The organism is Variovorax sp. 10L426, from assembly GCF_056395305.1.
Genome location: NZ_JBFTJF010000021.1, coordinates 1 through 55,914 on the forward strand (window position 1 = coordinate 1; position 55,914 = coordinate 55,914).

General features: G+C 65.5%; 53 protein-coding genes (1 of these 53 only partly in view). 27 read left to right on the forward strand and 26 right to left on the reverse strand.

The annotated features are described in order from the left end of the window. From AC1DHL_RS25020 to AC1DHL_RS25035, 4 genes are all read right to left on the reverse strand, one after another. On the reverse strand, window positions 1-354 hold a 354-nt coding region (locus AC1DHL_RS25020; protein ID WP_478163727.1), incomplete at its 3' end, for a WD40/YVTN/BNR-like repeat-containing protein. 12 nt (window positions 355-366) lie between these two features. Then, window positions 367-1,728 carry a DUF1329 domain-containing protein gene (locus AC1DHL_RS25025; RefSeq protein WP_478163728.1) on the reverse strand — a complete coding sequence of 454 codons (1,362 nt, stop codon included), beginning with the start codon at window positions 1,726-1,728 and terminating at the stop codon, window positions 367-369. A gap of 34 nt (window positions 1,729-1,762) precedes the next feature. Then, window positions 1,763-3,598 (reverse strand): DUF1302 domain-containing protein, encoded by a 1,836-nt coding sequence (locus tag AC1DHL_RS25030; protein ID WP_478163729.1) that lies wholly within the window; start codon window positions 3,596-3,598, stop codon window positions 1,763-1,765. A gap of 392 nt (window positions 3,599-3,990) precedes the next feature. Beyond that, window positions 3,991-4,905, reverse strand: coding sequence for a LysR family transcriptional regulator (locus AC1DHL_RS25035; protein ID WP_478163730.1), 915 nt, complete (start codon window positions 4,903-4,905; stop codon window positions 3,991-3,993). 230 nt (window positions 4,906-5,135) lie between these two features. Between AC1DHL_RS25035 and AC1DHL_RS25040 the strand changes: the two genes are divergently transcribed. After that, on the forward strand, window positions 5,136-5,606 hold the full coding sequence (locus AC1DHL_RS25040; protein WP_478163731.1) for an Ohr family peroxiredoxin: 471 nt from the start codon (window positions 5,136-5,138) through the stop codon (window positions 5,604-5,606). 84 nt (window positions 5,607-5,690) lie between these two features. Next, window positions 5,691-6,440 (forward strand): SDR family NAD(P)-dependent oxidoreductase, encoded by a 750-nt coding sequence (locus AC1DHL_RS25045; RefSeq protein WP_478163732.1) that lies wholly within the window; start codon window positions 5,691-5,693, stop codon window positions 6,438-6,440. Between the two features lie 69 nt (window positions 6,441-6,509). Here AC1DHL_RS25045 and AC1DHL_RS25050 read toward each other — a convergent pair whose 3' ends face one another. After that, a complete protein-coding gene (locus AC1DHL_RS25050; RefSeq protein WP_478163733.1) occupies window positions 6,510-6,839 on the reverse strand; it encodes a hypothetical protein in 330 nt (109 codons plus the stop codon). Between the two features lie 85 nt (window positions 6,840-6,924). On the opposite strand from AC1DHL_RS25050, the gene AC1DHL_RS25055 reads away from it, so the two are divergent. The 3 genes from AC1DHL_RS25055 to AC1DHL_RS25065 are packed head-to-tail and all read left to right on the forward strand — an operon-like array spanning window position 6,925 to window position 8,783. Then, window positions 6,925-7,383 carry a transglutaminase-like domain-containing protein gene (locus AC1DHL_RS25055; RefSeq protein WP_478163734.1) on the forward strand — a complete coding sequence of 153 codons (459 nt, stop codon included), beginning with the start codon at window positions 6,925-6,927 and terminating at the stop codon, window positions 7,381-7,383. 10 nt (window positions 7,384-7,393) lie between these two features. Further along, window positions 7,394-8,470 (forward strand): ATP-binding protein, encoded by a 1,077-nt coding sequence (locus tag AC1DHL_RS25060; protein ID WP_478163735.1) that lies wholly within the window; start codon window positions 7,394-7,396, stop codon window positions 8,468-8,470. Window positions 8,471-8,519: 49 nt separating this feature from the next. After that, on the forward strand, window positions 8,520-8,783 hold the full coding sequence (locus AC1DHL_RS25065) for a hypothetical protein (RefSeq protein ID WP_478163736.1): 264 nt from the start codon (window positions 8,520-8,522) through the stop codon (window positions 8,781-8,783). Window positions 8,784-8,812: 29 nt separating this feature from the next. Here the strand turns inward: AC1DHL_RS25065 and AC1DHL_RS25070 are convergent, their stop codons facing one another. After that, window positions 8,813-10,531, reverse strand: coding sequence for a SagB/ThcOx family dehydrogenase (locus AC1DHL_RS25070; RefSeq protein ID WP_478163737.1), 1,719 nt, complete (start codon window positions 10,529-10,531; stop codon window positions 8,813-8,815). Window positions 10,532-10,592: 61 nt separating this feature from the next. Beyond that, a complete protein-coding gene (locus AC1DHL_RS25075; RefSeq protein ID WP_478104338.1) occupies window positions 10,593-10,751 on the reverse strand; it encodes a DUF3309 family protein in 159 nt (52 codons plus the stop codon). Window positions 10,752-11,008: 257 nt separating this feature from the next. On the opposite strand from AC1DHL_RS25075, the gene AC1DHL_RS25080 reads away from it, so the two are divergent. The 7 genes from AC1DHL_RS25080 to AC1DHL_RS25110 all read left to right on the forward strand — a co-directional run bounded on the left by AC1DHL_RS25080 (window position 11,009) and on the right by AC1DHL_RS25110 (window position 18,821). Next, complete coding sequence (locus AC1DHL_RS25080; protein ID WP_478163738.1) at window positions 11,009-11,725, forward strand: Crp/Fnr family transcriptional regulator; 717 nt, start codon at window positions 11,009-11,011, stop codon at window positions 11,723-11,725. Between the two features lie 394 nt (window positions 11,726-12,119). Beyond that, entirely contained in the window at window positions 12,120-12,809 is a 690-nt protein-coding gene (locus AC1DHL_RS25085; protein ID WP_478163739.1) for a Crp/Fnr family transcriptional regulator, read from the forward strand. A gap of 104 nt (window positions 12,810-12,913) precedes the next feature. Further along, window positions 12,914-13,180 (forward strand): hypothetical protein, encoded by a 267-nt coding sequence (locus AC1DHL_RS25090; RefSeq protein ID WP_478163740.1) that lies wholly within the window; start codon window positions 12,914-12,916, stop codon window positions 13,178-13,180. A gap of 115 nt (window positions 13,181-13,295) precedes the next feature. After that, complete coding sequence (locus AC1DHL_RS25095; RefSeq protein ID WP_478104346.1) at window positions 13,296-13,427, forward strand: hypothetical protein; 132 nt, start codon at window positions 13,296-13,298, stop codon at window positions 13,425-13,427. A 104-nt stretch (window positions 13,428-13,531) separates the two neighbouring features. Beyond that, window positions 13,532-14,590, forward strand: a complete 1,059-nt coding sequence (locus AC1DHL_RS25100; protein ID WP_478104348.1) for a glycosyltransferase family 4 protein — start codon at window positions 13,532-13,534, stop codon at window positions 14,588-14,590. Next, entirely contained in the window at window positions 14,587-16,749 is a 2,163-nt protein-coding gene (locus AC1DHL_RS25105) for an amylo-alpha-1,6-glucosidase (protein WP_478163741.1), read from the forward strand. The genes AC1DHL_RS25100 and AC1DHL_RS25105 overlap by 4 nt, the downstream gene beginning before the upstream one ends. Next, entirely contained in the window at window positions 16,746-18,821 is a 2,076-nt protein-coding gene (locus tag AC1DHL_RS25110) for a pyrroloquinoline quinone-dependent dehydrogenase (RefSeq protein ID WP_478163742.1), read from the forward strand. Before AC1DHL_RS25105 ends, AC1DHL_RS25110 begins: the two co-directional genes overlap by 4 nt. Window positions 18,822-18,839: 18 nt before the next feature. On the opposite strand, the gene AC1DHL_RS25115 is transcribed toward AC1DHL_RS25110, so the two are convergent. Together AC1DHL_RS25115 and AC1DHL_RS25120 are read right to left on the reverse strand one after the other, a co-directional pair. Then, complete coding sequence (locus tag AC1DHL_RS25115) at window positions 18,840-19,634, reverse strand: enoyl-CoA hydratase (RefSeq protein ID WP_478163784.1); 795 nt, start codon at window positions 19,632-19,634, stop codon at window positions 18,840-18,842. Between the two features lie 126 nt (window positions 19,635-19,760). Then, window positions 19,761-20,729 carry a Bug family tripartite tricarboxylate transporter substrate binding protein gene (locus tag AC1DHL_RS25120; RefSeq protein WP_478163743.1) on the reverse strand — a complete coding sequence of 323 codons (969 nt, stop codon included), beginning with the start codon at window positions 20,727-20,729 and terminating at the stop codon, window positions 19,761-19,763. A 162-nt stretch (window positions 20,730-20,891) separates the two neighbouring features. On the opposite strand from AC1DHL_RS25120, the gene AC1DHL_RS25125 reads away from it, so the two are divergent. From AC1DHL_RS25125 to AC1DHL_RS25150, 6 genes are all read left to right on the forward strand, one after another. After that, window positions 20,892-21,623 (forward strand): hypothetical protein, encoded by a 732-nt coding sequence (locus AC1DHL_RS25125; RefSeq protein WP_478163744.1) that lies wholly within the window; start codon window positions 20,892-20,894, stop codon window positions 21,621-21,623. A 105-nt stretch (window positions 21,624-21,728) separates the two neighbouring features. Further along, window positions 21,729-22,991 (forward strand): MFS transporter, encoded by a 1,263-nt coding sequence (locus AC1DHL_RS25130; protein WP_478163745.1) that lies wholly within the window; start codon window positions 21,729-21,731, stop codon window positions 22,989-22,991. A gap of 111 nt (window positions 22,992-23,102) precedes the next feature. Continuing rightward, a complete protein-coding gene (locus tag AC1DHL_RS25135; RefSeq protein ID WP_478104359.1) occupies window positions 23,103-23,549 on the forward strand; it encodes an outer membrane lipoprotein in 447 nt (148 codons plus the stop codon). A gap of 95 nt (window positions 23,550-23,644) precedes the next feature. Beyond that, window positions 23,645-24,883, forward strand: a complete 1,239-nt coding sequence (locus tag AC1DHL_RS25140; protein WP_478163746.1) for a thiamine pyrophosphate-dependent enzyme — start codon at window positions 23,645-23,647, stop codon at window positions 24,881-24,883. 2 nt (window positions 24,884-24,885) lie between these two features. Next, a complete protein-coding gene (locus AC1DHL_RS25145) occupies window positions 24,886-25,899 on the forward strand; it encodes an alpha-ketoacid dehydrogenase subunit beta (protein ID WP_478163747.1) in 1,014 nt (337 codons plus the stop codon). A gap of 1 nt (window position 25,900) precedes the next feature. Continuing rightward, window positions 25,901-27,163 (forward strand): dihydrolipoamide acetyltransferase family protein, encoded by a 1,263-nt coding sequence (locus AC1DHL_RS25150; protein WP_478163748.1) that lies wholly within the window; start codon window positions 25,901-25,903, stop codon window positions 27,161-27,163. Here the strand turns inward: AC1DHL_RS25150 and mmsB are convergent. The 4 genes from mmsB to AC1DHL_RS25170 are packed head-to-tail and all read right to left on the reverse strand — an operon-like array spanning window position 27,160 to window position 31,920. After that, a complete protein-coding gene (mmsB, locus tag AC1DHL_RS25155) occupies window positions 27,160-28,059 on the reverse strand; it encodes a 3-hydroxyisobutyrate dehydrogenase (RefSeq protein WP_478163749.1) in 900 nt (299 codons plus the stop codon). The genes AC1DHL_RS25150 and mmsB overlap by 4 nt on opposite strands. A 40-nt stretch (window positions 28,060-28,099) precedes the next feature. After that, entirely contained in the window at window positions 28,100-29,215 is a 1,116-nt protein-coding gene (locus AC1DHL_RS25160; protein ID WP_478163750.1) for an enoyl-CoA hydratase/isomerase family protein, read from the reverse strand. A 16-nt stretch (window positions 29,216-29,231) separates the two neighbouring features. Then, window positions 29,232-30,386, reverse strand: coding sequence for an acyl-CoA dehydrogenase family protein (locus AC1DHL_RS25165; protein WP_478163751.1), 1,155 nt, complete (start codon window positions 30,384-30,386; stop codon window positions 29,232-29,234). A 10-nt stretch (window positions 30,387-30,396) separates the two neighbouring features. After that, a complete protein-coding gene (locus AC1DHL_RS25170) occupies window positions 30,397-31,920 on the reverse strand; it encodes a CoA-acylating methylmalonate-semialdehyde dehydrogenase (protein WP_478104368.1) in 1,524 nt (507 codons plus the stop codon). Window positions 31,921-32,022: 102 nt separating this feature from the next. On the opposite strand from AC1DHL_RS25170, the gene AC1DHL_RS25175 reads away from it, so the two are divergent. Both AC1DHL_RS25175 and AC1DHL_RS25180 read left to right on the forward strand, forming a co-directional pair. Beyond that, a complete protein-coding gene (locus AC1DHL_RS25175) occupies window positions 32,023-32,910 on the forward strand; it encodes a LysR family transcriptional regulator (protein ID WP_478104370.1) in 888 nt (295 codons plus the stop codon). 101 nt (window positions 32,911-33,011) lie between these two features. Beyond that, on the forward strand, window positions 33,012-34,085 hold the full coding sequence (locus AC1DHL_RS25180; protein WP_478163752.1) for an NAD(P)-dependent alcohol dehydrogenase: 1,074 nt from the start codon (window positions 33,012-33,014) through the stop codon (window positions 34,083-34,085). A gap of 24 nt (window positions 34,086-34,109) precedes the next feature. On the opposite strand, the gene AC1DHL_RS25185 is transcribed toward AC1DHL_RS25180, so the two are convergent. The 6 genes from AC1DHL_RS25185 to AC1DHL_RS25210 all read right to left on the reverse strand — a co-directional run bounded on the left by AC1DHL_RS25185 (window position 34,110) and on the right by AC1DHL_RS25210 (window position 41,447). Next, entirely contained in the window at window positions 34,110-35,513 is a 1,404-nt protein-coding gene (locus tag AC1DHL_RS25185) for a DUF1254 domain-containing protein (RefSeq protein WP_478163753.1), read from the reverse strand. Between the two features lie 22 nt (window positions 35,514-35,535). Beyond that, window positions 35,536-37,011 (reverse strand): DUF1254 domain-containing protein, encoded by a 1,476-nt coding sequence (locus AC1DHL_RS25190; RefSeq protein ID WP_478163754.1) that lies wholly within the window; start codon window positions 37,009-37,011, stop codon window positions 35,536-35,538. A 113-nt stretch (window positions 37,012-37,124) separates the two neighbouring features. Further along, the gene (locus tag AC1DHL_RS25195) at window positions 37,125-38,198 is read right to left on the reverse strand and encodes a helix-turn-helix domain-containing protein (RefSeq protein ID WP_478163755.1); all 1,074 of its coding nucleotides are present in this window, start codon (window positions 38,196-38,198) and stop codon (window positions 37,125-37,127) included. A gap of 30 nt (window positions 38,199-38,228) precedes the next feature. Further along, the gene (locus AC1DHL_RS25200) at window positions 38,229-39,032 is read right to left on the reverse strand and encodes an SDR family NAD(P)-dependent oxidoreductase (protein ID WP_478104376.1); all 804 of its coding nucleotides are present in this window, start codon (window positions 39,030-39,032) and stop codon (window positions 38,229-38,231) included. Window positions 39,033-39,066: 34 nt separating this feature from the next. Continuing rightward, window positions 39,067-39,948: an alpha/beta hydrolase gene (locus AC1DHL_RS25205; protein WP_478163756.1), complete on the reverse strand. Its 882-nt coding sequence runs from the start codon at window positions 39,946-39,948 to the stop codon at window positions 39,067-39,069. Then, the gene (locus tag AC1DHL_RS25210; RefSeq protein ID WP_478163757.1) at window positions 39,945-41,447 is read right to left on the reverse strand and encodes a flavin-containing monooxygenase; all 1,503 of its coding nucleotides are present in this window, start codon (window positions 41,445-41,447) and stop codon (window positions 39,945-39,947) included. Before AC1DHL_RS25210 ends, AC1DHL_RS25205 begins: the two co-directional genes overlap by 4 nt. Window positions 41,448-41,545: 98 nt before the next feature. On the opposite strand from AC1DHL_RS25210, the gene AC1DHL_RS25215 reads away from it, so the two are divergent. Next, window positions 41,546-42,595, forward strand: coding sequence for an AraC family transcriptional regulator (locus AC1DHL_RS25215; RefSeq protein ID WP_478163758.1), 1,050 nt, complete (start codon window positions 41,546-41,548; stop codon window positions 42,593-42,595). Window positions 42,596-42,745: 150 nt separating this feature from the next. Further along, window positions 42,746-43,225: a VOC family protein gene (locus tag AC1DHL_RS25220; RefSeq protein WP_478104382.1), complete on the forward strand. Its 480-nt coding sequence runs from the start codon at window positions 42,746-42,748 to the stop codon at window positions 43,223-43,225. A gap of 25 nt (window positions 43,226-43,250) precedes the next feature. On the opposite strand, the gene AC1DHL_RS25225 is transcribed toward AC1DHL_RS25220, so the two are convergent. The 3 genes from AC1DHL_RS25225 to AC1DHL_RS25235 form a co-directional block, all read right to left on the reverse strand. Beyond that, window positions 43,251-44,633, reverse strand: coding sequence for a CoA transferase (locus AC1DHL_RS25225; RefSeq protein WP_478163759.1), 1,383 nt, complete (start codon window positions 44,631-44,633; stop codon window positions 43,251-43,253). Between the two features lie 87 nt (window positions 44,634-44,720). Beyond that, window positions 44,721-45,359: a 3-oxoacid CoA-transferase subunit B gene (locus AC1DHL_RS25230; RefSeq protein ID WP_478104385.1), complete on the reverse strand. Its 639-nt coding sequence runs from the start codon at window positions 45,357-45,359 to the stop codon at window positions 44,721-44,723. 92 nt (window positions 45,360-45,451) lie between these two features. After that, on the reverse strand, window positions 45,452-46,255 hold the full coding sequence (locus AC1DHL_RS25235) for a CoA transferase subunit A (protein WP_478104386.1): 804 nt from the start codon (window positions 46,253-46,255) through the stop codon (window positions 45,452-45,454). Between the two features lie 102 nt (window positions 46,256-46,357). Between AC1DHL_RS25235 and AC1DHL_RS25240 the strand changes: the two genes are divergently transcribed. The 4 genes from AC1DHL_RS25240 to AC1DHL_RS25255 are packed head-to-tail and all read left to right on the forward strand — an operon-like array spanning window position 46,358 to window position 50,136. Beyond that, window positions 46,358-46,924 carry a LuxR C-terminal-related transcriptional regulator gene (locus tag AC1DHL_RS25240; RefSeq protein ID WP_478104438.1) on the forward strand — a complete coding sequence of 189 codons (567 nt, stop codon included), beginning with the start codon at window positions 46,358-46,360 and terminating at the stop codon, window positions 46,922-46,924. Window positions 46,925-46,937: 13 nt separating this feature from the next. Next, entirely contained in the window at window positions 46,938-48,014 is a 1,077-nt protein-coding gene (locus tag AC1DHL_RS25245; RefSeq protein WP_478163760.1) for an MBL fold metallo-hydrolase, read from the forward strand. Between the two features lie 59 nt (window positions 48,015-48,073). Beyond that, window positions 48,074-49,015 carry a hypothetical protein gene (locus tag AC1DHL_RS25250; protein ID WP_478163761.1) on the forward strand — a complete coding sequence of 314 codons (942 nt, stop codon included), beginning with the start codon at window positions 48,074-48,076 and terminating at the stop codon, window positions 49,013-49,015. A gap of 35 nt (window positions 49,016-49,050) precedes the next feature. Then, window positions 49,051-50,136: a TAXI family TRAP transporter solute-binding subunit gene (locus AC1DHL_RS25255; protein ID WP_478163762.1), complete on the forward strand. Its 1,086-nt coding sequence runs from the start codon at window positions 49,051-49,053 to the stop codon at window positions 50,134-50,136. 3 nt (window positions 50,137-50,139) lie between these two features. On the opposite strand, the gene AC1DHL_RS25260 is transcribed toward AC1DHL_RS25255, so the two are convergent. The 4 genes from AC1DHL_RS25260 to ada form a co-directional block, all read right to left on the reverse strand. Further along, complete coding sequence (locus AC1DHL_RS25260; protein ID WP_478163763.1) at window positions 50,140-51,597, reverse strand: NCS1 family nucleobase:cation symporter-1; 1,458 nt, start codon at window positions 51,595-51,597, stop codon at window positions 50,140-50,142. A gap of 95 nt (window positions 51,598-51,692) precedes the next feature. Beyond that, on the reverse strand, window positions 51,693-52,349 hold the full coding sequence (gene alkB / locus AC1DHL_RS25265; protein ID WP_478104392.1) for a DNA oxidative demethylase AlkB: 657 nt from the start codon (window positions 52,347-52,349) through the stop codon (window positions 51,693-51,695). 14 nt (window positions 52,350-52,363) lie between these two features. After that, window positions 52,364-53,101 (reverse strand): 2OG-Fe(II) oxygenase, encoded by a 738-nt coding sequence (locus tag AC1DHL_RS25270; RefSeq protein ID WP_478163764.1) that lies wholly within the window; start codon window positions 53,099-53,101, stop codon window positions 52,364-52,366. After that, window positions 53,098-54,180: a bifunctional DNA-binding transcriptional regulator/O6-methylguanine-DNA methyltransferase Ada gene (gene ada / locus AC1DHL_RS25275; RefSeq protein ID WP_478104395.1), complete on the reverse strand. Its 1,083-nt coding sequence runs from the start codon at window positions 54,178-54,180 to the stop codon at window positions 53,098-53,100. Before ada ends, AC1DHL_RS25270 begins: the two co-directional genes overlap by 4 nt. Window positions 54,181-54,354: 174 nt before the next feature. Between ada and AC1DHL_RS25280 the strand changes: the two genes are divergently transcribed. Beyond that, window positions 54,355-55,914, forward strand: the 5' portion of a protein-coding gene (locus tag AC1DHL_RS25280) for an OpgD/OpgG family glucan biosynthesis protein (protein WP_478104396.1). 39 nt of this gene lie beyond the right edge of the window; only the first 1,560 of its 1,599 coding nucleotides appear in the window; its start codon is at window positions 54,355-54,357; its stop codon lies off the right edge, out of view.

Here is a 55,914-nt window from a genome sequence, read left to right on the forward strand (position 1 = left end):
GTCGAGCAGGCCCGTCCAGCTCTGCCCGCCGTCGCGCGTGCCGAGCACCACGCCGTCATGGCCGGTCGCGTAGCCGACGTTGCCATCAACAAAGCTCACGGCAGTGAGGTCTGAGCTGACCGGAACCGGCACCTGCGTCCAATGGCGACCGCCATCTTCGGAGTGCACGATGTGGCCGCGCTGGCCGACCGCGATGAGCCGCTCGCCGGCTCGCGCGATGCCCGTGATGAGGCGCTGATCCGCCAGCGCGCTCATTCGAGCAGGCCGGTCCAGCACCTCGCTGACGGTGGCCGCTCCTGCGCCGGGAACGGCCACCGAGCCGAGCACCGCCAGCAGCATGCTTCTGCGTTGCACGTCCACTCCGCTTCAGCGCACGCCGGAGCCGGCCAAGGCATCGGCCGACCACGCGTTGGCCGACAGCGGGTCGGTGTACTTCAGGCCGACGTTGTAGGCGCCCATCAATCCGGTGACGTTGTAGCCGCCCGTGGTGAAGTCAATGACGGATTGGCCCATGGCGGCCGGCGCCGGCACTTCGTACGAAGGGTTCGTGTAGACGAATCCCGCGCGATAGAGCTGCCCGCGTGCGTCGTACTGGTCCGAAGCCACGGCGATCCAGCTGTCTTCGTCCACATAGAAGGTGCGCTTGGCGTAGATGTGGCGCTTGTCGGCCTTCAGCGTCGCCTCGACGACCCACACGCGGTGCTGCTCCCAGCGCACGAAGTCCGGGTTCAGGTGGTTGGCCGTGGTCACGGCGTACGGGTCCTTCGCGTAGACCAGCTTGAAGGTGTTGTAGGGGATCAGCATCTCCTGTTTGCCCACGAGCTTGAAGTCGTAGCGGTCCATCGCGCCGTTGAAGACCCAGGCGTCGTCGTAGGTCGAAGCGCCGGCCGAGCCGGGGTTGGGCGTGTCGTAGGCGATATCGGGTGCGAGCTTCACGCGGCGCTGGCCGGGCAGGTACTGCCAGGCGCGGCGGCCGTTCTTCATCGGGTTGATGTAGTCCTGCGCGAGCAGCGCTTCACCGGCGCGGCGTGCTGGCGCGGTGTAGGCGATCTTGGTGCGGAAGTAGATGTCGTTGTCGGTCGATGCACCGGTGCGCTTCGGGTCGTAGTACGGGTAGTCCATGTAGATCTGGCCCGTGGTGGCCAGCACCGCCTTGCCCGACGCGTCGACGTTGATGGAGTCGTACTGCGTGAAGTAGCTCTGGCCGGTGAAGCGCAGCAGGTGGTTCCACATCACTTCGTTGCCGGTCTTGGGGATCGGGAAGGGAATGCCCGCGTAGGTGCCTTCGAGACCGACGCCGTCATCGGTGGTCTTCACGGCGGTGGCGTTCTTCACCGTGTTGTCGAGCACGTACTTCGGGAAGGCCATCGAGCGGTGCGAGGGGTACACGTCCACGCGCATCGTCGGGTACTTCTTCAGCAGCTCCTTGGTGCCGGCGGTGAGCTTGCCTTCGTACTGCGCCATGTTCTGCGCGGTGATCGCGTAGAGGGGCTTCTCGGCGGCGTAGGGGTCAGGGCGAATGCCCGAGCCTTTCTCGTAGCCGGCCGGCGGCGTGGTGAGGCCGCCCGTGTACTCTGGGATCGACTTGTCGGCGTTGCCTGCGCGTTCTGCACCGGTTTGCGTGAGGGTGGTGCCGAGCTTCTTCGCTTCGTCGGCCGAAACGGCGGCCAGGGTGGACTGGGCGGCGAGCGCGATCAGCGCGCCAGCCCAGAGGGGGCGGGTGTTCATGGGTTTGTCTCCGTTGTGGTTGAGGTTGGACGACTCAAAAGGTCGCCTTGAACGTAAACAGCACATGCCCGCGGTCGGACAGGCTGGCGTAGGTGCCGTTCGGCACGTTCATCGCGCCGGTGGCCGTGGTGCTGTAGTCGCCGTAGAAGCCGACGTACCGCAGCGCGATGTTGTATTTGGCACGGACGTCGGCGGCGATGCCGATACCGTAGGTGCCGGCGTTCTTGTTGCCGCCCGAGAGCACGGCCGAGTTGCCCGACAGCCCGCCCGACCAGCTCAGCGGCAGGGAGATGTCCACGCTCGGGAACACCTGGTACCAGGTGGGCGTGAAGTTCAGGCCCAGGCCGAAGTAGTCCTTGCTGACGGCATCGACGTTCGCGGGGTTGGCCGCGTAGAGCGCGCTGCCCTTGAAGGCACCGGGGTTCTGCGTGACGCTGAGCCAGCGATTCCACACCAGTTCGGCATTCCAGGTGGCGCTGTCGAAGAGCGCGGTCTTCGAGACGGTGCCCAGCAGATTGAACACACCGTGCATGGTGTCGCCGCGAGCGCCGGGCGCATCGTTGCCGAGTTGCGCGAGTTGTGCGAGCGAGATGGCGCCGGTGGCCGGGTTGACCAGCGGTGCGGGCAACACCTGCACGGGCACGCTCTGCAGCGACATGTTGCGGCGGTAGCTCAGTTCCCCGCCAAAGCTCAGGCCGCCGACGCTCTTGGACAGGCTCAGGCCATAGATGTCGATGTCGCGCCCGTAGAAAGCCTGGTACTGGCCGACATAGCCGGCCTGGATCTGGGGCAGTGTGGCCGCGCCTGGATTGATGTAGCAGGTGCTCGGGCCGACGGGGCGCAGTCCGGCGCGCGTGCAGGCTGCGGCGGGCACGCCCGCGGCTACGGCAGGCATGAGGGCGAGCTGCGGCTGGATGTCTGCCGTGCGGCGGCCATAGAGGCCGGCGGTACCGTCCAGCCACTCCGGGCTCCAGCGCGCCGACAAGCCGAAGTCGCCGGTCTTGTTCGGATCACCGCTCGTGGCTTGTAGCAGTCGCTGGCCGGGTCCGGCGATCAGCGATTCGCCGCCGTGCAGCAAGGCATCGTTCACCGTCAGGTAGCTGCCCGACTCCGGATAGCGCACGCTCTCCCAGTCGAAGAAAGTCTGTGCCGACAGCGACAGGTCGGGCCTCGGCTGCACCTGCAGGGTGGCCGAGTTGCGTGGGCGGTAGATCTCCTTGGCCTCGATGCCGGGCGTGGCGAGCGCCTTCCACAGGTCCAGTGAGTACTGGCCGTAGGAGATGCCGTGGATGGCGCCGCCACCGAGCAGGCTCTCGCCCCAGTAGACAGTGGTCTTGCCCAGCCGCAGGCCGACGTTCGTGTCGCCGAAGTCCATGTTGCCGAAGACGAAGGCGTCCAGCAGTTCGCCCGAAGGGCCCTTGGCGTAGCGGCTGGTGTAGGGCGACAGGATGCCGGCCGTCGGCAGGCCATAGGACAGCGTGTTGGCCGTCGCGTTGTTGTGGTTGTCCAGGCTGTTGTAGGCGCCGTCGGCCCAGGCCGCGCCGCTCAGGCGGAAGCCATACTTCTTGTCCACCACAAGGTCCATCTCGCTGAGCAGGTCCAGGCGGTTGGCGATCAGCGAGTGGTTGTTGAAGTTGCGGTCGCCGTCATCGAAGTTGGGGTTGCCGAGGATCGCCTTGTCCTGGCCCTGCACCCGCTGGCCGAGGTTGTAGCGCAAGGTGTTGTCCCAGCGCAGGACGATATCCGGATTGCCGGTGTCGATCTCCATCGAAAGCGCTGACGTGCTCATGGCGAGCAAGGCCAAGGCAGCGCTGGAAACCGCAGTGCGGCGATAAGTGGCGAGGGAGCGCAGCGAAGCAGAAATGAACACAGAATCGTCTCGTGAAAAGTTCTTTGTGGTGCCGGGACTTCCTTCGTCAGGATGAGTGCGTCAGGGGTGCCCGGCTTTGTTCTTCCATCAGCCGACCGCGGGATGACCCGTCACGCCCTAGTGCGGCACGAGTCGTTTCCGTGCGGGAAACTGAACGCTCATTCTGTTGAGCGCGTGCTTCCGTCGCCGGTCTTTGAAGTCAAATCGGTGGTCTCGCCGAGCATCGTTGGCGCAGCGGCCGGGGGCTACCTGCCGCCCCGCGGACATTCATAGCGCCTTGATCCGGCGCCAGAGCCTCGCTCGGGCGGGGGCTGCCAGGTTGGCGGCGATTGACTGGGGTCAGGTTCTCATCGGTTCGTTGCGCAGGAGCTGCTGCAGACGTTTGTGTCCTCTCACCGTCGACGGGCGGAACCGTACGGCGCGAACACCTCCACCGTCCAGTCGACAAAGGCACGCAGCTTGGCGCTCGGGTGCCGGCTGGACGGGTAGGCTACCGACACGGGCATCGGCGGCGGTTCCCAGTCGACCAGCAACTCGACCAGCGCGCCGCTCTCGACGTGCGGCTGCGCCATGAAGGCAAAGGTCTGCGCCATGCCGAGCCCGGCCAGCAGCGCCGTCAGGTGGGCCGTGCTTTCGTTGACCGCGATGACGGCATGCCCATTGATTTCGATGCGCTCGTCGCCGCGCTCGTAGCGCGGCGGAATGTAGCGCCCCGTGCGCGACGAGAAATAGCTCACCACCCGGTGCCCATCGAGCAGGTCGGCCGGCGTCGCGGGCACACCGTGGCGCTTCAGGTAGTCGGGCGTCGCGCAGGTCATGTAGGGCATCTGCGCGACGCGGCGGGCCACCAGCGACGGATCGCTCAGCACGCCGCCGCGGAGCACGCAATCCACCCCTTCGCCGATCAGGTGGACCGGCCGGTCGCCCACGCCGAGCTCGAGCAGGATGTCGGGGTGGCGCGCGTGGAACGCTGGCAGCCTGGGAATCAGGATTCGGTTGGCCAGCGAAGAGCCGATGTCCACACGCAGACGGCCTCTGGGGCTGGCCTGTGCATTCGTGACATCGGCCTCTATGTCGTCGATCTCGGCCAGCACCCGCGAGATGCGCTCGTAGTAGGCCGCGCCCTCCGGCGTCACCGTGACACGCCGCGTCGTACGCTGCAGCAGCCTCACACGCAAGTGGCTCTCAAGTTGCTGGACCAGCTTGGTCACGCTGGGCTTTGGCATCTGCAGCAAGTCGGCCGCCCGCGTGAAGGTGCCGGCTTCGACGACCCGGGCGAACACACGCATAGCTGCGATCTGGTCCATCGCCGAATTATTAGCGAAGTGGAAATAAACATGTCCCGTCCACCATCTTGGTCAGCGCAGGGTCCGACCCGACACTTCATGCCATCGCCACTCACCACTTCTCTTTCCTCCTCCTTCCATCCGTTCCCGGCAAGCGATCCCCGCCCTATCGCGATGCCAATGGCGCACGGCGCATACAAGCGACTGCGCTCCTCGATGACAGGGCTAACCAAACCGAAAAGGAATCCGAAATGACCACCAAAATCCAAACCGTGCTGATGACGGGCAAGACCCATACGACGGCCAGCCGCCGTGAGGGCGCCACGCGCGGCGATGAGCGCGTCGACATCCAGATGTCGACTCCTGGCAAGGCCGGCAATGAAATCGTACTCAAGGCGATCCAGTTGCATCCGACCGCGGAGCAGCTGTTCGCCGGCGCTTGGTCGGCGTGTTACACGGGCGCACTAGGCGTCGCAGCCAAGGCGAAGAAGGTGCCGCTGCCCTCCGACATGTCAGTCGACATCGAAGTGGATCTCGGCCAGATCCGCGACGCGTACTTCATCCAGGCGCGGATCGATGTGCGCATGCCCGGCGTCGCACTCGACGTGGCAGAGGCCATCGCGCGTGCAGCGCATGAGATGTGCCCCTATTCGAAGGCCGTTCACGGCAACATCGACGTCGCCACGAATGTCGTTGCTGCCGCGGACGCCGTGGCAGCGTAGTACCTCGGCCTCCTCATGAACCGAGCCTCGCTGTCGACTCGACAGCGAGTGCTCCCATCACAACCCACCTTCCCGGAGAACAGCATGTCCAAGCCCCTCGCCAACAAAGTCGCCCTCGTCACCGGTGGTTCACGCGGCATCGGCGCCGCCATCGCGCGCCGCTTGGCGCGCGACGGCGCCGATGTCGCCATCAGCTATTCGGCCTCCGCCGACCGTGCCGAGGCGCTGGTCAAGGAACTGAAGGATCTGGGCGCGCGTGCCGCAGCCTTTCAGGCCGACCAAGCCGACCCACTGCAAGTCGAAGCGCTGGTGAACAATGCCGCGCGACGCTTCGGCAAGCTCGACATCCTCGTCAACAACGCCGGCGTGTTCGTGGTCGGTCAGGTCGGCGCGCCCGACAGCGACGTCGCCGCCTTGGAACGTCAGTTCGCTATCAACGTCGGCGGCGTGGCCGCCGCCGTGCGCGCGGCAGTGCCGCTCATCAGCGACAACGGCCGCATCATCTCGATTGGCTCCGCCGCCGCCGATCGCACGCCCTGGCCGGGTGTTGCCGACTATTCGGCGACGAAGGCAGCAGTGTCCGCCTACACCCGCGGCTGGGCGCGCGACCTCGCCCCGCGCAGCATCACCGTCAACACCGTGCAGCCAGGCTCGATCGACACAGAGATGAACCCGCAGGACGGCGACTTCGCCGCCGCGCAGAAGGCCGCCATTCCGCTCGGCCGCTATGGCCGGCCCGAAGAGATCGCGGCGGCGGTAGCCTTCCTCGCAAGCCCCGACGCCAGCTTCATCACGGGCATTTCACTCGACGTTGACGGAGGCGCTGCGGCGTGATCGCGGGCAAAACGGAGCGAGCTCTTTGGGCTCTATGGCTTTAGGCTTTTTTTCCCAGCACGAATTGACTCAGGACTTCTTCTTCCGCAGGAGTTGGCCGAGTCGTGTCTGCGGCGACGTCGGCATCGCGCGCTTGCCGGTGCGATAGGCATCGCGCTGCGACTCCAGCGCTGCGGCCAATGCGGCGACGCTGGCGCTGTCATAGCGCCAGATACCCGTCACCGCGAAATGTGCTGCCTTCGGCGACACCACGATGTCCCGGGCGCCGATGCTCTGCAGGATTTCCGACCGGGCTTCGGCCAGCAAAGCCTCGCGTCCGACGAAGTCCGCGATGGCGCGGCTGAGTTCGATGCCGATAGTATGGATCGATGAGTTGCACTCGGCGATGAAGCTGACCACCTCCGCACGAGCAGCGGCGAGGACATTTTGTGAACCAATCCGAGCAGTCCCTGCGGAAGTGCGAATCAAGGCGCATCATGGGCGGATGAATATCCAGCTCGGTTTTGAAATCGCCTACCAGTTTCCCCAGGCGACGCCGATGATCCTGACCCTCAGCATTCATTACTCGCGCGCCTCGGATCTCCTGCGCCCGGACCATCTGCTCACGAAGCCGGCCGTGCCCACCACTGCGTACCGCGATCTGTTTGGTAACTGGTGCACACGCCTGGTCGCACCCGCCGGCCGCTTTGTGCTGAGTACGGATACCGTGATCCACGACAGCGGCGCGCTGGACATCGTCGTGCCCTCGGCGCCGCAGACGCCGGTGGAGTACCTGCCCGAGTCCACTTTGCTCTACCTGCTGGGTAGCCGCTACTGCGAAACCGACCTGCTGTCCGATTTTGCCTGGCAGCGCTTTGGGACCGGACCGACCGGCTGGGGCCGCGTACAGGCGGTCTGCGATTTCGTGCACAAGCACATTCAACCACCGAGAGGAGTTGATTGAACGTTGCAAGGTGAAGGTCGCGCACCGACCCAGACGGGCCGCGACCGAAGCGCAGCTCGCCAACGGAATTCCGCTGTTCTTGGACCAGTTGATGAGAGCGCTGGAAGCACGACAAGACGGTGATGTTGGCGAGAGCATCCGGATTTCCGGCGCCGCTGGCGGTGATGCGAGCGAATTGTCCGAGATGGGCCTGAGCGCCGCTGCGCACGGCAAGGCGCTCTTGGAGCTGGGGTTTACCGTCGACCAGGTGGTGCATGACTACGGCGACCTTTGCCAAGCTATCACGGACCTCGCGGTGGAGCTCGATGCGCCGTTTTCCGTCGACGAATTCCGCACGTTGAACCGTTGCCTCGACAACGCCATCGCCGACGCGGTCACGGAATTCGCCGTCTGGCGGGACGCCAGCATGGCACTTCAGCAGACTGCCGAGGAGAACGAGCGCCTCGGCATGCTGGTCCATGAGCTGCGGAATTATTTGCACACTGCAACGCTTGCATTCGCGGCCCTGGAATCGGGAAGGGTTCCAATCGGTGGTGCAACCGGCGCCGTGTTGAAAAGGAGCCTGACTTCGTTAGCGGCCCTGCTCAACCTGTCGCTGTCTCAGGTCAGGGGCACAGCCGAAGCTCCGCAGGAGGCGCCCTTTTCGGTCGCGTTGTTCGTCGCGGACGCCAGGAATGCCGCCTCGCTCGAGGCGAGCGGCAAGGGCTGCACGTTCTCGGTCCTCGACGTCGATGCCGCGCTGGGCATCTCCGGGAATCGGGAGCGTCTCCTGGCGGCCTTGGTGAACTTGCTGCAGAACGCCTTCAAGTTCACCCACGCCCACACCGAGGTGACACTGAGCGCCTACGCCGAAGGTGACTATGTTTTGATCGACGTCAAGGACCACTGCGGAGGACTTCCTCCAGGAGCTACCTCACGCATCTTCCAATCCTTTGTCCAGGTCGGTGACAACAAGAGCGGGTTGGGACTCGGTCTTTCCATCGCGCGACGAAACGTGGAGGCTGACGGAGGCGTTTTGACCGTTCGAGACGTACCTGGCACGGGGTGTGTCTTCACCATCAAGCTTCCGCGCAGGATGCTTGACTAGCGATGGTTTCGACAGTCCATACTCTGTGCATTCACCGGAGACGATCTCAATGGAAGAAATCGAGAATCTCTTGCAGACCGAAACGGGGCCGCGTCACGTGATGCAGGGCACTTACCAGGGTACCCGCTTTGAAGTTGTGGCTGGGTACGACATCCGCGAAGACCAATGGATGTTTCATGTCTATCTTCACCACAACCAGGGGGGCACCGATCGACTGACGGAGACCCCCACGCAGCACAAGGCGAACAGCCTTCACGAGGCATTCGACCTTGGCATGAAGTTGGCGACGGGGCGTCTCGCGACCCAGGCATAGACCTGATGAAGTACGACGCATTGCTTGCTTCAAGTGCGTGAACTGCTCGCACCATAGGGCTCCAGCGTGGTAAGTCGGCTGTCTTCCACCGGGCCGCCGATCGTGAAGTGATAGAGCGACTGGAACTCCAGGTCGCTGAAACCGAACACCCGGTGCACCGGATCGTCGAAGAAGCAGCCGATGCCCGTGGCACCTATGCCCGCCGCTTCGGCCTCCAGATACAACACCTGCCCGATCACCCCCGTTTCCCAAAAGAGCTGGCGATAGAACCAGGGCCCGTGCGTGAACAAGGCGTCTCGATACTCGGCGATCATGCCGAGCGAAAAGACCCCATCGCCCGCGATGTCCTGAAAGCAGCTCACTTGCGTCGCAAGCTGCTTCGCGTCGCCGCTTTCCAGCCTGCGAAGGGGAAGGTCCGCCGGGCATCCAGGGGGCGTAGACCAGTCGAAGTGCTGATGCATGGCGCGCTTCAGCTTGTCCAGCTTGGCCGGGTCGCGGACAAGTACGTACAGCCCTGGCTCGAGTCCGTCCACCCGATGAACGAACAAGGCGAGGTGGATGCGCGGCTCCCAGGCCATGGCATCCCAGGGCAGTGGCCGCTGGTTCGTTTCCATTTCCACGCGTGGCATCACACGCGCGAGCATGCCGTAAAAGCGCTTGGTCGTGATCGATGTCCGGCCGTCGCAGGCCAGGAGGCTGCGCCGCTGGCGGATGATCTGCCCGGCCGACGGCCCGTCTGGGAACGCTGCGGTTGGATGCGCCGGGGCAGGTGCGTCGAACAGGTCCAAGGCATCTCGCTGTCCCATCGGTTTGCGTGAGGCGAGCACCACCTCGTCGATGACGGTCCATGCGACGGGGTCGTCGCGGCTGAGCCGGTTCGCGGTTCCGCACCAGTCTTGCTTCGTGAGCTCGCGCGCCAGCAGCGGATCAAGGCCGAGCGGCAGCGCGCGCTGCGGGCCCGCACACCACGGCCCCGCCGAATCGCTCGGCCAGACGAGCATGACGAGTTCCGGTTGTTCGCGCTCGGCGCCTGCGAAGTCCTCGGCGCGGTTCAGCCCCAGCAAGACTTCGATGGTTTCATCTGCCAGGCCGTGCAACACGACAGCGCTCCAACCCAGGGTCGCGGCGGCGATGCGAAGCGTGCCGATGGCATGACCCGCGTCGTGCTGACAATAGCGGAATGCGCGTTCGCCGTACTTCCACGCTTCGCGCCAGTGGATGGACGAGAGGCCGACCAGAAAGGCCTGTGGGGGAAACTCCCGCATCAACAGCGCGAACCATTCGGCGGAACCATGCGCGCGCCGTTCAAGGCCGTGTTCACTCGGCGCGTAGTGGTACAGGCCGGGCGCGAGCGCCTGCCCGGGAAACACGCCGATCAGCAGATAGCCCTCGGTGGGATGCAGGTTGCCGCTCGATGGGTTGCTGCGCAGTGCCCACCGCGTGCCGCCCGCCTGCTTCCAGGCCGACAGCGCCAGCGCGTATTCGAACAGGCGCGACAGCGAGCGGATCGTGAGCGGCGCGCTCGGCACCGAGCCCCACCGATAGATGTCCTCGTAGCGAGGCGACACCGGCTCTTCGTCCGCCACAAGGATGGGAAACTGCGTGAGCGGCGCCCCCTCGTATCGACGGAACGGGTTGGGCTGGTTCACCCAATCCAGCGCGCCGGCGGAACGCGCATAGCGGTGAAACTGGTGCTTGGTGCGCTCGTGATAGCGCAGTACCGCTTCGAGTTTGTCGGCGTCGTCCATCGGGGTCAAAGCACCTCGACGACATCGCCCACCTGGATGAAGGCGACAGCGCGCGCCTTTGTCACACCCGGCCCGTCATCACCAGTACGACGACGACAACCAATACCAGCCCCAATCCGCCGACGGGCCCGTAGCCCCAACTGCTACTGTGAGGCCACGAGGGAAAGGCGCCGATCAGCATCAGGACCAGGACAATCAACAAGATAGTGCCGAGGCTCATACGGTTCTCCTAAATATGCATGTCCATGATGCGTGCCGGCCGTGGAACCCAAAAAGCCCGACGGGGACATCGTCGCCCGCCGGGGAAAATGGGAACAGTCGTCGGCATCGAGGAACCGCCCTCGATGGGCGGGTGCCGAAGCAACCTCTACCAGCGCCGACAGACTGTCGTATCGGAGCTTGGAACAATGCGTGCCACTCGTCTGTGCGCCGCCGTACATTACAAGGTCGATCTGTGCGATAGCGAACAGAAAGACTATGCCCATGCCCGAACCGAGAAAGAACCAGCTGCTTTCGGCGCTTCCCGATGCTGAATGGCGGCGCTGGCTCCCGCAGCTGGAAGCGGTCGAGATGCCGCTGGGACAGGTACTGTATGAGTCTGGCAGCACGTTGAGCCACGTCTACTTTCCGACCACCGCCATCGTCTCCTTGCTGTACGTGATGGAGGACGGCGCATCTGCGGAGATCGCCGTCGTCGGCAATGAAGGCATCGTGGGTATCTCGCTCTTCATGGGCGGCGAGTCCACGCCCAGTCGAGCGGTCGTGCAAAGCGCCGGTCACGGCTTCCGGCTCAAGTCCCAGGTGCTCAAGGAGGAATTCAACCGGGCTGGACCGGTTCTGCACCTGCTGCTGCGATACACCCAGGCGCTGATCACGCAGATGGCGCAAACGGCGGTCTGCAACCGGCACCATTCGCTCGACCAGCAACTGTGCCGCTGGCTGCTTCTGAGCCTGGACCGGCTGCAGGGCAACGAGCTCGTGATGACCCAGGAGCTGATCGCCAACATGCTCGGCGTGCGTCGGGAAGGCGTGACCGAAGGCGCCCTCAAGCTGCAAAAGGCAGGCCTGATCAGCTACTCGCGAGGGCGCATCTCGGTGCTGAATCGTCCGGGGCTCGAGCTTCGCTCCTGCGAGTGCTACGCAGTGGTCAAGAAGGAATACGACAGGCTCCTCCCAAAGCAGGTCGCGATCTAGAAGCAGCCGTCGAGACGTTTGGAGGCAAGGCTCAAGTGGCCTCGCGATCTCTGCGCAGGCTCTCTTGTGCAGAATGCTCCGCGTTCGTTTGCAAGGCCACGACGCAATAGGGTCGACCTTCCACAAGCGCCCAAATGGAGGCGCGCAGCCAGTTGATGACCAAGTCGGGGCGTTCCTCCCGCGGTACCTCTCTGATGACGATCACCATATCGACCCCTGCATCCCCGAGCCACGGGGCGCAAGCCGCACTTTGACCGGGAACACGCACCGCGTCTGTTCGATACCGCTCATACGGAGCGCGGCAATTCATTTGCTGCTCTGTGCGCTGGCACACAGTCGCGCCTCGCGGCTTCGCGCAGACTGGCGTATCCAAGCAAAGCACCGGGAGAACGCCTTGGCCGCTGCCGAGAACCATCTCATCGAACTGTTGCCGCGCAACGACCGCCGGTCTCTGCTCACGGCCTGCGCTTCCATCGAGCTGTCGCTGGGCGAAGTGTTGTACGAGCCAGGCACGGAAACGAGTCACGTCTACTTTCCTGTCGATGGCTTCATTTCGCTGATCGCGCGAATCGACAACCATCCCGGTCTGGAAGTCGGAATGGTCGGCCGCGAAGGCATGCTGGGATTGCAGCTTGCTCTTGGCGTGGTGAACGCGCCATTGCACGCGGTGGTGCAAGGCGCTGGTGCCGCTTGGCGAATCACAGCCGCCGATTTCCGTCGCGAGCTTGGGGCTCGCCCGGCGCTGCGGCGCATATTGGACCGCTACACCCATGTCTCGATGTCCCAGTTGGCGGCGTCTGCCGCATGCCTGCGTTTTCATCAGATCGGTCCGCGTCTTGCGCGCTGGCTCTTGATGAGCCAGGACCGCGCCCACGCCGACAGTTTCCATGTCACCCAGGAGTTTCTGGCGTACATGCTGGGCGTGCGCCGCGTTGGAATCACCTTGGCCGCCGGTGGCTTGCAGCGCCACGGATTGATCGAATACAGCCGCGGCACCCTCAAGGTGCTCGATCGCCCAGGACTCGAAGCGATGGCCTGTGCCTGCTATGCAGCGGACAGCAAAAGCTACGAGGGACTGCTCTGACTTCGCGCGAAGGAAAGGGTGTGTTCTGTGCGCTGACGAACAGACGAGAACCGGCCGCGGCTCTACAAGGGGAGATTGGGCGCCGCCCTTTTCGAGCAAACACCATGGACTACGACAGCGACTCCAAGCGACTCCCCTATCACGGCTGGGAAATACGCAGCAACCTCACGAACGTATCTTTCGAAGGCACAGTGGCTGCCGGCGCGACGCTGTATTTCGCCGAGGCATGCAAGTGCCACATCATGTCGTGCAGGCAATTCGCCGATGGCAGCGATGCCATCCGGGCGATTGAAACAAAAGCGGCGCTCTGGATCGATGACCGCGAAAGCAATCCCAGGACTGATGATGTCGAACCCTCCCTTCTTTCATGAACCATCGGGGTCCGTCCATTTTTGGGTCCCCATTGACGGCGAGTTCGTCGGTGCGCGCATTGGCAGGGAAACATTGCACTACTGCTATCGGCCAAGCGCCAGTGATGATGAGCCGATGGACACCTACGCGCTTCATTCACAGGAGATCGACGACGCGGTGCGTCGCCGCTTCGCAGCCGGCTCCGTCGAGCCCATCCTGGTGCGCGAGCACGATCTGCACGAGCCGACCGGAAAGGGCATCGAGTAGTGCCAGAAGACATCGCGCCCATCAGGAATGGCCGCGCAACCCGGAATCGGACCTTGTGATGCGCATCGCGCGCATCGCAACCAGCACTGGATCGGAACAATGACATGAGGATTGCACAGGTGGCCCCGTTGTACGAGGCGGTGCCGCCGAAACTGTATGGCGGCACGGAGCGGGTGGTGGCCCATCTCACGGACGCTCTGGTCGATCAGGGCCACGAGGTCACGCTGTTCGCCGCCGGCGAGACACAGACCAAGGCCAGGCTGGTCGCGACACGCGCCCGGCCTCTGCGGCTGGACCGCGGGCGCCTGAACTCGGACCTGGCCAGCCACCTCACCATGATTCACGAAGTGCGACGGCGTGCCGATGCATTTGACGTCATCCACTTTCACGTCGACCTGATCCACTTTCCCTTCTTCGAGGGCATGCCGGAACGCACGCTCACGACCCTGCATGGTCGGCTCGACATCGACGACCTGCGCGGCGTCTATGCACGCTGGCATTCGTATCCATTGGTGTCCATTTCCAGCAGCCAGCGCGCCCCGCTGCCGGATGCCAACTGGTATGCCACGGTGCAACATGGCATGCTGCCCGATCACTACCAGTTCAGTCCACGGGCCCAAAGGGGCTACCTCGCCTTCCTGGGGCGGATTTCGCCGGAAAAGCGACCCGATCGGGCGATCGAGATCGCGATCGCGGCTGGTGTGCCCCTGAAGATTGCGGCCAAGGTGGACGCCGTGGATCGCGTCTACTTCGACGAGTGCATCCAGCCCCTGCTGGGCCATCCGCTGATCGACTTCGTGGGCGAGATCGGCGACTCCGAGAAGAGCGCGTTCCTGGGTGGCGCGCGGGCGTTGCTGTTTCCAATTGACTGGCCCGAGCCTTTTGGCCTGGTGATGATCGAGGCGATGGCGTGCGGCACACCCGTCATCGCCTGGCGTTGCGGTTCGGTCCCGGAGGTGGTGGAGCACGGCGTCTCGGGTCTCATCGTCGACGACATCGCTGGGGCCGTGAAGGCAGTGCACGGTATCGGAGAGCTGTCGCGCGCACGCGTGCGCCGAGCGTTCGATGAGCGCTTCACTGCGCAGGCGATGGCCAAGCGCTACGCCCGCCTGTATTGGCAACTCGCTGGCAACCACCGTCTGCACGAAATCGAGGTGGCATGAACACGCCCCATCCGCAGGCAGTGCCGCACCCTCAGCCCGCAACGGCGAACGCATCGGAGCCGCGCACGCCCGAGCATCTCTACGTCCTCAAGGATGGCGACGGCTTCGTGGTTGCCGACCCCTATGGCGACATCGCGGGTTCGGGCGATGGCTTCTTTCTGGAAGATACACGCCTGCTGTCGAGCTTCTACCTGTTGCTGGGAGGCGTACGGCCGACCCTGCTGTCCAGCGCGGTCAGCCGTGACAACGTGTTTTTCACCGCGCATGCCACCAACCGACCGCTGCCCCCGCTCGGGGACGAATCCTTGCCGCAGGGCGTGGTGCACATCGAGCGGCGTCGCCTCCTGTGGGACGGGCTGCTACGCGAGAGCATCACCTTGAGGAACTACGGCATAGCGGTCACACGCCTTCAGCTCAGCCTGGCCTACGGTGCGGACTTCAGCGACACCTTCGAGGTGCGTGGGGAGCGCCGTTCCCGGCGGGGCGAATTTCTGCCCGCCAGGGTGCATAGCAAGGGCGTCGAATTGGGATACCGAGGGCTGGATGGCGTGGAGCGGCGAACCCGCGTGGTGTTCTCGATCCAGCCTACCGCCATCGACGAGAAACGCTGCCGCTTCGACCTTGTCCTGAACGGTCGCGAGGATGTTGTCCTGTATGTGGACATCGGCCCGGCTGCGCTGGCACCGACGCGCGCGCAGTTTCGAGCCGCGAGCGCTGCCGCACGTCGCAGCATGCGCACTCGTCAGCGCGCCGGTGCGCGCGTGCGGACATCCGCCCGGCAGTTCCAGGCCTGGCTGGATCGGTCGGAAGCCGACCTTGCGTTGCTGACCACTGCACTGCCGACAGGGCCCTATCCCTATGCTGGCATTCCTTGGTTCTCGACCCCCTTCGGCCGCGACGCAATCATTACCGCGCTGCAAACGCTTTGGCTCAAGCCATCCCTCGCGCGCGGCGTGTTGGCCTACCTGGCCAGCCATCAGGCTCGGGAGACGTCTGCCTTTCACGATGCGGAGCCCGGCAAGATCATGCATGAACTGCGCAAGGGCGAAATGACGGCGATGGGTGAACTGCCCTTCGGCCGCTACTATGGCGGCGTGGACACAACGCCGTTGTTCGTTGCGTTGGCGGCTGCATATGCCCGGCGCACCGCGGATCGGTCCTTCATCGCGGAACTGTGGCCTGCGCTGGTGGCCGCGACCGCCTGGATTCTGGGCAATGCGAGTCGGTATGGCGGATTTCTGTCTTACGCGCGTGCGCAGGCTTCCGGCTTGGCCAACCAGGGTTGGAAGGACAGCCACGACGCCATCTTCCACGAGAATGGGCGCACGCCCGAAGGACCAATTGCGCTGGTCGAAGTTCAAGGCTACGCGGTCGCTGCACTGAAAGGAATGGCGCTGCTGGCGAAGTGGCTTGGGCATGACACGGCAGTCGCGCCCTACGCGGAGGCAGCCGAGGCCTGGCGGGAGCGGGTAGAGGCGCGCTTCTGGCAGGAAGACATGCAGTTCTACGCCCTGGCGCTGGATGGTGCCGGTGCGCCGTGTCGCGTCTATGCCTCCAACCCAGGGCACTTGCTGTACGTGGGATTGCCAGGCGCCGAGCGCGGTCGGGCCGTCGCGCGCCAACTGCTTGCTGCCGGCCTCGAGTCGGGATGGGGGCTGCGCACGCTGTCGTCCAAGGCCATTCGCTACAACCCCATGTCGTACCACAATGGGTCCGTCTGGCCCCACGACGTGGCGTTATGCGCTGCCGGCATGGCGCGCTACGGCGAGCGGGACAGCACGGCGCGATTGACGAGCGAGATGTTCGAATGTGCCAGCTTGATGGGTATGCGTCTGCCCGAACTGTTTTGCGGTTTCGAAAGGGTCAATGGTGAGGCGCCGGTCTCCTATCCGGTGGCATGCCTGCCCCAAGCCTGGGCCGCCGGCTCGGTGTTCATGTTGCTGCAGGGCTGCTTGGGCATCGACATTGACGCCATGCACGGACGCATTGTGGTTGAGCAACCGGTTCTGCCCGACGAGATCGATGCGCTTGTGCTGCGCGACCTGCGCTTGCCCCAAGGCGCCGTCGACCTCAGTTTGTGCCGCAGGGGTGGCAATGTGCAGGCGACGGTCTCGCGGCAGTCGGGGGCGGATCACCTGCAAATTGATCTGCGTTTGTGAAACGCGTACGACGTCCCCTCGCCCCCTTCATTCTTGGCGTGACGGCTGCGTTGTCGTGCCCTGTCGCCGCGCCGGGAGCCCTGTCGCCCGACATTGACTGGCCGGAGTATGGCGGCGACGCCGGCGGGCGACGCTACAGCGACGCGGCGCTCGTCACGCCCGCCAACGTCGACGAGTTGCGCCAACAGTGGCTCTATCGCACCGGCGACGCGTTGAGCCGCCCTGCAGGACTGATGCGTCGTGTGAAGTTCGAGACGACGCCCATCCTCGTCGCCGACAAGCTCGTGCTGTGCTCGTCCTTCAACGAGATCATCGCTCTCGACCCGGCGACGGGTGCCGAGGCCTGGCGCTACGACCCGAAGGTCGCGATCGATCGGCGGCCTGCGAATCGCTTCAACTGTCGCGGCGTCGCGCAGTGGCGCGATCCCGCGGCGCCGGCCGACGCGTCCTGCGCGCTGCGCGTTGTGAGCGCGACGACCGACGGGCGCCTGATCGCACTCGACGCGCGCACCGGCCGGAGCTGCGCCGGCTTCGGCAACGGCGGCCAAATCGAGATCGACGCCGGCGAGCTTCTCTGGCCAGGCGAATTCCAAGTGTCGTCGGCGCCGGTCGTGGTCGGCGACGTCGTGGTCGTCGGTTCGTCGATCGCCGACAACGCCCGCGTCTCGGCGCCCTCGGGGCGCGTGCGCGCGTTCGACGCGCGCAGCGGCACGCCGCGCTGGAGCTGGGAGCCACTCGTGCCGCAACCCGGCACGACGACGGGCGCGGCAAACGTCTGGGCGCCGATGTCGGTGGACGCAAAGCGCGGCCTGGTCTTCCTGCCGACGTCGAGTCCCAGCCCGGATTTCTACGGCGGTCTGCGCCCGGGCGCGAACGAACACGCCAATTCGGTGGTCGCGCTGCACGCGTCCGATGGCACGCTCGCCTGGGCCTTCCAGATCGTCAAGCATGACGTCTGGGACTATGACCTCCCGGCGCAGCCGACGCTGACCACGTTGACCATCGCCGGCCGCCCTCGCGACGTCGTCGTCCAGGCGACCAAGCAAGGCTTCGTCTTCGTTCTCGACCGCGACACCGGCGCGCCGGTCTTCCCGGTGGAGGAGCGTGCCGTGCCACAAGGCGGCGCACCCGGCGAGATGCTCTCGCCGACTCAGACCTTTCCTTCCGACATGCCGGCGCTCGTGCCGTCGACACTGCGCGCGGACAACGCGTACGGCTACACGTCGTGGGACCGCGGTGCGTGCCGCGATCGCATCGCCTCGTTGCGCAGCGAAGGCCTCTACACACCGCCGAGCGTGCAGGGAACGATCATCTTTCCGATGACCGGCGGCGGCGCCAACTGGGGCGGCGTGGCGGTCGATCCGCGCGGCGTCGTCTTCGTCAACACGACGCGAGCCGCTCACGTCGTGCGACTCATCCCGCGCGCCGACTTCGCGGCGACCAAGGCGGCGAACCCCGGCAAGGAAGTGAGCCCGCAGTCCGGAGCGCCGTTCGCAATGATTCGGGAGACCCTGCTTTCGCCGATCGGCATGCCCTGCAACCCGCCGCCCTGGGGAACGATCGCTGCGCTCGACCTGAATCAGCGCAAGATCCTTTGGGAGGCGCCGCTCGGGACGACCGAAGACCTCTTCCCGCTTGGCATCGCGCTGTCGACCGGGACGCCGAACTTCGGAGGACCCGTCGCGACGGCCGGCGGCCTGGTGTTCATCGGCGCAGCGATGGACCGTTACCTGCGCGCGTTCGACTCGACGAGCGGCGTCGAGTTGTGGCGTGGCCGACTTCCCGCGTCGGCGATGGCCACGCCGATGACTTATGTCTGGCACGGACGACAGTATGTCGTCGTCGCCGCCGGCGGCCACGGTGAGGTCGGAACAGAGACCAGCGACGCCGTGGTCGCCTTTGCGTTGCCCGTGTCGGGGGAATCCCCTCGGACATTGTGGGACCGGACGATTGATCAGCCCGGCGGTCGCGCGGCGCTGCGGATCGGCGCCATCATCGCGGGAGTCATCGCTCTTGTCGCTCTACTGCGGCGCTGGCGCCGGCGACGCGGGCGTCGCGTCAGTCCACGTTGAGTGGGTGGTCCGATCAAGTCAGGACGCCCATTTGGGCGGGCGCTTCTCCAGGAATGCATCGACGCCTTCGCCGGCATCTTCTTCCATCATGTTGCGCGCCATGACGTCGCCGGCGTAGGCATACGCTTCGGCGAGCGCCATCTGGCGTTGCCGATAGAACATGGCCTTGCCGTAGCGCACTGCGGCGGCACTCTTTGCAAGAATCTCGGCGGCCTTCTGCGCGATGGCGGAATCCAGGGCCTCGTCGGCAACGGCCTCGTTGATCAGGCCCCAGTCCGCAGCGGTTGCGGCGTCGACAAAGCGCCCGGTGACCAGCATGTCGAACGCACGCTTCGCCGACATGTTCCGTGACAGCGCCACCGACGGTGTCGAGCAGAAGAGACCGACGTTGATCCCCGACACCGCGAATCGGGCCGACTGCGCCGCGATCGCCAGGTCGCAACCGGCCACGAGCTGGCACCCCGCGGCCGTCGCAATGCCGTGCACCCGCGCAATGACAGGCACAGGAAGCGCCTGGATGGCCTGCATGACGCGGCTGCAGCGGGCGAAAAGCGCCTGGTAGTAGGCAAGTTCAGGCTTGCCGCGCATCTCGCGGAGATCGTGCCCTGCACAGAAGGCCTTGCCCTTGGCCGCGATGACCACGCAGCGCACCTCGCGGTCGACGGCCAGCGCATCCAGTTGCGCCTGCAGCGCGTCAAGCATCGCCTCCGAAAGCGCATTGAATTGCGCCGGGCGGTTGAGCCACAGCGTCGCGACACCGCGCAGATCCTCGCGCACGACGATCCGAGTCGGCTCGGGCGTCTTCTCGGGCATATCGGTCTTCATCGAACGCACCTCCAGGACAGGTTTGACGCGAGCAGCACCTACTGCATCTTCTGCACAAGCACGAGTGCCGCCGGCACCAACACCGCGCGAAGGGTCTTGCAGGTTGTCATTGCATCAGTCTTCTTTCATGCCGGTGGCCTTGACCACATTCCCCAGCCGCGTGCGCTCTTCGTCGACGAACTTCACGAACGAGGCACGCGTGCCGCCGATGGGCTCGATGCCCATGCTCTTGAGGCGTTCCACCGTCGCCGGCATCTTCATCGCCTTGTCGATCGCATCGGCCATCTTGTCGAGGATCGCGTCGGGCGTGCCGCGCGGCGCGTGCACGCCGGCCCAGTGCGCGATGCGGATTTCAGGGAATCCTTCCTCGCTCGCCGTCGGGAGCTCGGGGTAGGCGGAAATACGCTGCGTCCATGTGCCGGCCAGCGCCTTGAGCTTGCCGCTCTTGACGTAAGGCAGCACCACGATGCTGGCCTCCGACGTGGCCTCGACCTGGCTGCCGAGCACCGCGGTGATCGATTCGGAACCGCTCTTGTAAGGCACCACGTCGAGCTTGGCGCCGTATTTGGTTTCAAGAATGCCTTCGACGAAATGCGGCGTGCTGCCGGTGCCGGCGGTCGCCCAGTGGAAACCGCTGCCGGCCTTCTTCGACGCCGCGACGAATTCCTTCAGGTCCTTGTAGGGCGCGTCGGCCGGCACAACCACCACTGAGGGCGCGAGGCCGATCAATGCGACCGGCACCAGTTCGCCGTCCTTGTAGGGCATGGTCTTCTTGATCATGCTGTTGGAAATCACGCCCGCGGCGCTCACCAGGAAGGTGTAGCCGTCCGGCGCGCTCTTGGCCACGATGTCCGCACCGAGGATGGCGCCCGCGCCAGGCTTGTTGTCGACGACGATCGGCTGGCCGAGCACCTTGGAAGCGCCTTCGGCGGCGGCGCGCGCCATCAGGTCGTTGGCGCCGCCGGCCGAGAACGGCACGACGAGACGGATCGGCTTGGTGGGCCAGGTCTGTGCGCCCGCGCTGCCGGCGGCGAATGCCGCGGCGAGACTGACTGCGAACGAAAGACGGCGAAACAATTGCATGGGTGTCTCCAAGTGATGTAGGGTTTTGGGGGTGATGCTAACGCGGGGTGCCACGGATTCTGCCGTTCGACGATCGGGCAGAAAGTAGGAAGCGACTGGCAGACATTGCAGCGCCGTGCAACGAAAGTGACGCATCATCTTGCCAACGCACCGGAGTCTTGAATGGCCGTGATCTGCGCCGTCTGCCACACCGAAAATCGCGATGCAGCGATGTTCTGTCACGGCTGCGCCCGCAAGCTGCCCGCTTTCGTGGCTACTGCGCCCTCCTTGCTGGAGACCATGCGGACACGCGACGCAGAGGCCGCCGCCCGACCGTCGTCCCGGCTGGCGGCCGTCACGAGGCGCGCGGTGCGCGAACCCCTGTTTCCCCTTGGCGTGGCACTGCTTGTCGCGGCGCTGACCGTGGGCTGGTATGCGCAGGCAACGCGCGAGCCGCCCAAGGCCGCGCGCGTCGCAAGCGCCGTGAGCGCGGTGAGCGCGGTGAGCGTTGCCGCCAAGCCGGCGGTGGTTGCGCCCGCCGCGGTCGCCGTCGCGCCGGTGAAGCCCGAGACGCCCAAGCCCGCCGACCCTGTTCCGGTTGTCGCGTCTTTGGCGCCGGGCGAGATCGAACTTTCGCCCGGCCCCGCCATGGCGCCCGTCGCGCCCGCGCCGCCGGTCGCCTTGGCCGCTCCGACCGAGCCCGACCGTCGGTCGCCACCGCGCGCGGCAGCGCCCCCACGTCAGGTGGCTCTCGATCCGCGCCATGGCTGCGAAACGCTCAACTTCGTCTTTGCCGCGCGCTGCGAGGCCGCGCATTGCGACAAGGCCGAATACGCCCGCCACCCGCGCTGCAACCTCGTGCGCGAGGAGCGCCGGCGCGACGAGGCCCGTCGCAACCCCACGCTGGGCTTTTGAACGGCGGGCCGGACTGGACCCGGCATCCGTCGCGCCGCGCGATGGTCCACCCCGCCGATGAGCACGGCTCGTGCAGGAGCATCGTCCTAAGATGCCTGCGTGCCCATGTCCTCTTCCACGACCCCCTCCGCGACCCCCTCCACGACTCCTTCCGCGACGCGTCCCGATCCGCAATCCGCAGCGGCCTCGCCCGTTGATTCGCACTGGCGCCGCAACCTCTACGTCTGCATGTTCGGCTCGTTCACCACGATCGTGGCGATGACGCTGCTGCTGCCGTTCCTGCCGCTCTTCGTCGAGCAACTCGGCGTGAAAGATCCCGCGGGCATCGCGCAATGGTCCGGCGCAGCCTATGGCGCGACCTTTCTGTCCGCGGCATTCGTCGCGCCGCTCTGGGGTCGCCTCGCCGACTTGTACGGCCGCAAGTTGATGCTGATCCGCGCAAGCCTCGGCATGGCCGTCGCCATGGCGCTCATCGGCACCGCACAGAACGTCTGGCAGCTTGTGGGACTGCGACTGCTCGCGGGCTTCCTCGGCGGCTATGCCTCGGGCTCGACCTTGCTGATCGCCACGCAGACGCCCAAGGAACGCTCCGGCTGGGCGCTCGGCACGCTGTCGTCGGCCATCATGGCCGGCAGCCTGGCGGGCCCGCTCATCGGCGGCGCGCTGCCGCCGTTGATCGGCATCCGCTGGACTTTCTTCGCGGCGGGCGCGGTCATCTTCGTGGCCTTCCTGGCAACACTGTTTCTGATTCGCGAAGACAAGAAGCCGCCCGCCGCGAAGACGGCGAAGTCGCGCGGCGGCTGGTCGAGCGTCGAGAACAAGCGGCCCGTGGTCGTCATGTTCGTCACCGGCACGCTGCTGATGCTGGCGAACATGTCGATAGAGCCGATCATCACCGTCTACGTGCAGCAGCTCGTCGGCGACCCGCGCCATGTCACGATGGTCGCCGGCCTCGTCATGTCCGCCGCGGCCCTGGGGAGCATTCTCTCGGCCGCGCGTCTGGGCAAGCTCGCCGACCGCGTGGGGGCGTGGAACGTGATCGTGGGCTGCCTCGCGGTATCCGCGGTGCTGCTGATCCCGCAGGCTTTCGTCACCGCAAGCTGGCAACTGGTCGCATTGCGCTTTCTGATGGGCCTGTCGCTTGGTGGCCTGCTGCCGTGCATCGCGCATGTGATCCGGCACAGCGTGCCCGAGCGATCGGCTGGCAGCATGCTGGGTTACTCGGTGTCCGCGCAATACACCGGGCAGGTCGTCGGGCCGCTGCTCGGCGGCTTCATTGGCGGGCATTTCGGAATGCGCTTCGTGTTCCTGGCGACCTGCGTGCTGATGGCGGTCGGCGCCGTGCTGAACTGGCGCGCACAGCGCTAGGCCCTGTCTAGCAGAAGACAGCCAAAGAAGGAAGCCGGCCGAACATGCCTGTGCCGACGCGAATCGAGTCCAAACTGTCGCGCTGACAGTCATACACAAGGATCGATCTCCATGGCATTCCCTCTCTTCTCCCGCATTGCCGCTCTCGCCACTGCGCTTGTCCTGACCGCCTGCGCTGCACCCGGCGGTCCGCAATCGGCGCCCATGTCGATCAGGCAGGGCAAGATCGAGCAGATCACGCCGACCACCATTCGAAGCCCGGCGCACACGGGCGTGGGTGCCGTCGTCGGCGGCCTCACCGGCGTCGGCCTGGGCAGCCTGATCGGCGGAGGAACGGGACGCGATGTCGCCATGGTCGCGGGCGCCGTGGGCGGAACCATGGCCGGCGCCGAGATCGCCAACCGGGCCGCGCAGCCAATGCCAGGGCAGGAAGTCTTCGTTCGCACCGACAGCGGCGTGCTGGTCGAAGTGACCCAGCCGGTCACCCCCGGCCTGCGTGTGGGCCAGCGGGTGTTCATCCAGGGCAACGGCGACGCAGCCCGCGTCATTCCTCAATAGCAGTCGCTTCGGCCGGAAGCCGTTCCTGTTCCTCCAATGCGCCGGGTGGCGCATACTTTCCCGATGGCGTGACAGGCCCGCGCCGAGGGACGAAGATGAAATCGCCGCAACCTCTGCGCTTGTACGTGCCCGAGCCGACCGGGCGACCGGGTCACGAGACCGACTTTTCCTACCTCCACCTGTCGCCTGCCGGCGCCGTGCGCAAGCCGGCGCTCGACGTGTCACCGGTCGACACTGCCGACCTCGCTTTCACGCTGGTGCGCGTGCTCGACCAGGACGGCCGCGCGGTCGGCTCGTGGGCACCGGAGGCCGACGTGCCGCTTTTCAAGCGCGGCCTGCGCGCGATGATGAAGACGCGAGCCTTCGACGCGAAGATGCTGATTGCGCAGCGGCAGAAGAAGATCTCGTTCTACATCCAATGCCTGGGCGAGGAAGCCATCGGGACGGCCCATGCGTTCGCCATCCAGCCGGGCGACATGTGTTTTCCGACCTACCGCCAGCAGGGGCTGCTGCTGGCGCGCGACGACATTCCAATGACCGAGCTGGTTTGCCAGTTGATGAGCAACGGGCGCGATCCGATGAAAGGGCGCCAGTTGCCGGTGATGTACTCATACAAGCGAGCCGGCTTCTTCTCGATCAGCGGCAACCTGGCGACGCAGTTCATCCAGGCGGTCGGATGGGCCATGGCTTCGGCGATCAAAGGTGACACCAGGATCGCCTCGGCGTGGATCGGCGACGGTGCCACCGCCGAAGCCGACTTCCATACGGCGCTCACCTTCGCGCATGTCTACCGTGCGCCGGTGATTCTCAACGTCGTCAACAACCAGTGGGCCATCTCGACCTTTCAGGCCATCGCCGGCGGAGAGGCAACGACTTTCGCGGCGCGCGGCGTCGGCTGCGGAATCGCCTCGCTGCGCGTCGATGGCAATGACTTTCTCGCGGTGCTCGCCGCGTCGCGCTGGGCGGCCGAGCGGGCGCGCAGCAATCTCGGGCCCACGCTGATCGAATGGGTCACTTACCGCGCTGGCGCACACTCGACGTCGGACGACCCGTCGCGCTATCGGCCTGCCGACGATTGGCAGCATTTCCCGCTGGGCGACCCGATTGCGCGGCTGAAGCAGCACCTGGTCGGCCTGGGCGCCTGGTCCGACGAAGAGCATGAGCGCACGCAAGCGCAGGTCGAGGCCGACGTCGCCGCCGCACTGAAGGAGGCCGAGCGCTATGGCGGCACGCTGATCGACGGTCATGTCCCGCCGATCGAGTCGATGTTCGAGGACGTCTACAAGGACATGCCGGCGCATCTGCAAGAGCAGTTGCGGCAGGCGCGTGGCTGACCATGGCGCGCATGACCATGGTGCAGGCCCTGCGCTCGGCGATGGACGTGATGCTCGAGCGCGATCCGAACGTCGTGATCTACGGTCAGGATGTCGGCTACTTCGGCGGTGTTTTCCGCTGCACCGAAGGCCTGCAGGAGAAGTACGGCCGCTCGCGCGTTTTCGATGCCCCGATCTCCGAGGGCGGCATCGTCGGCTCGGCGATCGGCATGGCGGCCTACGGACTGCGCCCGGTGGTCGAAGTGCAGTTCGCCGATTACTTCTACCCGGCCTCGGACCAGATCGTGTCGGAGGCGGCGCGGCTGCGCTACCGCTCGGCCGGCGACTTCAGCGCACCACTCACGATCCGCATGCCCTGCGGCGGCGGCATCTATGGCGGACAGACACACAGCCAGAGCCCGGAAGCCCTGTTCACGCATGTCTGCGGTCTTCGTACCGTGATGCCCAGCAATCCCTACGATGCCAAGGGTCTGTTGATTGCGTCGATCGAGAACGACGACCCGGTGATCTTTCTCGAACCCAAGCGGCTGTACAACGGCCCGTTCGACGGCCATCACGACCGACCGTTGGTGCCCTGGTCGCAGCACGCGCTCGGCGAGGTGCCCGAAAGTCATTACACAGTGCCGCTCGATGCGGCCGCGGTGTTCCGCACCGGTGCCGACCTGACCGTGCTGACCTACGGCACGATGGTGTATGTCTCGGAAGCGGCTGCGGCCGAAAGCGGTGTCGATGCCGAGATCATCGATCTGCGCAGTCTCTGGCCCCTGGATCTGGCGGCGATCGTCGCATCCGTCAAGAAGACCGGCCGTTGCGTCGTTGCCCACGAAGCGACGCGCACCAGCGGCTTCGGGGCGGAACTCGTGGCCTTGGTGCAGGAACACTGTTTCTATCACCTGGAGGCGCCCGTCGAACGCGTGACTGGCTGGGATACACCGTATCCGCATGCGCTGGAATGGGCGTATTTCCCGGGACCGGCACGCGTGGCGGCAGCGTTCAGGCGCGCGATGGAGACCTGAAATGCCGGGCAGCATCCATGTGATCAAGGTGCCCGACGTGGGCGAAGGCATCGCGGAGGTCGAACTCGTGGCCTGGCACGTCAAGCCCGGCGACGCGGTCATCGAGGACCAGGGGCTGGCCGACGTGATGACGGACAAGGCCAACGTCGAGATCCCTTCGCCGGTCGCTGGCCGCGTGATTGCGCTAGGCGGAGAAGTCGGACAGATCCTGGCGGTCGGCGCCGAGCTGATCCGTATCGAGCGGGCCGACGACGCCAGCGCGCCAGTGGCTGCGCCTGCATTGGCCGCCCCGGCACACGTGCCCGCCCCGGCGCGCGCCGCAACGCCATCGGTGCCTGCGATGGCGCCGACACGACCGGCGTCGCTGTCCGCCGGGGCCGCGGCTGACCGTCCGATCGCCTCACCGGCGGTGCGCAGGCGAGCCTGGGAACTGGGCGTCGACTTGAAGGACGTCGCGGCCAGCGGCACTGCCGGCCGCATCGTGCACGCCGACCTCGACGCGCACGTTGCCGCGCACGGCGCGCGGCCGCCGGACCGTGCTCCCGGAACAGGCAGCGCCGAACGCAACGACCAGCAAGCGGTGCCCATCATCGGCCTGCGCCGCCGCATCGCGTTGCAGATGCAGGAATCGAAGCGTCGCATCCCGCACTTCAGCTACGTCGAGGAGGTCGATGTCACCGAGGTCGAGGCCCTGCGCGCGGCGCTCAACTCGAAATGGAGCGCCGAGCGAGGGCACCTGACCCTGCTGCCCCTGCTCATGCGCGCGACGGTGCTGGCGGCGCGCGAGTGCCCGCAGATCAACGCCCTCTTCGACGACGAAGCGGGCGTCATCACCCGCCACGGCGCGGTACACATCGGCATCGCGACGCAGACCCCGAACGGGCTCGTCGTGCCGGTGGTTCGACACGTCGAGGCCCGCGACGTGTGGGCCATGGCCGCCGAATTGGCGCGCCTGGTCGAAGCCGCGCGGGCGGGCCGCGCGACGCGTGCGGAACTGAGCGGCTCGACGATCACCATCAGCAGCCTCGGCGCGCTCGGCGGGATCGTATCGACGCCGGTGATCAACCGGCCCGAGGTTGCCATCGTCGCGGTCAACCGGATCGTCGAACGCCCGGTATTGCGCGGCGGAGCCGTCGTGTCGCGCCGGATGATGAACCTGTCGTCATCGTTCGATCACCGGGTTGTCGACGGCATGGACGCCGCCCGGTTCGTGCAGTCGATGCGCGCGATGCTCGAAGAGCCTGCGCTGCTGTTCGTCGACTAGCTGGACTTGGCCTGCACGAGCTTGATGACGCTCGAAAAATCGAGCGCGCCATGCCCGGCAAGGCTGTGCGCCGCATAGAGATTGCGCGCGAGGCCGCCCAGCGGCGTGGCCGCGCGCACCGCCGCGGCGTTTTCCTGCGCGAGACCGAGATCCTTGAGCATCAGGTCGGTACCGAAGCCGCCGGCATAGCCCTTCGAGGCCGGCGCGGTTTCCATCACGCCCGGCAGGGGGTTGTACTTTTCCAACGCCCAGTTGCCGCCCGAGCTGCGCCGCATGATTTCCGACAGCACCTTGGGATCGAGTCCGTTGGCAACGCCCAACGCGATGGCCTCCGAAGTGCCGATCATCAGGATGCCGAGCAGCATGTTGTTGCAGATCTTCGCGGTCTGGCCCGCACCCGCGCCGCCCGCATGGAAGATGTTGGCCCCCATTTTTTCGAGCACAGGGCGCGCGCGTTCGAGATCGGCTTCGGCGCCGCCGACCATGAAAGTCAAGGTGCCCGCGATGGCGCCGCCGGTGCCGCCCGATACCGGCGCATCGATCACGGCAACGCCGCGCTTCGCGCCCGCCTCGGCCACCTTGCGCGAGGTCGCAGCGGCGATGGTGCTGCTGTCGATCACCAGCGTGCCGGCCGGAATCTCCGCCATCAGCCCGGCCTTGCCGTCGCTGCCGAGGTAGAGCGCCTCGACGTGCTGGCTCGCGGGCAGCATGCTGATGACGACTTCGGCACCGGCGAGCGTGTCCGCCGCCGACCTGGCGATCTTCACGCCCTCGCCTGCCAGCTTCTTGCAAGCCTCCGCCGACAGGTCGAAGGCGCTGACCGCGTGGCCGGCCTTGTGCAGGTTCAGTGCCATGGGGCCGCCCATGTTGCCCAGGCCGATGAATGCGATCTTCATGGGGTCTCCGTTGTCTTCGATGGAATGGATTGGATTGGGCTTACACCAGCGCGGCGAGCGGGTGCGGACCTTCGACGCGCACGCGCAGGTGGTCTTCGACGAACTCGGGCGTGATCTCTTCGATCGTGGCCGGGTTCCAGCGCGGATTGCGGTCCTTGTCGATCAGCAACGCGCGGATGCCCTCGGCAAAGTCCTTGTGCGCGCAGAAGCCGAGCGATGCCCAGTATTCGAGCCGGAACACTTCGGCCAGCGACATGTGCAAGACGCGCTGCCACAAGGCGAAGGACACGGCCGCCGTACTCGGCGAGCCTTTCGTGAACGTGGTGGCTGCGGCCTGCAGCCACGGATCGTCGGATTTCAGCGTGCGAAGGCGATTGGCAATGTCCAGCAGGTCGTCGCCAGCCATCAACGCGTTGATGGTGTCGAAGTGCTCCCTCAGCTTGGACGGCTGCTTCTCGGCGCCCTCCCCGGCTTGCGCGAGCAGCCGCGACAGCGTCGCGCGGTCCGCCTTCGTCTCGCCTTGCCATGCGCTCGCGGCAACGGCCTCGATCAATTGCGACTTTCGCTCATGCGGCACCACGATGTCCGCCAACCCGCAGAAGATGGCATCGGCCGCATTCAACGGCGCCGCCGTGAGTGCGAGGAACAGCCCGACCCGCCCCGGCGCGCGACGCAGGAACCAACTGCCGCCCACATCGGGGTACAGGCCGATGTTGATCTCGGGCATCGCGACACGGCTCTGCAAGGTCACGACGCGATGCGACGCGCCCGCCAGGAGCCCGACGCCGCCGCCCATCACGATGCCGTGGCCCCAGCAGAGGAAGGGCTTCGGAAAGGTGTGGATCAGGTAGTCGAGCTCGTATTCCTCGCTGAAGAAGGACTCGGCATAGGTGTTGCGCGCAGGGCCGCATTCGAGCAGCGTCTGATAGAGCTGGCGCAAATCGCCGCCGGCGCAGAAAGCCTTCTCGCCCGCGGCGTCGAGCAGCACGCCGACGACGCCGTCGTCCTTCGCCCATTCCTGGAGCTTGGGGATGAGAAGCCGCACCATCGCCACCGACAGCGAATTGAGCGAAGCAGGCGAATTGAGCGTGGCAACGCCGAAGCGCTTGCCGTTGGCGGTCTTGATTTCGTTGAAGAGAACTACGGGATCTGTCATTTCTTTTGGGCGGGATTCATCGAATGTCGGAGTCGCCTTCGAGCAGTTTTCGCGCGACGATCATGCGCATGATTTCGTTGGTGCCTTCGAGGATCTGGTGCACGCGCGTATCGCGCACCAGCCGCTCCAGCGGAAATTCGCTGAGGTAGCCGTAGCCACCATGCAGTTGCAAGGCTTCGTTGCAGACCGTGAAGCCCGCATCGGTGGCAAAGCGCTTGGCCATCGCGCAATAGGTGCTCGCGTCGGCATGGCCCGCATCGAGCTTGCTCGCGGCGAGGCGCACCATCTGGCGCGCGGCCACGAGTTCGGTCGCCATGTCCGCCAGCTTGAACTGCAGCGCCTGGAAGCTGGCCAGCGGCTTGCCGAACTGCTGGCGCTCGTTCAGATAGCGGCGGGCCGCATCCAATGCGCCTTGCGCCGCGCCGACCGAGCATGTCGCGATGTTGATGCGCCCGCCGTCGAGTCCCTTCATGGCGATGCGGAAGCCTTCGCCTTCGCTGCCCAGCAGATTCGCGGCAGGCACGCGGACGTTGTCGAAGTTGATGGTGCGCGTGGGCTGGCTGTTCCAGCCCATCTTGTGTTCCTTCTTGCCGTAGCTGATGCCGGGCGCGTCGGCCGGCACGGCAAAGGCAGAAATGCCGCCGGCGCCCCCACCGCCCGTGCGCGCCATCAGCACCAGCACGTCTGTCGCGCCGGCACCCGAGATGAAGGCCTTGCCGCCGTTGATGAGGTATTCGTTGCCCTGCAACTCGGCGCGCGTCTTGAGCGATCCGGCATCTGAGCCAGCGCCCGGTTCCGTCAGGCAATACGAGGCCAGCTTGCGCCCGCTCGTCAAGTCCGCGCCCCACTGCTCGCGCACGGCCGGACCACCCCAGGTGCCGAGCATCCACGTCGCCATGTTGTGGATGGTGATGAAGGCCGTGGTCGACGGATCGACCGCGGCCATCTCCTCGAACACCAGCGCCGCATCGAGACGCGGCAGCGCCAGCCCCTCGATGCTTTCGGGCGCATAGAGTCCGCAGAAGCCGAGTTCACCCGCCTTGGCAATGGCTTCCCTGGGGAAGATCGCCTCCGCGTCCCAACGGGCCGCATGCGGCGCGAATTCACTCAGCGCAAAGTCGCGCGCCGTCTGGGCAAAGGCGCGCTGCTCTTCAGTCAGCTCGAAGTCCATGCGGACGAGCTTACTTGAGGCTGATGGTGGTGTTGACGCCGTGCGAGACGGTGCTGTCGTCGAACCAGCGCTCCGTGACCGTCTTGGTCTGCGTGTAGAACAGCACGACCTGCTTGCCGTAAGGCCCGAGGTCGCCCAGCTTGGAAGCACGCGAACCGGTGAAGGAGAACATCGGCACCGGCACCGGGATCGGCACATTGATGCCGACCTGGCCGACATCGATGTCTTCCTGGAAGCGGCGCGCGGCGGCACCCGACTGCGTGAAGATCGCGGTGCCGTTGCCGTTCGGGTTGGCATTGATGAGTTCGATGGCCTCGTCGATGTCCGCGGCGTTCGCCAGGCACAGCACCGGGCCGAAGATTTCCTGGTCGTAGATGCTCATGCCGGGCTTGACGTCGGCGAACACCGTCGGGCCGACGAAGTTGCCCTTCTCGTAGCCGGGCACCGTGGGCTTGCGTCCGTCGAGTGCCAGCGTCGCGCCATCGGCCACGCCGCGTTCGATCAATCCGGTGACGCGCTCGTAGGCCGCGCAGGACACCAGGGGGCCGACATCCACGCCCTTCTCGGTGCCGGCGCCGACCTTCAGGGTCTTGGCCTTCTCGACGAGGTCGGGCACCCACTTCTGCGCATCGCCCACCAGCACTGCGACCGACACGGCCATACAGCGCTGGCCTGCGGCGCCGAAGCTCGCGCCTGCGAGTGCGTTGAGCGTCTGCTCCTTGTTGGCGTCGGGCATCACGATGGCGTGGTTCTTCGCGCCCATCATGCATTGCACGCGCTTGCCGGCCAGCGTGGCGCGGTTGTAGACGTGCGTGCCGACCTTGGTCGAGCCGACGAAGGAGATCGCCTTGATGTCCTTGTGGTCGCAGATCGCGTTGACGACCGCCTCACCGCCGTGCACGACGTTGAGCACGCCGGGCGGGATGCCGGCTTCGAGCGCGAGTTCGCACAGGCGCATGGTGACCATCGGGTCCTGCTCGGAAGGCTTGAGCACGAAGGTGTTGCCGGTGGCGATTGCCATCGGGAACATCCACAGCGGGATCATCGCGGGGAAGTTGAAAGGCGTGATGCCGGCGCACACGCCGAGCGGCTGCAGCAGGGTGTAGGTGTCGACGCCGTTGGCCACGTTGTTGGCCAATTCGCCGAGTTGGAGGTTACCGATGCCCGATGCGTGCTCGACCACTTCGAGGCCGCGGAACACGTCGCCTTCGGCATCGGGCAGTGTCTTGCCCTGCTCTGCGGTAAGGATGGCGGCCAGCTCGGCCATGTTCTCGCGAATGAGCTGCTGGTACTTCAGGAAGATGCGCGAGCGCGCACCGATGGGCGTCTTGCGCCAGGTCTTGAAGGCTTCCTTGGCGGAATCGACGGCCGCATCGACTTCGGCCTGCGTGGCAAAGGGCACCTTCGCGAGCACCTCCTGCGTGGCCGGATTGACGATGTCGCGCCATTCGGTGGTCTTCGACTCGACGAACTTGCCGCCGATGAGCAGCTTGACGGTGGCGACCTTCGTCGCGGGGGTGGTGGTGGCGTCCATGAACCTTGTCTCCTGAATGGGGGTGCAGGCGACGATGCTAGCTTTGCACTTTTGCGATAGCAATAGACAAATACGCATTCTCGATCTGCATAATTGCAAAGCATGGACTGGGACAACCTGCGCTTTTTTCTGGAGCTCGCGCGCTCGGGCACGCTGGTCGGGGCGGCGCGCCGTCTGGCCGTCGATCACACGACGGTGGCGCGCCGCATCCAGACGCTCGAAAAGCAGGTCGGCACCGCCCTCTTCTCGCGCGAAGCCGACGGGCATCGGCTCACCGAGGCCGGCCGCCGGTTGCAGCCGCAGGTCGAGGCGATGGAAAGCGCCTTCCTCACGGTCGAGAGCACGACCCCGGCGTCGAACGAAGGCTTGTCGGGGCTGGTGCGCATCGGCGCGACGGAGGGATTCGGCACCATCGTCCTGGCGCCGCATCTCGCGCTGTTCGCGCAACAGCATCCCAAGCTGGTGATCGACCTGCTGGCGATGCCGCGGCTCGTGCATCTGTCACGCCGCGAGGCGGACATCGTGATCTCGCTCGAACGCCCCGCGCGCGGGCCGGTGGTCGTGACCAAGCTGACCGACTACGCGCTGCGGCTGTATGCGTCGAAGCAGTACCTGGCGAAGCATGGCGCGATCCGCATCCGCGACGACCTGCGCGGCCACACCTTCATCAGCTACGTGGACGACCTGCTCTTCAGCAAGGAGTTGCAATACCTGGACGAGCTCTATCGGCCGGATTCCTTTGCGCTGCGCAGCACCAGCATCCTTGCCCAATATCAGGCGACCGTGGCGGGCGCGGGCATCGCAGTGCTGCCGGCCTTTATCGCAGAGCGCGACAAATCGCTGCGGCGCGTGCTGCCGGATGAGGCGAACTTCACGCGCACCTTCTGGATGTCGGTGCCGGCGGAGACGCGCCATCTGGCGCGCATGAAGGCGACATGGGATTTCCTGCGCGAGACGGTCGAGGCGCAGCGCGCATTGCTCTTGCCGTAGGAACATTTGTCGACCAATGTTGCGCCAAGTCAAACCCGTGTGCAACGCAGTTGAAGTCCAATGAAGAGGCTTCGAAACACCTCCTCGAAAGGGCTCTTCCCATGGCCAAAATGAAAGCCGCCATCTTTGTCGAAAAAGGTCGGATCGTTCTCGACGAGAAGCCGATCCCCGACGTCGGGCCGCTCGATGCGCTGATTCGCATCACGACGACCACGATCTGCGGCACGGATGTTCACATCCTCAAGGGCGAGTACCCGGTCGAGCGCGGGCTGACCATCGGCCACGAGCCGGTCGGCGTCATCGAGAAGCTGGGTTCGGCCGTCGATGGCTACAAGGAAGGCCAGCGCGTGATTGCCGGTGCCATCACGCCCAGCGGGCACAGCTACGCCTGCCTGTGCGGCTGCGGATCGCAGGATGGTCCGGGCACCAAGCACGGCTTCAAGGCCATGGGCGGCTGGAAGTTCGGCAACACGATCGACGGCTGCCAGGCGGAATACGTGCTCGTCAGGGACGCGATGGCCAATCTCAGCCCGATTCCGGACAGCCTCACCGACGAGCAGGTGCTGATGTGTCCGGACATCATGTCCACCGGCTTTTCCGGCGCCGAAAGCGGAAAGGTCAGGATCGGGGATACCGTCGTTGTCTTCGCGCTGGGCCCCATCGGCCTGTGCGCGGTCGCCGGTGCGAAGCTGATGGGCGCGACGACCATCATCGGCGTCGATACGGTCCCCGCGCGGCTCGAAGTCGCCCGCGCACTCGGCTGCGACCATGTGGTCGACTTTCGCAAGGGTGATCCGGTCGAGCAGATCATGGCCTTGACCGATGGGCGCGGCGTCGATGTGTCCATCGAGGCGCTCGGCACGCAGGGCACCTTCGAATCGTCGCTGCGCGTGCTGCGCCCGGGCGGAACGCTGTCGAGCCTCGGCGTCTATTCGAGCGACCTGAAGATTCCGCTGGACGCCTTCGCGGCCGGGCTTGGCGACCTGAAGATCGTCAGCACGCTGTGCCCCGGCGGCAAGGAGCGCATGCGGCGGCTGATGGATGTCGTCGCGTCCGGGCGCGTGGACCTGAAGCCTTTGGTGACGCATCGCTTCAAGCTCGACGACATCGAAACGGCCTACGAGCTTTTCGCGAACCAGCGCGATGGGGTGCTCAAGGTGGCGATCACGCCTTGAGTGTCGATGGTGGCCCAAGGTCGCTTACATCTGCTTCACCGGCGGCGCAGTCCACTTGCCTTCCGTCGCTTCGGCTTTTGGCCAGTAGAGCCGCATGATCATCGAGAATGGCCCCTTCGGCGCGGGCAGCCAGTTGGCTTCCTGGTCCTTGCCGGGCGATTCGTTCTGGATGATCAGCGTCAGCCCGCCGTCGGCATCGCGCTTGAACTGCGGCAGCATGGGTGAGTTGACCAGGTACCGGTTGATGGGATTGGCCACGAGGAGGCTCTGCGGCTCCTCATACATCGTCAGCGACCAGAACGCATTCACGGGTGGCAACTGGTCCGACGCAAAGTGCAAGGCATAACGGTTCGCACCATTCAGCTTCTGCTTCGCCTCATCCACGTAATAAGCCGGATACATCGCTTCCTGCTTCGAATTGCCGTAGATGCCCAGAACGGCGGCGCCCATGCGGTAGAGATAGTTGTTCTTCAGATATTCCCGCGTGCCGAAGACATCGCCGGAGGTCACCTTTCCCTGTTCAACTTCTTTCTTCAGGCCAGCGAAGTCCGCCCAGGCGTCGGCGATGCCCTGCTCCATGGCCGCCTTCATTTCAGGCGAGAGCTTGCTGGGGTCGAAGGTCTGTCCTCGCCCGACGCCGATCTTGGCGAAACGCGCCATGAGTTCGACCTCGGACGGATCTGTCGGGCAGAACTGGAGCACGAAGTTCAGGATGTCGAAGAACTGCAGCGAGGTCTTCTCTTCCACGGGCGTAAGAGGCTTGACGAAATCGATGGCCGGCGCGGCCTTGGGTGCGGCTGTGCCAAGGAACGCTGACAGCGTCTGAACCTTGTAGCCGGCTTGCACTTTCTTCACGTTGTCGAGGTCGGCCGGATTGAAGAGTTGCGTGCGATAGGCAGCGAAGACGAATTCCGTCTCCGAGCGGATCACCTCCTTCACGCCCTTGGGCGTCTGTCCTTTCCAGCCCGGCCCCGCGATGAGGAAGCTCCCGCCACCGTTGCCGGTGGTGCGGCTGCCGATGTAGGCGAAGTTGAAGGTGTAGGCGTCGATGAGCTGGACGCTGAAATAGCGCTCCTTTTCGATCGCCGGCACGGTAAGAACCAGAGGTTCGGCGCGCAGATCCATGCCCAACCACGAATATGGCGTGTCCGAGTTGGGCGTCTGGATGGCCGTATCCGCCGGCGTGTAGACGCGAGGAGTGTTGTGGATCTGATTCCACGGCGCCTTGAATTCGGGGGTCTGGCGATCCACGAAGTAGCTGTATTGGATGCGGTAGCTATCCACTATCGGGAAACCGTAGAGGTAGGCCTCCTTGGCGATCGCGCGGGCCTCGGTGGAAGTTACTTTCGGCTGGGCGCGCGCCGCCGAGGGAACGACCATTGGCAGTGCCATCAGGGAGATGATGAGTTTCAGTGTCGTGAATTTCATGGGAACCTCCGACGTGCCTCCTCTATGACGCCACGATGCCTGGCGGCTTCCACGTTCCTTCGCCGGCCGGCAGGACCGAAGGCGGCGTGTCCTTGGGCCAGTACAGGCGCATCACCAGGTAGACGGTGTCGTTCGGCGCAGGCAGCCAGTTGGCTTCCCGCGCCTTGCCGGGCGAATCCTTCTGGATGTAGAGCGTGAGCGAGCCGTCGGCGTTCTTCTTCATGCCCGAGAGCATCGGCGAGTTGATGAGATAGCGGTTGATCGGGTTCTTGATCAGGAGCTGGCTCTTGCCGTCGTACATCGTCACCGACCAGAACGCGTTCACCGGCGGCAGTTGCCCGGCGGGGAAGGTGAGCGTGTAGTTGTGCTTGCTGGTGTCGAGCGTCTCGCCCGTTGCGGTCACGCGGGTGTAGGGATACATCGCTTCCACGGCATCGTTGCCATAGATGCCGACCTTGGCGGCTGCGGAGCGCAACAGCCAGTCCCCTTTGTAGAAGGTGCGGTCGCCGAAGAATGATCCGATGTTCCAGCCGTTGATCTTCTTCACTCCGCCGGCCGCAAACTTGTCGATCTTCTCGTCACCCTCCTTCATGGCCAACAGGACGGCGGCCTTGTGTTCGAGCGAGAGATCCTTGAACTCGAAGGTCTTGCCCGGCCCGATGCCGATGCGGGCGAGCCTGGCCCGCACCGCCCTGTCTTCCGGGGTGGGCGGCACGTACTGGAGGGCGGCGTCCAGATACTCGAAGTAGTTCTGCTTGATCCCGGCAGTCGTGGCCGGCAGGAAATTGACGGCCGGCGCAGCCGGCGGCGCAGGTTGCTTGAGGAAGGCGGAAAGAGGCTGCGCCTTGTAGCCCGACTGCACCTTCACGACGTTGGGCATGTCTTTGGCGTTGAAGAGCTGGGTCCGGTAGGCCGCGGCGGCGAAGGGCGTGGTCGAGGTGAAGACCTTCCTGATGCCCGGGGGCGTCGCGCCTTTCCAGCCCGGGCCGACCACCATGTAGTTGCCCGGCTCGTTCCCCGTGGCGCGGCTGCCGACGTAGCCGAAGTTGTAGGTGTTGCCGTCGATCAGTTGCACCGAGTAGTAGCGCCTTTTTTCCACTGCCGGCACCGAGATCACCATCGGCTCGGCGCGCAGGTCCATCCACAGGATCGAATACGGCGTGTCGCTGTTCGGCGTGACGATGGCCGTGTCCTGGTAGGTGAAGACACGGGCTTCGTTCTTGATCTGGTTGAAAGGCGCCTTGAACTGCGGGCCGCCTTTGTCCACGGCATATTCGTACATTACCGCATAGTTCATCACGAGAGGCAGGCCGTAGATGAAGGCCTCCTCGGCGATGGCCTTGGTCTCGGCGATGCTCGGCGCGGCGATGCCCCTGGCTGCGTCGGCTTTCCCAGCCTGGGCCACGGGATCGCTCTTGCTGGCGCAGCCAGCGATCAGCGCCACCGCGGCGGCCGCAATCGCGGCCCATTTCGTGAGTGATGAAATCTCGGCTTTCATGATTGCCCTCGTAGTTTGCACATCGTGATCCCTGTACGTACCTGTTTGCGAGCGCGATCGTTGCACTGGCCCGGAAGTCTGGCAATTGGCCTTATGGGCAATATCGGCAGGTCTCAGCATGAGGCACCGCAAGCCGATGCAGCCCGCTGAAACTCGCTCGGCGTCTCGCCCGAGTGGCGCCTGAAGGCCCGGGTGAAGTTGGCTGCGTCAGTGAAGCCGAGCTGCTCGGCCACCCGCGACACCGTGGTTCCGCGTTGCACGAGCAGTTCGCGTGCGCGCTCGAAGCGTACCTGCTGCGACAAGTCGCGAAACTGCAGTTGCTCCTTCTTCAGGTGGCGGTCGATCGTTCGCTCGGAAATGTTCATGCGTCGCGCGATCTCGTCGAGCGTGACCTGCTGCCCTTTCGCTTCGCGCAATAGCATGGCGACGTAGTCACCCCAGCGCGCGTCGGGCCCCGGCCGGCGCCGCAGCGCCTGAAGGCGCTCCTCGATCTGTTCGACCACCTGTGGCGCGGCCAGCGGCAGCGCCTTGTCGAGGGCGCTTGCATCGATCACCATCGTGACGCCCGGCAGCGCACGATCATCGAAGCGGAAATCTGCAGACGACATGGCGACGTAGCGCGCATGGTGGCGCGGCACCGGCATGCCCAACCGGATCTCGCAGGAAGCCAACCCGGGTCCGGACAGCAGTTGGATGTGGTGGCAGGTCGACACGGCGATCGCTTCCATGTGGAAGCGCAACATCTCCAGCGACATCGCGGTTGTCGGGCTGAAGACGACCTCGCCGCGCTGAGCCCCGCGCCGGTACCTCATCGTGAACAGCTCGGTGATCAGGTGGTAGTGACGACTGGCCAGCCGGAGCATCTGGTCGAGGTCGCGGCAGCTCAGCATGCCGTAGCCGAGCAGGTCGTGCGAGTTGGGCTTGATCAGCCGGCCCGCCTCGAAGCCCAGGTCCTTGCGTCCCGACAGCCGATACGACGCATTGACGAAGGCCTCGGCCTCGCTCAGCAGCAGCATGCCGTCGGGACGCTCGAAGCGGCCCGGGTCGATGCCCGTGAGCTCCAGAAGTCGCGCCGTGTTCACGCCCTGCGCCCGCAGAAAGCCCAGCAGCAGCGAGAAGTAGCGCACCGGCACGCGCTTCAGCGACCTGGCCGTGCCGATGGGCGCTGGCGATACGAGCGTTTCCATGGTCTTGTCGGAAGTCGGGGCGAGCTGGATTCAGGCAATCAGCTTGACGACGCTGTGGTAGCTGTTGGGCATCAGCCGTGACAGCCAGAAGACCCGCCCGGACTGGTTGCCCGTGACTACGCGCTTCTTTCCGCGGCGAACGCCGTTCAGGATGGCGGCGGCGCAGTCTTCTGGCGGCGTGGTCATGATCTTTGCGCCCTGCGACGAGATCTGCGTCTCTTCGGCGCCGGCGTTTCGGCAGCGCCGGCCGTCCCGCTCGATGTTGGTCTTGATGCCACCCGGGTGCACGCTCACCGCGCGCACGCCGGTGCCTTCGAGCTCGCGCCACAGGCACTCGGTGAGCCCGCGCACGCCGAACTTGGAGATGTTGTAGGCGCTCTGGGCGGGATAGCCGATCAGGCCGAAGATGCTCGAGATGTTCACGATGCAGCCCTCGCGCTGCGCCAGCATCATCGGAAGGAAAGCCTTGCTGCCGTAGATCACGCCCCACAGGTTGATGCCGAGCTGCCATTCGATCTCGTCGATGTCCAAGTGCTCGAAGGTGCCGACCATGGTCGTGCCCGCGTTGTTGAACACCAGATGCGCCGCGCCGAAATCGCGCTTCACGTCGTCGGCGTGGGCGAACACGGCCTCGCGTGAGGAGACGTCGAGCTTGTAGCCTCGAACATCGGTGCCGGCTGGCATCTGGCTGATGGTCTGGGTGAGCCCTGCGGCGTCAATGTCGGACAGCGCGAGCCGCGCTCCAGCGGCGCCCAACTGGAGGGCCAGCGCGCGGCCGATGCCGGATCCAGCGCCGGTGACGACCGCGACCTTGGCTTTGAAAGGGGGATGCATGAGAGGTTTCCTTGTTTCGTGAGATGGCTGCGCGTCACACGGCCACGTGCTTGCGCAGGAACGCCAATTGCGTTCGTACGTTCTTGTCGAGGTAATCGCCGTAGTACGGCTGGAAATGATCGGAGGCGTGCAGCGTGAACTCCGCGTTCCGCATGCGGCCCGCTGCCTTTCGCGCGATGGCCGCCGAGACGATGGTGTCGTTCGACCCGGCGATCACGAGCGTCGGCACCCGAACCCTGCGGGCGCTCCGGATCGGGTTGTAGCGGGGAATCTTCAGCAGCACGCGAGCGAGGACCTTGTTCTCCCACGGCACGTCGGCGATGGCCTTCAGCTTCTCCATGCCGTCCCAGGCTTCGGGGCCGGTCAGCGCAGCCAGATCGCCGTGCCGGCCGACGACGGGCACGTAGTGCGGCCTGCCGAACAGGCTGCCGACGACGTCGCGCAGGCCCGCGAAAGTCAGCCGCAGGACGGCCGACGGGCTGAGCGAAGTGATCGCAGCCCAACCGCTCATCAGCGGATGCCCGGCGATGACCGCAGCCACGCGATGTCCGCGCGCCGCCATGCAGGTCACGTGCCCGCCGGACAAGGAAGTACCCCACAGCACCATGCGCCGGTCGTCGACGCCCTCGAGCGTCCTGACGTGCCGGATCGCGGCGTCCCAGTCCTTCAAGTGCCGTGCAGGATCCACCCAGTGGCGCGGCTGGCCCTCGCTGTCGCCGAAGTTGCGATAGTCGAACAGGAACACGGCGTAGCCGGCCTCGACGAAGCGCGTGGCATGCGGGAGCAGCATCGCGCGCACGCCGGCAAAGCCGTGCGCCATCACGATGACGGGGGGGCGATCGCCCTGGCTGGGCATCAGCAGGGTCCCTGCGCAGCGCAGGCCCTGGCTGACGAACGAGGATTCGATGGATTTCATGGGCGCTCGCGGCAGGCGCCTGCAAGACGCGGCGCGGCGCGCAGCGATCCGCCGCCGAACTCCAGCGCCGAATCCTCCACCGGATCCTTGAGCAGCATCACGCGGTCTTTCTCGGGGTTGTGCAACACACGCCACGGCAGCCCGCGGCCCTGGCGCGGCACCATCGCCCGGCCACGCCGCGCGTAGCCCGACTGGAGCGCAGCCACGATGTCTTCGTCCTGCATCTCTCCCTCCGGCGCGCGGGCCGTCACCACATCGACCCCCTTGCGGTCCATGTGATTGAGCAGGCGGCAGACGTAGCTCGACGCCATGTCTACCTTCAGCGTCCAGGGTGCATTGATGTAGCCGAAGAGCCACGCCATGTTCGGCACGTCCTGAAGCAGCACGCTCTTGTAGGTCATCAACTCGTTCACGGCGAGCGCTCGGCCATCCACGCGCAACGCCATGCCGCCGAAGGACTGAAGCTGCAGGCCGGTCGCAGTCACGATGATGTCGGCTTGCAGTTCCTTGCCGGACTTCAGGCGGATGCCGTTCTCGGTGAAGGTCTCGATGTGGTCGGTCACGATGGAGGCCTTGCCCTCCCGGATCGCCTTGAAGAGGTCGGCATCCGGCACGGCGCACAGGCGCTCGTCCCAGGGCTTGTAGCGGGGCGAGAAGTGGCTCATGTCGAAGTCCTTGCCCAGGTGCTTCTGCACGCCGGACAGCAGCCACGCTCTCATCTGATCGGGCCAGCGCTTCGAGAGCTTGTAGATCAGTCGCTGAAGGAACAGGTTGCGCCGACGGGCCATGCCGTAGACCCAGCGATCCGGGAGAACGCGCCGCAGCACGGCAGAAATCTTGTCGTAGGCCGGCACGGAGAACACGTAGCTCGGCGAGCGCTGCAGCATCGTGATGTGCGCGGTCTCCCGAGCCATGGTCGGCACGAGCGTCACGGCGGTCGCGCCGCTGCCGATCACGATGACCCGCTTGCCGCGGTAGTCCAGGCCTTCCGGCCACCGCTGGGGATGGATGCACTGCCCCTTGAATCGCTCGACGCCCGGGAAGCTCGGCAGATAGCCTTCGTCGTGGTTGTAGTAGCCGGTGCAGCTGACCAGGTAGTTGCAGGTGAACACGCGGGCCTCGCCGGTTTCTTCATCGACCGCGGTGATGGTCCAGCGCTTTTGCTCGCTCGACCAGGACGCTTCGGTGGTCTTGATGCCGAAGCGGATGTTCTTGTCGACCCCGTATTCGCGCGCCGTATCGGTGACATAGCGACGAATCGAAGGACCGTCCGCGAGCACCTTCAGTTCATGCCACGGGCGAAACCGGTAGCCGAAGGTGAACATGTCCGAATCCGAGCGGATGCCCGGGTAGCGGAACAGGTCCCAGGTGCCGCCGATCGCCTTGCGCCGCTCCAGCAGACCCACGCGCTTGGTGGGGCATTCCATCTGCAGATGGCAGGCCATGCTGATGCCGGACAGGCCGGCACCGATGATCAGTACGTCGAAATTTGTCTCCATGCGCTTCTGCCTCTAAGGGTCGATGTGATGCAGGGAGTATTCCCGCCCACCCTCCTCGCTTCTTGACATTGCGAGACTCATGTTTGACATTTCGAGACATGACAGACATGGTGCGGGCGAGCGGACTGCGGGGATACGCGGCCCTCATGCGAGGCTTGGGTGCCGACCCGTTGCCCCTGTTGCAGCGATACCGGATTCCATCGGACTCGCTGAAAGACGATGACGCGCTGCTGTCTCTGCGTTCCTGCGTCCATCTTCTCGAGGCCAGCGCCGTCGAGACGGGCTGCGCGGATTTGGGCTTGCGCCTTGCGCATGTTCAGGACGTCAGCATCCTCGGTCCCCTCGGGATCGTTCTACAGAACGCGCCCACCGTCAGGGAGGCCATGGACTACGCTTCTCGCCACTTGTTCGTACACAGCCCCGGGCTGGTGATGGGGATTCATGACGACAGCTCGCTGATCGAAGGGGCCGCGGAGATGACTCTGGAGATCCGGCTCGCCAGGCTGCCGGCGCAACGTCAGACGATCGATCTGTGCCTCGGCGACATGCACCACATCACCCGCCTGCTCGCGGGCCAGCAGTACCATCTGCGCGCGGTCGCGCTGCCGCATACGCCCGTTGCGCCGCACTCCGTCTACGAGCGATTCTTCGGTGCGCCCGTCTTCATCGAGCAGCCGCATGCCGCCCTGCACGTCAGTCGCGAAACGCTGCGCGCTGACCTACGGGGAGCGAACCCTGCATTGCGGAAGATCACGGAAGACTATTTGGCGAGGCACTTTCGAGTCCCGGGCGAAAGCGTTTCGGCCCGTGTTCGCCTGGCATTGCGCCATATCCTAGGCACCCCGCAAGGCAGCAAGACCGATGTCGCAGCCCTGCTTGCTATCCATCCACGCACCCTGCAGCGTCACCTTGCCGCCGAACGCACCACCTTCGAGCTCATTCGCGAAGAAGTGCGCAAGGAGGCCGCCATGCACTATCTGCGCGAGACGAAGATTCCGCTGGGCCAACTCGCGGACCTCCTCGGCTTCTCGGAACAGTCGGCGATGACGCGATCTTGCCGGCGCTGGTTCGGCGTTCCGCCCTCGGCTTTGCGCCAGGACGCGATCAGCGCCGCAGTAGAGCGACAAGAGCGACCACTCCCGCGATGATGGCGCCGTTCCGCAGCGCCGCGCGACCGCCGGGGCGGATCCCTACGATGACATCAGTCCCGTCCGACAAACCGACGTCTCGCGATGAGGACGATGGGAGTTTTTTTGGACCGCGGCGGATGCCGCATGCTCAACTTCAGGAGACACGAAATGACCAGCAAGAACACGATCTGTCTGTGGTACGACGGCACCGCCCTTGACGCCGCAAACTTCTACGCCAAGACATTCCCCGATAGCGCTGTCGGCGCCGTCCACCGCGCACCGGGCGACTATCCCGACGGCAAGCAGGGCGATGTCCTTCTGGTCGAGTTCACGGTCGCCGGCATCCCCTGCGTCGGACTGAACGGCGGCCCGCATTTCAAGCACAGCGAGGCCTTCTCTTTTCAGATCGCGACCGACGACCAGGCCGAGACCGATCGCTTGTGGAACGCGATCGTCGGCAATGGCGGCCAGGAAAGCGAGTGCGGCTGGTGCAAGGACCGTTGGGGGCTGTCTTGGCAGATCACCCCTCGCATTCTCATCACGTCACTGTCCGATCCCGATCGCGCGGCCTCCAAGCGCGTGTTCGACGCGATGATGACCATGAAGAAGATCGACATTGCCACACTGGAGGCGGCGCGGCGGGGCTGAGGCCTTTAAACACCCTGTCTAGTACTCAAGGCCACGCCGGCGGATGACTCCCCGGCGGCATCGACGGGCGCGGCCACGCGGCCGGCGTGCGCGAAAGCTGCGCGCTGTGCCTGAATCCGCTCAATTCGCCGAAGCCCGATGCGGAGGTTTCCAGATACGGCGTCTTGTCGGGCACCTGGATCCGGAATCCGTCCGCCACCCGACCCAGGCCGCGCAGCCAATGCCCCGTTTGCGCCAGCGACACTTGGACGTGCCAACTGCCGCCTTCGCGCTGCTGGCGCCATAGCGCAGCGGCTGCGCCCATCGCGATCAGGTAGCCCGTCGCCTCGTCGAGGATCTGCATCGGCAATGGCCTTGGCTTGCCGCCGCCGGCCGCTTCGCCCTCGGCGTGGTTGAAGCCCATGGCCGTCTGCACGAGTGAATCGAAGCCCCGGCGTGCTGCCCATGGGCCGAGTGTTCCGTAAGCCGACAGCGAAACGTAGGCGATGCCTGGCCGGGCGCGCGCCGCATCCTCGGGACCGAAGCCCAGCGACGCGATGCCGCCCGGACGATAGCCCTGGATGAACACGTGCGCATCCTTCAGCAGTCGGCTGAGCGCATCGCGGCCCGCCTCGCTGCCCAGGTCGACATGCGTCGAAAGCTTGCCGCGGCTCGTATCCGCGATCGCCTCGATGTTCGGCAGACTGGGCGAGTTGACCAGCATCACATCCGCGCCGTAGGCCGCGAGAGCGCGTCCGCCCACCGGGCCGGCGAGGATGCGCGTGAGATCGAGCACACGCACGCCGGACAGCGGCCGCGCATCCGCGCCCAGAGGCGGCAGCGCGTGGGGCGGTGCATCGCCGATGCGTTCGATGGTGAACAAGGGCTGCGACACGAGCGCCCTGCCCTGCGGCGTGGCATCCCAGTCGTCGAAGCGCCGCAGTGCGGTCGCGACCAAGCCCTTGGCAGCCGCCGCGTCTTCGAAGTCCTGCGACTTCCATGCCTGGATGGCGGTCTCGGCATCGGCGCGCTGCACGGTGGTGGCCGGGTCGAGCCCCAGCAGCCGCAGCGCACCGTCGCGGTGGTGCGCGAAGTTGGCATGAATGCGCACCCAGCCATCGGCAGTGCGATAGAGGCCCGAGAACGGGTCCCACAGATCGGGTACGCGACCGTCGATGCTGAACCAACCCGTGCATTCGAGCGCCGCATGCAGCATGTCGACGTCGACATGCTGCCGCGGCGCGCCGCGCGCATGGCCCAGTTCGCAGGCCGCAAGTGCAGCGGCGGCAATGGTGCCCTGCGCCGCGGCGCCCACGGCGAATGATGAAGGCAACACGGGGTCCGCGCCGCGGAGCCGCGCGAATGCCAACGCATCGCTCGGCAGGCCCGCTTGCCGCCAGATATCTTTCAGGACTTCGGTCGCATCCATGTCGTGCTCTCCAAAAAGAAAAAGGCAGGGCTCGTTCGCACGACCCTGCCCCTGCGCGCTAGAGAGCGCCTCTCATGACTGTTGCTGTTACTGGATCAGCTTGGGGCCGGTCTTCGACTGCAGCATCTCGAAGCTCACGCCCGGCGCGAGTTCGACGACCTTCAGGCCCTCGGGCACCACGTCCATCACGGCCAGGTCGGTGATGATGCGGTCGACCACGCCCACGCCCGTCAACGGCAGCGTGCACTTGTCGAGGATCTTGAGGTCTTCGGTGCCGTCCTTCTTCCGGGCGACGTGTTCCATCAGCACGATCACGCGCTTCACGCCGGCGACGAGATCCATCGCGCCGCCCATGCCCTTGACCATCTTGCCGGGGATCATCCAGTTGGCGAGGTCGCCCTTGCTGCTGACCTGCATCGCGCCGAGGATCGACAGGTTGATCTTGCCGCCGCGGATCATCGCGAAGCTGTCATGGCTGCCGAAGATGGCGGAGCCGGGAATGGTCGTCACGGTTTGCTTGCCGGCGTTGATGAGGTCGGCGTCGACCTGGTCTTCGGTCGGGAACGGGCCGATGCCCAGCATGCCGTTCTCGCTCTGCAGCCACACTTCCTTGTCGCCGACGAAGTTCGCGACGAGCGTGGGGATGCCGATGCCGAGGTTGACGTAGAAGCCGTCTTCGAGTTCTTGCGCCGCGCGTGCGGCCATCTGGTCTTGGGTCCAGGGCATATCAAGCCTCCCGCCGAGCCGCCTCAAGGGAGGCTTGCGCCCCCTCGGGGGGCAGAGAGGACACGAAGTGCCGAACGTGGGGGTTTTTCATTTCAGGCTCCTTTGTTCTTGATGGGGGCCGGAACGTCGCTGCCGGCTGCGGCCTGCGCAATCGCTGCCTGCGCCTGGACCTTGGCGGCCACGGCGTCGACCGGCGCCTCGGCGCTCACGGTGCGCTTCTCGATGCGCTTCTCGGGCGTGCTGTTGAGCACGATGCGATGCACGTAGATGCCCGGCAGGTGAATGTCGTCCGGTGCGATCTCACCGACCTCGACGATCTTCTCGACCTCGACGATGCAGATCTTGCCGGCCATCGCCGCAGCGGGGTTGAAGTTGCGCGCCGTCAGGCGGAAGCGCAGGTTGCCCGACTTGTCGGCGACGTCGGCCTTGACCAGTGCCACGTCAGGCACGAGCGAGCGTTCCATCACGTAGGTCTCGCCGTCGAATTCGCGAAGCTCCTTGCCCTCGGCCACCTGCGTGCCGACACCGGTCTTGGTGAAGAAGGCCGGGATGCCCGCACCGCCCGCGCGCAGCTTTTCGGCCAGCGTGCCCTGGGGCGTGAATTCGAGCTCCAGTTCGCCCGCGAGGTACTGGCGCTCGAACTCCTTGTTCTCGCCCACGTAGCTCGCGATCATCTTCTTGATCTGGCGCGTCCCGAGCAGCCTGCCGAGGCCGAAGCCGTCGACGCCGGCGTTGTTGGAGATGCAGGTGAGGTTCTTGACGCCGGAGTCGTGCAGTGCATCGATCAGCGCTTCGGGAATGCCGCAGAGGCCGAAGCCGCCGACGGCGAGTGTCTGGCCGTCGGCCACGACGCCCTTGAGCGCCGCGTCGGCGGAGGGGTAGATCTTGTTCGCCATGGTTCCTCGTTCGATGGTGGTGGTGGTGGTTGAATCTGAGCTTTCGACGATACTACGTATATGCATACGTAGTATTTCGTAATGGAGACACCCGACAAGGAATTGCAGACCATCGACTACCGGCTCGCCTTCGAACTCGCGCCGGTCGGCATGGTGCTTTCCAGTCACCGCAACATCATCGACTGCAATGCGCGCTTGTGCGAGATGTTCGGCACCACGCGCGATGCGCTGATCGGCCAATCCTTTCAGGTGCTGTACCCGAGCGTCGTCGAATTCGAGCGGATCGGCAAGCGGATGGAGCCCATCCTGAACACAAGCGGGCGCTATGCCGACAACCGGATGATGAAAAGGCTGGGCAACCTGCACGGCGCCTTTGCCGGCGAGACCTTCTGGTGCCACGTGAGCGGCCAGGCCCTCAACCGCGAAGCGCCGCACGAGGCAGGCATCTGGACCTTCGAGGACCTGGGCTCGCGGCGCTCCGGCAAGGCCGAACTCACGCCGCGCGAGCGCGAGGTCGCGGCACAGGTGATGCAGGGCCGGACATCCAAGGAAATCGGCAAGGCGCTCGCCATCAGCCACCGCACGGTCGAGATCCATCGCGCGCGGCTGATGCGCAAATACGCGGCGGCGACCACCGCGGAACTGGTGCAAAAGCTGATCGCGGGATAGATTGCGGCCAACGATGGCCTCCTCCGACGACCCCGGCAAACCACACCACCGCGCGCGCGGCTTCCAGAACAACTACATCGAGTTCCAGCCGAAGAGCCTTTCGGAACTCCTGAGTTGGCGCAGGGATGCGATCCGCAATCATCTGCCGCCCCCTCCTCTCGCGCCCACGCCGAGGGTGCCGCCCGACCTCTCATGGCTGCGCACCAACGCGGGCGCACGCGCCGAAATGGTGCCGGCCATCAATTGGGTCGGCCACGCCACGGTGCTGGCCCAGATGGGCGGGCTCACGGCGCTGACCGATCCGATGTTCTCCCAGCGGGCCTCGCCCGTGCCGCTGTTCGGCCCGAAGCGGCAGACGCCGCCCGGCATCGCGCTGGCCGACCTGCCGCACGTGGACCTGGTGCTGGTGTCGCACAACCATTACGACCATCTCGACCTGCCTTCCGTGGCCGCGCTGAACCGGCAGCCCGGCGGCCCGCCGCTCTTCGTCGTTCCGCTGGGCCTCAAGGCGTGGATGGCTTCGCACGACATTCGCAACGTGGTGGAACTGGACTGGTGGGATCGCCATCGCGTACCGGGACCGCAAGGCGACGTCGAAGTGGCGCTCGTACCCGCGCAGCACTGGTCGTCGCGAAGCCCGACCGACGCCATGGCGACACTGTGGGGCGGCTTTGTCGTTCTCGCGCCGGATTGCCACCTGCTCTTTACCGGCGACACGGGCTATTCGCGCGACTTCGCCGACATCCGCAGGCACTTCGCCGATCGGCAGACGCCCGCGCATGGCGGCGGCTTCGACATCGCGCTGATCCCCATCGGTGCCTACGCACCGCGCTGGTTCATGCAGACGCAACACGTGGACGTCGAGGAAGCGCTTCGAATCCACGGCGATGTCGGTGCCAAGCGGTCGCTCGGCATCCACTGGGGTGTCTTCAACCTGACCGACGAGGCACTGGACGAGCCGCCGAGAAAGTTGGCGGAACTGCGCGACGCATGGGGTATGTCGGAAGACCAGTTTTTCGTCCTTGCCGTAGGCGAGACACTTGAACTCGCGCCGCGAACGCCGGGCGGCGTTGGATCGACGGGAACGTAGGTCCAAAATGGCGCTGCTTCCGTCTCCGTGTAAGACATTCGTTCCCAGCAATGATGAACATGGCCGATCCGGACCCGTCGTACTCAGTGCCCTGCATGCATTGCGCTGCGCTGTTGCAGCATGGGGTCCGGATTTGTCCGTTCTGTGGCAAGGATCAGTCCGCCGTCCTCGACATTCCTGACGCGAAGCCGACTTCCGAGCCCGAGCGCGCTCCTTCCGGGGGCACTTCACGGGCGCCCATGGACGTGGTGGACTTCGCCGACACCGTGCAGCCGGAACAGCACGAGTCGCTTGGCTATCCCATCCCGACGACCGCTGCGGCCAACGACGAGTCAGACCCCGAGATCGGCCTCGTTCGCCCTGGCGCTTTCTGGCAGGAGGAAGTACTCGGAGATGGCAGCAGCCGCAGGCATTGGGCGGGCAGTTCCATCCTGCCGATTCGCCTCGTCATCAGCGTCCTGGCGGCGGGGGCACTGGTCGGGATCGCCCTGTTGATCGACAACCTGTATCTCGACAACGAAAGCGAGGCCGGCAGGCAGCGGGAGTTCAAGGCGAATGTGGAGCAGGTGCAGAGCGCCTTGAACCGTGGCGACTTCGGCGTCGCGGCGCGCGTGCTCGAGGAACTCGAGACCGACCACGCAGACGACCCCGGCGTGGAGGCCTTGAGAGACGCGTTCGATCGGCGACTGCAGGAGCAATCCAAGCGTGAACAGCTCCGCGACGCGGCGCAGAAGGCATCGAAGGCGATCGGAATTTCCGGGCCGGTCACGCCGCCGCCTCAGGTCCAGGTCCAGAGCCCGGTCCCGCCGCAACGTCGAGATTCCGCCCAGGAAGCGATCAAGGCGCTCGGACTCGGCGAGCCCGCCAAGCCGCAAGCCCCAGCAGCCCCAGCCCCAGCCCCAGCCCCAGCCGCAGCCCAAACCCCGACCCCACCGCCCCCCGAGCCAAAGGGAAACGACTGCAGTGGAACGCTTGCGGCGCTGGCTCTATGCCAGAAGTGACGAGAACAACCCATTAACTTCAATGGAGAGCCAGCATGCCCATCAGATCCCTACTGACCGCGCTGATGTTGATGGTCTTCGTGTCGTCAGGCCTTGCGCAGACCCGGGCGCAGTACAAGATCGTCACCGCATCGAAAACCGGCACCTACATCCAGATCGGCAATGACATCGCCAAGTATGTCGCCGAGCCTGCCGGCATCGACCTCGAAGTCCTCGAGTCGAAGGGCTCCGCCGAGAACATCTCTCGCATGCGCTTCGAGCCCGGCGTGAAGCTGGCCCTGGTGCAGTCCGACGTCTACCAGGCTTTCCTGGACGAGGCGAAGGCGGGCAACGCCGATGCGGGCAACATCATCCGCCCGCTGCGACTGATCATGCCGCTGTACGACGAGGAGATCTATTTCGTCGCCCGCGCCGACGCGCCGATCAATTCCATCCACGAAATCAAGAACAAGAAGATCAGCGTCGGACCCTTGGGCAGCGGCACGGCGCTCACCTCCAAGACGCTCTACAACCTGATGTTCGGAGAGCCCATGCCGGCGGCCAACACCGAGTATCTGGGCAACGAGGATGCGCTCGTCAAGCTCACGGTCGACAAGACGATCGATGTCGCGATCATCGTCGCCGGGCAGCCGGCCAAGCTGTTCGCGGACATGAAGCCGGAGGCGCGCAACTACATCAAGATCCTGAAGCTGGACGATGCGGCGCCGGAAACGGCGCGCGCGAAGAAGACCTACTTTCCCGCCGTGATACGCACCAGCAGCTACCCCTCATGGCTCACGGCCGACATCCCCACCCTGACGGTGAAGGCCTACCTGGTCACCTACGACTACAACCTGCAGTCCACCGTCGGGAATCTCGTCCGCTTTGCGGATTCGCTGTGCACGAATTTCGACAAGCTCCAGGCCAACGGCCATCCCAAGTGGAAGCAGGTGAAACTGGAACTGCCTCCCCTCAGCCAGGGGTGGCGCTATTACGCGCCCATGGAAAAGAGAATGCGCGCCTGCATCTCCGGCCAGGCGGCCACGGCCTCCGCCGCGCGGTCGACGAGCACCCGGGCGCAACCTGCGGCGCCGAGACCTTGCACGGATCAGGAGGTGGTGCTCGGGATCTGCAGGAAGTAGCCTTCAGGCGCGTGCTGCCACCACCGCTGCGCGCGGACGCAGCGTTGCCATCACGAGGTAGACACCGCCGCCGATCACCACGCCGAAGAACCAGCCGTAGATGTTCCACCAGGCCGGCAGCAAGCTGGTGAAGTTGGGCAGGAACGTGGAGAACACGCTGCCGATGCCTGCAGCCACCAGGGCGTTGACGTTCCAGCCGCCCTCATAGCGGTACTCGCCGTGCTCCTGGTACAGCGCGGGCACGTTGATGTTGGCCTTGGCCACGAGGTAGTAGTCGACCAGGATGACGCCCAGCAACGGCCCCATCGTGGAACCGATGGCGTTGACGAAGTGCGCGGCGTTTCCTTCCCAGGGCGCAAACGGATAGAGCACCAGGGCAATCGTCGCTGCGATGAGGCCGCCCTTCTTGAAGCTGATCTGCCGGGGGAAGGTATTGGAGATATCGAACGCCGCCGAGACGAAGTTGGCCACCACGTTGATGCCGAGCGTGGCCACCGCGAAGGTGATCGCGGCCACGAGCGCCAGGACCCAGCTGTCGAACTTCGCCGAGATCTGCTCGGGATGGAGCAGCACCTCGCCGTAGACCTTGAAGGCCGCGAGCGTGGTGACACCGGCGACAAGCGAGAACGCGACCAGGTTGATCGGCAGGCCCCAGAGGTTGCCCTTCCTCACGGCGTCCTTGTTCTTGGCATAGCGCGAGAAGTCGCAGAAGTTGAGGTAGAGCGCCGCGAAGTACGTGATCCATGTCGCGCCGACCGCCATCAGCGCCCAGAACGAGCCCGGCTCGCCGGGGACGCCGGCGTCCTGCGTCTTCTGGATCAGAGAATCCATCGGGATGCCGTGATCGAACGAGATTCCCCCGGCCTTGATGCACAGCCCGACCGCGAGCAGCAGCATGGCGCCCCAGACGGCCGGACCTGCCCAATCCTGGAACCGGCGCACGGTCTCCATGCCCTTCTGGATGATGAGCAGTTGCAGCCCCCAGATCACGAGGTAACAGATCACCTCCAGCCCCGAGTGGCCAAGGACATGCGTGCCCTTGTGGAACTCGAGCATGGCGTCGCTGCGGATCAGCAGCGCGACCACGGCGCCCGAGGCCGCCGCGGTTTGCGCGCCGTACCAGAAGCAGGCGACCACCGCCCGCACCATCGCCGCCAGGTTGGCACCCCAGACGCCGAATGAGGCGCGCGCGAGCACCGGATAGGGCACGCCTGTCTTTTCGCCGGCATAGCCGATCAGGTTCATCAGCCCGAAGATCACCAGCGAACTGAGTCCGATCGCGAGCAGGAAGTTGGTAAAGCTGCCGCACAGCAGGAACAGGCTGGCCGCCAGGTAGTAGCCCCAGAGGCTGTGAACGTCGGAAGTCCACACGTTGAAGATGCTGAAGGCACCCCAGTTTCGCTCCTTCGCGGGCGCCAGGTCTTCGTTGTAGAGGCCGGGAGACGGATTGCGAATTTCCATGGAAACCTCCTGTTCTGGCTGTGATTGGAGTGCAAGCCGATAGCCGATACACCTCGCATCATGCGACGTAGATGCCGGTTTTCCCAGGGGGTTGCTCAACCTGCCTTGCGAAAAGTGAGGTTGATGCGGCACGCCCCCATGAACGGATGGGCGCCCTCCTTCAACGGCAGCACGCCGTGGTAGTGCAAGCGCGCCGGCCCGCCCCAGATCACCACATCGCCATGACCGAGCGGCACGCGACGGGCCTTGTCAGTACGCTTCGGGCCACCGAACAGGAACACCACCGGAATGCCGAGCGACACGGAGACGATGGGCTGGCTGAAGTCGCGCTCGTTGCGGTCCTGATGCAGTGAAAGGCGCGTGCCCGGCTCGTAGCGGTTGACCAGGCATGCATCAGGCACGAAGTCCTGGAATCCGGCCTGCGAAGCCGCGTCGGCAGCCAGCCGCGTGAATGCGCCCGGCATGCGCGGCCAAGGGTGCTCGCTGTCGGGGTCGATCGCGTCATAACGGTAGCCCGTCCGATCGGTCACCCAGCCCAGCTCGCCGCAATTGGTCATCGCCACCGACATGCGGAAGCCACCCGGCGTGACCATGTGACGCAGCGGCGCCCGCTCAATCACCTGTTGAATGGCGGCGAGCAGCTCGGTCTCCCGGGTCTTGGCGAAGCGCCGCAAGACGACCGCGCCCGGCTCCAGGGGCTCCAGCGCGGGCAGCTCGGATTCAGCGGCGTCTTCGAACAAGTCCAGCGTCATGGGAGCCCTTGTCCTCACGCAGCGTCGTGAAAGATGATGCCTGCCGTATGGCGCCGCCCTGACCGAACCCGGCTCACGCCGTGGCGCAGGTTGACCCGATACGCCCCACGCGTGCCTTGCACCGGCCGGTGGTGCACCGCGATCACCGCCGCGTCGCCCTGCCGCAGCGGCAACACCATCGGCCGCGACTGCATCCGCGGCCGCTGCTCGGTCATCACGAACTCGCCGCCGGTGAAATCGCGACCGGGCTCCGACAGCAGGATCACGAGCTGCAGCGGAAAGACATGCTCGCCGTAAAGGTCCTGGTGCAAGCAGTTGTAGTCGTCAGGGCCGTATTGCAGCAACAGCGGCGTCGGGCGCATCTGGCCATCCGCATGGCAGCGCGCGATGAAATCTGCATGCACCTGCGGATAGCGCGCGTCGATCCCCATGACCTCGTTCCAGCGATTCGCGATCGGCGCAAGATGGGGATAGAACAGCGCGCGCAAGTCGCCGACGAGGTCCGGCAACGGATAGGCGAAGTACTTGTATTCCCCGCGGCCGAAGCCGTGCCGTTCCATCACGACGCGGCTGCGAAACAGCGTGTCGGCCGCATACAGCGCGGCGAGCGATTCGCACTCGGACGGGGTGAGCAGACCCTGGATCACGGCATTGCCCTGATCGTCCAGATCGTCGCTCACCTGTGCCCAATCGATCGCCGCCACGCGCGTGCCGGTTTCGTCGCGCACCGGCGATTTGTCCCGCGCGTTCATGCCGACTCTGCCTCCCGCTGAAGCAAGGCGCTCTTGCGCTCCACGCCCCAACGGTAGCCCGAGAGGCTGCCGTCGCTGCGAACCACCCGATGGCATGGGATCGCCACCGCCAGCGCGTTGGCGCCGCAGGCCTGTGCCACCGCACGCACCGACTTCGGCGCGCCGATGCGCTGCGCGATGTCGCTGTAGCTCGCGGTCTTGCCGGCCGGAATCTCGCGCAACGCCTGCCAGACGCGCTGCTGAAAGGCCGTGCCGCGCACGTCGAGCGGGAGGTCGAGCCCCACGCCCGGCGCCTCGACGAAGCCGACCACCTTCGCGACCAGCGCTTCGAACTCCGCGTCGCCGCCAATCAGTCGAGCCCGCGGAAACTGGTCCTGCAGATCGCGCGCCAAGGTTTCGGGGTCATCGCCCAATGCGATCGCGCAGATACCGCGGTCGCTTTGCGCAACCAGGATCGCGCCCAGCGCACATTGGCCGATGGCGAAGCGAATGTCCGTGTCGGCGCCGCCCGCCCTCCACGCCGTCGGCGTCATGCCCAGCATCTCGTTCGAGCTCGCGTAGAAACGGCCGTTCGAGTTGTAGCCGGCGTCGTAGATCGCGTCGGTCACGGTGTCGCTGCGCAGCAGTTCTCGCCGGACCCGGCTCGCGCGATGCGCCGCGGCGTAGGCCTTGGGCGTGACGCCGGTCACTTCCTTGAAGAGCCGATGAAAGTGCGAACTGCTGAGACCCGCCCGCTCTGCAAGCTCGTCCAGCGTCGGCGTCTGCTCTGCGCTTTCGATGAAGCGGCACTGCTCGGCCACCATCGCCGCGTGTTGCGCGGCCTGTGCAGGCGCGTCCGGCTTGCAGCGCCTGCAGGGACGAAAGCCTGCACGCTCGGCGTCGGCCGCCGTCGCATGAAAGGTCACGTTCTCGGGGCGGGCCTGGCGCGCCCCGCAGGAAGGCCGGCAATACACGCCGGTCGTACGGACCGAATAGAAGAAGCTGCCGTCCGCCGATGCATCGCGGGCCATCACGGCTGTCCAGCGCGGGTCGCTGACGGTGGCGAGGGCCCGCATCTCGTTGGGATTGCGCATGTTCATTTGCATCCTTCAGTCATGTCGTTGTCGATGCGTCCACTGTAGGGATCGATGGCCGGCGAGGCACTCCGGCTCTTGCTTTCGAATTCGATCGTAGGACGATACCGACATCGGCGTGCTTTCTTCAGCCCTCGGCCTACGGGGTCGATCTCGGAGCCTCGTTACCATTTGGGCCACATGATCGATCGTCGTTCACTCCTCACCGCCGGCAGTGCCTCCATGGTGCTCGCCGCCCTCGGCATTCCCGCCGAAGCACTCGCCGCCGCCGGGCTCAAGCTGAGCGAGCCCCGGCCCTTCTCCTTCGAACGTCTTGTTGCATTCGCAAAGTCGCTCGGCGCCAAGCCCTACGTCACGGACAAGTCCCTGCCTGCCGACGTGCTCGAGCGCATCGACTACGACGCGCACGGCAAGATCAAGTTCAACACCGACAACGCGCTGTTCCGGGATGGGCCGGGCCAGTTTCCGGTGACCTTCTTCCATCTCGGCCGCTTCTTCCAGGTTCCGGTTCACATGTACGTCCTGGAGAACGCGAGCGGCGACGGCTTTGCCCGCGAGATCGTCTACGACAGCGCCTACTTCACGATGCCTGCCGACAGCCCGGCGCGCCAGTTGCCGGACGGCGCAGGCTTCGCGGGCTTCCGCCTGCAGGAAAGCCGCCTCGGCGACCAGAAGAAGCTCCCGTGGCAGACGAACGATTGGGCGGCTTTCCTGGGCGCCTCGTACTTTCGCGCGATCGGCGAGCTCTACCAGTACGGCCTGTCCGCGCGCGGCATCGCGCTCGATGCGGCCATGCCCGACCGGGCCGAGGAGTTTCCGACCTTCACGCGCTTCTACTTCGAGCCGCCCGCGACGGACAGCGCGAACTCGATGACCATCTACGCGCTGCTCGAAGGGCCCAGCATCACCGGCGCCTACAAGTTCGTGCTCCAGCGCGACAAGGCGGTGCTGATGGAGATCGATGCGCGGCTCTTCCTGCGTCGCGACGTGGGCCGCTTCGGCCTGACGCCGCTGACTTCGATGTACTGGTATTCCGAAACGGTGAAGCCCACCGGCATCGACTGGCGGCCCGAGGTGCACGACTCCGACGGTTTGGCCATGTGGAACGGGGCCGGCGAGCGCATCTGGCGTCCGCTGAACAACCCCACGCAAACCCGCGCGTCGGCCTTCAGCGACACCAACCCGCGCGGGTTCGGGCTGCTCCAGCGCGACCGCTTGTTCGATCACTACCAGGACGGCGTCTACTACGACAAGCGCCCAAGCCTCTGGGTCGAGCCGCTCGGCAATTGGGGCGAAGGCACCGTGCAACTCATCGAGATCCCGACCGACGACGAGATCCACGACAACGTCCTCGCCTGCTGGGTGCCCAAGGCGCCGGCCACGGCGGGATCGAGCTACAACCTCAAGTACCGGCTGCACTGGGCGGCCGACGAGCCCTTTCCGTCGCCGCTCGCGCGCGTTGCGGCGACGCGCATCGGCCGCGGCGGACAGCCCGGCCAGCCAAGGCCGGCGGGCGTACGCAAGTTCATGGTCGAGTTCATCGGCAAGCCGCTGGAGTCATTGCCTTTCGGCACCAAGCCCGAACTGGTGCTGACGGCCTCGCGCGGCAAGTTCTCGTACATCTTTGCCGAAGCCGTGCCGAACGGCGTGCCGGGGCACTGGCGGGCGCAGTTCGATTTCACGGCTGAGGGGACAGAGCCCGTTGACATGCGGCTCTTCCTGAAGAACGGCGATCAGACG

Coding starts and splice junctions, on each gene's coding strand:
- AC1DHL_RS25025 (WP_478163728.1), bottom strand. CDS start 1,728: ATGAACACCCGCCCCCTCTGGGCTGGCGCGCTGATCGCGCTCGCCGCC.
- AC1DHL_RS25035 (WP_478163730.1), bottom strand. CDS start 4,905: ATGGACCAGATCGCAGCTATGCGTGTGTTCGCCCGGGTCGTCGAAGCC.
- AC1DHL_RS25040 (WP_478163731.1), top strand. CDS start 5,136: ATGACCACCAAAATCCAAACCGTGCTGATGACGGGCAAGACCCATACG.
- AC1DHL_RS25045 (WP_478163732.1), top strand. CDS start 5,691: ATGTCCAAGCCCCTCGCCAACAAAGTCGCCCTCGTCACCGGTGGTTCA.
- AC1DHL_RS25055 (WP_478163734.1), top strand. CDS start 6,925: ATGAATATCCAGCTCGGTTTTGAAATCGCCTACCAGTTTCCCCAGGCG.
- AC1DHL_RS25065 (WP_478163736.1), top strand. CDS start 8,520: ATGGAAGAAATCGAGAATCTCTTGCAGACCGAAACGGGGCCGCGTCAC.
- AC1DHL_RS25070 (WP_478163737.1), bottom strand. CDS start 10,531: ATGGACGACGCCGACAAACTCGAAGCGGTACTGCGCTATCACGAGCGC.
- AC1DHL_RS25075 (WP_478104338.1), bottom strand. CDS start 10,751: ATGAGCCTCGGCACTATCTTGTTGATTGTCCTGGTCCTGATGCTGATC.
- AC1DHL_RS25080 (WP_478163738.1), top strand. CDS start 11,009: ATGCCCATGCCCGAACCGAGAAAGAACCAGCTGCTTTCGGCGCTTCCC.
- AC1DHL_RS25090 (WP_478163740.1), top strand. CDS start 12,914: ATGGACTACGACAGCGACTCCAAGCGACTCCCCTATCACGGCTGGGAA.
- AC1DHL_RS25095 (WP_478104346.1), top strand. CDS start 13,296: ATGGACACCTACGCGCTTCATTCACAGGAGATCGACGACGCGGTGCGT.
- AC1DHL_RS25100 (WP_478104348.1), top strand. CDS start 13,532: ATGAGGATTGCACAGGTGGCCCCGTTGTACGAGGCGGTGCCGCCGAAA.
- AC1DHL_RS25105 (WP_478163741.1), top strand. CDS start 14,587: ATGAACACGCCCCATCCGCAGGCAGTGCCGCACCCTCAGCCCGCAACG.
- AC1DHL_RS25115 (WP_478163784.1), bottom strand. CDS start 19,634: ATGCCCGAGAAGACGCCCGAGCCGACTCGGATCGTCGTGCGCGAGGAT.
- AC1DHL_RS25120 (WP_478163743.1), bottom strand. CDS start 20,729: ATGCAATTGTTTCGCCGTCTTTCGTTCGCAGTCAGTCTCGCCGCGGCA.
- AC1DHL_RS25125 (WP_478163744.1), top strand. CDS start 20,892: ATGGCCGTGATCTGCGCCGTCTGCCACACCGAAAATCGCGATGCAGCG.
- AC1DHL_RS25130 (WP_478163745.1), top strand. CDS start 21,729: ATGTCCTCTTCCACGACCCCCTCCGCGACCCCCTCCACGACTCCTTCC.
- AC1DHL_RS25135 (WP_478104359.1), top strand. CDS start 23,103: ATGGCATTCCCTCTCTTCTCCCGCATTGCCGCTCTCGCCACTGCGCTT.
- AC1DHL_RS25140 (WP_478163746.1), top strand. CDS start 23,645: ATGAAATCGCCGCAACCTCTGCGCTTGTACGTGCCCGAGCCGACCGGG.
- AC1DHL_RS25145 (WP_478163747.1), top strand. CDS start 24,886: ATGGCGCGCATGACCATGGTGCAGGCCCTGCGCTCGGCGATGGACGTG.
- AC1DHL_RS25150 (WP_478163748.1), top strand. CDS start 25,901: ATGCCGGGCAGCATCCATGTGATCAAGGTGCCCGACGTGGGCGAAGGC.
- mmsB (WP_478163749.1), bottom strand. CDS start 28,059: ATGAAGATCGCATTCATCGGCCTGGGCAACATGGGCGGCCCCATGGCA.
- AC1DHL_RS25160 (WP_478163750.1), bottom strand. CDS start 29,215: ATGACAGATCCCGTAGTTCTCTTCAACGAAATCAAGACCGCCAACGGC.
- AC1DHL_RS25165 (WP_478163751.1), bottom strand. CDS start 30,386: ATGGACTTCGAGCTGACTGAAGAGCAGCGCGCCTTTGCCCAGACGGCG.
- AC1DHL_RS25170 (WP_478104368.1), bottom strand. CDS start 31,920: ATGGACGCCACCACCACCCCCGCGACGAAGGTCGCCACCGTCAAGCTG.
- AC1DHL_RS25175 (WP_478104370.1), top strand. CDS start 32,023: ATGGACTGGGACAACCTGCGCTTTTTTCTGGAGCTCGCGCGCTCGGGC.
- AC1DHL_RS25180 (WP_478163752.1), top strand. CDS start 33,012: ATGGCCAAAATGAAAGCCGCCATCTTTGTCGAAAAAGGTCGGATCGTT.
- AC1DHL_RS25185 (WP_478163753.1), bottom strand. CDS start 35,513: ATGAAATTCACGACACTGAAACTCATCATCTCCCTGATGGCACTGCCA.
- AC1DHL_RS25190 (WP_478163754.1), bottom strand. CDS start 37,011: ATGAAAGCCGAGATTTCATCACTCACGAAATGGGCCGCGATTGCGGCC.
- AC1DHL_RS25195 (WP_478163755.1), bottom strand. CDS start 38,198: ATGGAAACGCTCGTATCGCCAGCGCCCATCGGCACGGCCAGGTCGCTG.
- AC1DHL_RS25200 (WP_478104376.1), bottom strand. CDS start 39,032: ATGCATCCCCCTTTCAAAGCCAAGGTCGCGGTCGTCACCGGCGCTGGA.
- AC1DHL_RS25205 (WP_478163756.1), bottom strand. CDS start 39,948: ATGAAATCCATCGAATCCTCGTTCGTCAGCCAGGGCCTGCGCTGCGCA.
- AC1DHL_RS25210 (WP_478163757.1), bottom strand. CDS start 41,447: ATGGAGACAAATTTCGACGTACTGATCATCGGTGCCGGCCTGTCCGGC.
- AC1DHL_RS25215 (WP_478163758.1), top strand. CDS start 41,546: ATGACAGACATGGTGCGGGCGAGCGGACTGCGGGGATACGCGGCCCTC.
- AC1DHL_RS25220 (WP_478104382.1), top strand. CDS start 42,746: ATGACCAGCAAGAACACGATCTGTCTGTGGTACGACGGCACCGCCCTT.
- AC1DHL_RS25225 (WP_478163759.1), bottom strand. CDS start 44,633: ATGGATGCGACCGAAGTCCTGAAAGATATCTGGCGGCAAGCGGGCCTG.
- AC1DHL_RS25230 (WP_478104385.1), bottom strand. CDS start 45,359: ATGCCCTGGACCCAAGACCAGATGGCCGCACGCGCGGCGCAAGAACTC.
- AC1DHL_RS25235 (WP_478104386.1), bottom strand. CDS start 46,255: ATGGCGAACAAGATCTACCCCTCCGCCGACGCGGCGCTCAAGGGCGTC.
- AC1DHL_RS25245 (WP_478163760.1), top strand. CDS start 46,938: ATGGCCTCCTCCGACGACCCCGGCAAACCACACCACCGCGCGCGCGGC.
- AC1DHL_RS25250 (WP_478163761.1), top strand. CDS start 48,074: ATGGCCGATCCGGACCCGTCGTACTCAGTGCCCTGCATGCATTGCGCT.
- AC1DHL_RS25255 (WP_478163762.1), top strand. CDS start 49,051: ATGCCCATCAGATCCCTACTGACCGCGCTGATGTTGATGGTCTTCGTG.
- AC1DHL_RS25260 (WP_478163763.1), bottom strand. CDS start 51,597: ATGGAAATTCGCAATCCGTCTCCCGGCCTCTACAACGAAGACCTGGCG.
- alkB (WP_478104392.1), bottom strand. CDS start 52,349: ATGACGCTGGACTTGTTCGAAGACGCCGCTGAATCCGAGCTGCCCGCG.
- AC1DHL_RS25270 (WP_478163764.1), bottom strand. CDS start 53,101: ATGAACGCGCGGGACAAATCGCCGGTGCGCGACGAAACCGGCACGCGC.
- ada (WP_478104395.1), bottom strand. CDS start 54,180: ATGAACATGCGCAATCCCAACGAGATGCGGGCCCTCGCCACCGTCAGC.